Source organism: Streptomyces pseudogriseolus, from assembly GCA_002154585.1.
In the GTDB taxonomy this organism is placed as follows: domain Bacteria; phylum Actinomycetota; class Actinomycetes; order Streptomycetales; family Streptomycetaceae; genus Streptomyces; species Streptomyces pseudogriseolus.
On sequence record MUNG01000147.1, the window covers coordinates 1 to 52,428 of the forward strand.

A 52,428-nucleotide genomic window follows, 5' to 3' on the forward strand; every position below is an offset into this window, starting at 1 on the left:
GCCGGACCGCCCGCCGCGCCGCGCCGCCCGCTCGCCCCTGGCCGAGGACGCCACCGGCCACTCCCTGGTGGTGCTCGCCCCGCGAGACGACGTCGCCGTGCACGCGCCGGACCCGGTGTCCGCCGAGCCCCTCCTGGCGTCGGGCACCCCTCATCTCCATGCCGGGGTGGTGGAGGGCACGGGTGTGGTCGGTCCGCTGGTCCTGCCGGGCGAGACGGCGTGCGCGGGCTGTCTCCAGGAGGACCGGATCGACCGGGACCCGGTGTGGCCGCGGCTGGTGGCCCAGTGGCGCTCGGGCCGGCAGCGCAGGGTGGGCGCCTGCGATCTCGCGCTGGCCGCGACCGTGGCGGGGCTGGCCGCCGCGCACGCGCTGGCCTTCCTCGACGGACGGATTCCGTCCAGCGCGGGCGCCCGCTGGGAGGTGACCCTGCCGCAGCTGCACTGGCAGCCGCGGCCCGTCGTGCCGCATCGCCGCTGCCCGTGCGGCGCCGCAGGCACTGGTCCGGACGGGAATGACGGAGGCCCGGACAAAGGTAAGGGAGAACACACCTCCGCCGACGGGGGGTCGCACGAGACAATGGCCGGGCACGGGCCGTCGAAGGGGTCACGCCGTCAGGCGGACGCGGAGCGGCCGGCAAGGACCTGGAGGGCGCATGTCTGATCTTCCCCGCAAGGCGGTCACCCGCACCGCCAAGCTGGCCGCGCTCCCGCTCGGCTTTGCCGGGCGGGCCACCTGGGGACTCGGCAAGCGGATCGTGGGCGAGTCCGCGGAGCTGGTCGGCCGGGAGCTTCAGCAGCGCACCGCCGACCAGCTGTTCAAGGTGCTGGGCGAGCTCAAGGGCGGCGCCATGAAGTTCGGGCAGGCCCTGTCGGTCTTCGAGTCGGCCTTGCCCGAAGAGGTCGCCGGACCCTACCGCGCCGCCCTGACCAAGCTTCAGGAGGCCGCCCCGCCGATGCCGACCCGTACCGTGCACGGGGTGCTGAAGGAGCGGCTGGGCGAGGACTGGCAGAAGTTGTTCCAGTCGTTCGACGACAAGCCGGCCGCGGCGGCCTCTATCGGCCAGGTGCACCGGGCGGTGTGGCACGACGGCCGCGAGGTCGCGGTCAAGGTGCAGTACCCGGGCGCCGGTGAGGCCCTGCTGTCCGACCTCAACCAGCTCAGCCGGTTCGCGCGGCTGCTGGGCCCGCTGGTCCCCGGCATGGACGTCAAGCCGCTCATCACGGAGCTCAAGGACCGGGTCTCCGAGGAGCTGGACTACGGCCTGGAGGCGCAGGCGCAGCGGGCGCACGCCGCGGAGTTCGCCGGCGACCCGGACGTGGTCGTGCCCGACGTGGTGCACCAGAGCGACCAGGTGCTGGTGACCGAGTGGATGGACGGCACGCCGCTGTCGGAGGTCATCGCGGACGGCACCGAGGCGCAGCGCGACCGTGCCGGGCAGCTGCTGGCCCGCTTCCTGTTCTCCGGCCCCGCCCGCACCGGCCTGCTGCACGCGGACCCGCACCCGGGCAACTTCCGTCTGCTGCCGGGAGGTCCCGGCGGCGAGGACGACTGGCGCCTGGGCGTCCTGGACTTCGGCACGGTCGACCGGCTACCCGGCGGGCTGCCCGCCCCCATCGGCGAGGCGCTGCGGATGACGCTGGACGGCGAGGCGGAGGCCGTCTACGAGATGCTCTGCGCGGAGGGCTTCGTCAAGGAGTCCGTGGAGCTGGACCCCGACGCGGTGCTCGACTATCTCTCGCCGATCATCGAGCCGGCGCGGGCCGAGGCGTTCACCTTCACCCGCGGCTGGATGCGCGGCCAGGCCGCCCGGATAGCGGACGTGCGGTCGCCCGCCCACCAGTTGGCCAAGCAGCTCAACCTGCCGCCCGCCTATCTGCTGATCCACCGGGTCACGCTGAGCACCATCGGGGTGCTGTGCCAGCTCGGCGCGACGGTGCGGCTGCGGGAGGAACTGGAGGACTGGCTCCCCGGGTTCGTCCCCGGGGAGCCGGGCGAGGAGGAGGAAGCGGCGCAGGCCTGACCGCCGCCGGGGCGGCCGGGCGCGGGTGAGGCGCGGCGGAGTTCACCACCACTGCGAGTCGAGGCGCCCCTCGATCGCGCGCAGGTTCTCGCGGGAGCAGCGCTCGCAGTAGTGCAGGCGGACGCCGTTCTCCACGGAGAGGGTCCAGGTCGGCGGCGGGCCGTCGGCGCGGACACCGCAGCGGGCGCAGGCCGGAGGCTCGGGCTCGGTGGCGGAACCCTCGTCGCCGCCGCCGTCGTGAGGACTGGTCACGCGGCGACGATAACTCCGCGCCGGGACCGCCGCGCCGTCAACGCACCGCGGGGACCGCACCGTTCACACGGTCCGGCCCCCGCGGGGAGATCGGGGCCTCCCGCCGGGGAGGCCGTCGCTTCAGGCGGCGTGCCCTACTGCATGACCGCCATGGCGAGCGCCCGGCGGGCGCGCCGCGAGGCGCGCTCGGCCCGGCGCTGCATGCGGCGCGCGGTCAGCAGGCCGGTGGCCTGCCTCTCCCGCTGCGCCTCCAGCAGTCGGTCGTGCATATGCGCACGAGCCAGGGCTTCTGGGATGAGTTGCATCTCTCGGGTCCTGTTCTGGCGCGAGTCGTTCGCACCGCTGGTGGTGAAGTCTTCGGTCGCGGAGCCTGCGGGCTCGTGGGTGGACGGCGTCATCGGGGCCTGCTTCTGGGGGTCGTGCGTGAGGGGACGGTCGATCGTTCCGCGGGTGTTCATGCCGAAACCGGGTTCTTGCGCGGGCGGCCACGCGGCCGCTTGCGGGCGACGACCACACCCTGGACGAACAGCTCGCCACCCCAGACGCCCCAGGGCTCACGCCGCTCCTTGGCGCCGGCGAGGCAGGCCTCGACCAGCGGGCAGGTACGGCAGAGGGACTTGGCGTACTCGACGTCCGCGGGCGACTCGGCGAAGAAGACCTCCGGGTCGTAGGAGCGGCACGGGACGGGTACGCCGAGGTTCTCGATGGCGTCGTCGAGCGCGGTGAGCGCGGTGAGCGGAGTCAAGGTCGGGTCCTCCGTGGAGCCGGGCTTGGGGATCGTGTCGGAAGGCGGTACGGACGGGGCGTGCGCTTCGAGTTGCACGGCTGGTCTTCCTCGTCTGGTCGTTTCCGGCCGGTCGGCCGGGTGTGCGGCTGGTACCGGGTTCTTTTCTTGTCCCGAGGCGCCTTGTCCTGTCTCCCCGTTCGGGGCAAACAGAAGGGCCGCGGATCCCGGATGGGGTTCCGCGGCCCTGAAGGCGCCGGCCTGATCTCATCAGGCTGGATCACTCCAGGGTTCTGGCCCACGGAAGGCCCACATCTGGTGGTGCTGCGTCGTCTGCTTCCGGAATCCGGCACCGGCCGCCGCAAAGGCATAGGCCTGCGCCTGTGCCGCTACTGCTTCCAGTGCCTTGGTCGGTCGCTCATCGCGCTCACGGACGGCAATGCCCGCGGGAGCGAGGGAGGACGCCGGACGCACGGCACGAATGCCGGACAGACCGGTGCCCTGGTTCGAGGCGCCGAGAATGCACAGGGAGACGGCCGGGCGATCGGTCAGTTTGACGCTGGTGCTGGTGTTGATGCTGATCACTGGACTCGCCTCCTCTCGGCGTCTGGGGGACCGGGCGAACCGGTCCGCGGATATGCAAGTACAACACGGAATCAGGGCCTCCGAGAAGGCCGCTGTCCCCGTGGCTAAGAACCTATGGGGATTCCCGGGGCATGCGCAAACTATTTTTCCGACGAGTTCGCGTCAGTCCTGATCTTGTCCGTCGGCGGGGTCCCGGCCCGCGCAGAGGGCCAGCACATCGGACCCGTAGCGGCGCAGCTTGCGCATGCCCACCCCGGGGATGCGGGCCAGTTCGTGCTCGTCGTCGGGGACCGCCTCGGCGATGGCGATCAGCGTCTTGTCGGTGAAGACGCAGAAGGCCGGCTGACCGCTGCGCCGCGCCTGCTCACCGCGCCAGTCACGCAGCCTCTCGTACAGCCCCTCGTCCATGTCGGAGGGGCAGTCCTCGCAGCGCATCAGCTTCATCTCGCCGCCGTCGGTCAGCGTGCGGCCGCAGACGCGGCAGCGGGCGGGCGTGCGCTGCCGGCGGCGCGGCGCCTGCTCGGGGACCGCCGGGGCCGCCGCCGTCCATGAGCCGCGCTCGACTCCTCCCGCGCCGGCCGCGCCCGCGCGCCCCGCGCCGGCCTGCGAGCCGGGGCGCAGTCCCGTCAGGAAGCGGCTGGGGCGCCGGTTGGGACGGCCGCCCGGTGAGCGGGAGAGCGCCCAGGAGAGGTGGAGGTGCTCGCGGGCGCGGGTGACCCCGACGTAGAGGAGGCGGCGTTCCTCCTCGATCTGCTCGTCCGTCTTCGCGTAGGTGATCGGCATCATGCCCTCGGCGACGCCGACCAGGAAGACGACGTCCCACTCGAGGCCCTTGGCGGCGTGCAGCGAGGCGAGCGTGACGCCCTGGACGGTGGGGGCGTGCTGGGCGCCGGCCCGCTCGTCGAGTTCGACGACGAGGTCGGCGAGCGTGGCGCCGGCCCGGGCGGCGGCGAAGTCCTGGGCGAGGTGCACCAGGGCGGCCAGGGATTCCCAGCTTTCCCGGACCGCGCCCGACCCGGCGGGCGGCTGGGGCGTCCAGCCCTTGCCGGAGAGCACGGCGCGCACCTGGGAGGGCAGGTCGGGGGCGTCGTCGAGGAGGGAGTCGTTGCCGCCGAAGCGGGCCGCGGCGCGCAGGGCGTTGATCGCGTTGCGCACCTCGGGGCGGTCGAAGAACCGCTCGGCCCCGCGCAGCTGGTAGGGCACGCCGGCGTCGGCGAGGGCCTGCTCGTAGGTCTCGGACTGGGAGTTGGTGCGGAACAGGACGGCGATCTCGCTCGCCGGGACGCCCGAGGCGATCAGCTCGCGGATGCGGCGGGCGGCGCCCTCGGCCTCGGCGGGCTCGTCGGTGTACTCGGTGAAGACCGGCTCGGGTCCGGCGGGGCGCTGGGAGACCAGCTCGAGGCGGTGGTCGGCGGCGCGGCCCTTCGCCTGGGCGAGCAGCCCGTTGGCCAGGCGGACCACCTGAGGGGTCGAGCGGTAGTCACGGACGAGCTTGACGACGGTGGCGCCCGGGTGGCGGACGCGGAAGTCGAGCAGGTGGTCCGGGGTCGCGCCGGTGAAGGAGTAGATGGTCTGGCTGGCGTCGCCGACCACGCACAGGTTCTCCCGGTCGCCGAGCCACAGCTCCAGCAGGCGCTGCTGGAGGGGGCTGACGTCCTGGTACTCGTCGACGACGAAGTGCTGGTACTGGGCCCTCACCTGCTCGGCGATGTCGTGCCGGTCCTGGAGGACGGCGACCGTGAGCAGCAGGACGTCCTCGAAGTCGATGACGGACCGCTCGCGCTTGAGGTCCTCGTAGGCGGCGTACAGCTGGGCGATCTCCGCGGGGTCGCGGGGCGCCTCCCGGCCGGACTTGGCGGCCGCGGCCGTGTAGTCGGCGGGGACGGTCTGGGTGACCTTGGACCACTCGATCTCGGCGGTGACGTCCCGCAGCTCCCCCCGGTCGAGGCGGATCCGGCAGGCGGCGGCCGCGTCGGCGACCAGCTGGATCTTGCGGTCCACCAGCCGGGGCAGGGACCCGCCGACCGCCTTGGGCCAGAAGTACTGGAGCTGGCGCAGGGCCGCGGAGTGGAACGTCCGCGCCTGGACGCCCACCGCGCCGAGCTGGCGCAGCCGGCCGCGCATCTCCCCCGCCGCGCGGTTGGTGAACGTGACGGCGAGGACGCTGGAGGGCTGGAGGATGCCGGCGCGCACCCCGTAGGCGATGCGGTGGGTGATGGCCCTGGTCTTGCCGGTGCCGGCGCCCGCCAGCACGCACACCGGTCCGTGCAGCGCGGTGGCGACGGCGCGCTGCTCGGGGTCGAGACCTTCGAGCACCGCGTCGGCCGAGTCCGGTACCCGCGGGAAGAGGGTGGAGTGCGTTGCTGCTGTCACACCGCCATGCTGCCAGGTCGCCCGGGACAGGTGAGCCGGTTGTCCACAGGGAAGGGCCTGCGGTCGTACGAATGCGACAAGCGTCACGGGACCGGTCATGGGGCCGGGGCGGCGGCGGGAATGCCTGCGCTTTCAAGTACGTTCCCCGGGAGACCGAGGAGTTCCCCGAGCCGCCGAAGGAGCGCGAGAGGCATGCAGGGCACTGTGACGATGTACAGCACCACGTGGTGCGGCTACTGCCGCCGGCTGAAGAGCCAGCTGGACCGTGAGGGCATCGCGTACACCGAGATCAACATCGAGCAGGACCCCGAGTCGGCGGCCTTCGTGGAGAAGGCGAACGGCGGCAACCAGACGGTGCCCACTGTTCAGGTAGTTCCCTCCAGTGGCGGCACCGAGGTCGTGATGACGAACCCGAGCCTTGCCCAGGTGAAGCAGGCACTCGGCGTCTGACCCTTGCGAGACGCAGCCCCCGACCGGCCTGACGCTGATCGGGGGTTTTGTGTGCCCCGGGGAGACCGCAGCGGCAGGACCAAGGCCCGCCCCCGGCAACCACCGCTGTAGATGCGAGGCCCTCCTGAACGCGCCCTGCACAGGGCGCAGAGAGACTGAGCGCTCCACCTGGTGGCCGTCACCGACAGAACCTCTGAGCGCGTGGTAGCAATGCCGCAGGTTCAGAGCGCGAGCACAGGCCGAGTAGAGAAGTCCTCGCAAAGGTCCTCACCATCCGGGCCATACACGAACTCGACCATGGATGGGTTGCGATTGGCGGTGGCCAGGGGCAGCCATGCCAGCATGTGGCCGTAGCCGCCGCACACCGACTCGCCACCGTCTCCGCCGTGGACCGCTGTAACGTCGCTCGTCAACTCCGTGCGGTAGGTGTCGTAGGCGATGCGCAGGCCGAAGGCGTTCAGCTGGTTCTGCGGGCCCGTGCGGTCCCCGTAGGGGATGCGGTCGAGGGGGCAGTCGTTCCCCCACCGAAACAGGGTTTCTGCCCCAGCTCCACAAGCGTGCTCCCACTCGTCGGGGCTCGGCATCCGCAGGCCACGAGCCGCGAGAACAGCCGGCATGTCAGCAGGCAACTCGGTCAGGTTCTCGTCCTCCACAGCCATGAGCACAGTGGCCAAGACGACGCTCCGGCGGGGGCTGAGCACCTGCGCGAGGTGGGCCCGCAGGTCGGATCCGTAGCCGAAGCCCTGCTCCAGGCTCTCGGCGTAGTCGGCAGTCTGCTGCGGGGTCGGTTGCCAACTGTTCAGGTCGAAGCCGAGGGACACCGGCCCTCCGGGTATCAGAGCGAATTCCTGTCCGTTCCGCTCGATCCGGATGCGATGAAGCGGAGCACCGAGGTGCTCTGTGGTCTCAACGAGTGTCACCCGACCGTCAACCAAGCCGGCGGCCTCCTCGGCGACGCGGCGTGCGGTAGGCAATTCGAAGGATCGCCACTGGTCGAAAGTGAGATCAGAGAGAGACATGGACCGCAGTGTTGCACGCAGGTCTGACACGGCTCGCGACCACTGCACTCCAGAACTGAGCTGCGGTCGCGAAAGCCTCCAAGGAAGTCCAAGCGGACACTGGCGGCGGACCGTGGCCACCTTTCCTGGTTCGGGACGCACCCGTGTACGCCTGTCTCAGGCGCCCTCGCCGAGGTGGCGGTAAAGAGTGGCGCGGGAGATCCCGAGAGCCTTGGCGATGGCGCTCACGCTCTCGCCCTTCGCCTTTCTGGCACGGGCCACGGTGAGCACGTCCCCATCGACGACGGACGGCCGTCCGCCTGTACACCCCTGCGCCTTGGCTGCGTCGAGTCCTGCGCGGGTGCGCTCCTTGATGAGGCTGCGCTCGAACTCCGCCATGGCTCCGACCACCTGAAGCATGAGACGGCCGTCAGCTGTACCGGGGTCGATGTTGGCCAGCGCGCCTGTGAGCACCTTGAACCCGATGCCCCGCTCTCGAAGGGTGTCGACCATGGTCACAAGGTCGATGAGGGACCGAGCGAAGCGGTCCAGCTTCCACACGCACAGGGTGTCGCCGGGTCTGGCGTAGTCCAGTGCGGCCCTGAGCTCTGGCCGGTTGGTGTTCTTCCCGCTGGCCTTGTCCTCGAAGATGCGGGCGCACCCTGCGGCCGTCAGTGCGTAGCGCTGCAACTGCGCTTCCTGGTCATCGGTCGAGACGCGGGCGTATCCGATGAGCTGACCGGTGATCGTGTTCGTCGTCACGGCCGGGACTGTCTCAGAACTCGTCTCAATACGTCAAGCCCGAGACGGAAGTTTCGAGACGGGTTTTGAACAGCGCTGCGCCCCCTTCCGGGGCGCCTGCCGTCTCGTCTCACAAACCTTGGTTTTCGAGACGCCCGTTACTCGTCACGCTGGGCCGCGGTCGGGCTGTGCTCTCTGCCGTGTGTTGGCCAGCGCTGCGCGTGTCCGCAACGGCAAGAGGCTGTGAGCCTGTCTGCCTGCCTGCCGCTGTGCTCTCGCCTGCCTGCCAGGGGCACAGCCTGTCAGCCGCTCACGCTGGCGCACAGCCGTTCGCTTGCCACGGGACACGGGCCGCTGGCCAGCCTCTCGACGGCGGAGGAGAGGCAATGGCGAAGGGGGGTATGACCCGGGCCTTACCCGACCGCCGTGTCTTACCGGCTCAAATCCTGCCACGGTTTCAGGGCCTTTCAGGCTGGCCTGTACTCCAGCCGGCCGAGGCGTAACGCCTGGTCAAAGGCCTGCGCTGCCTCCTTGGCGACGGCGAAGGAGTGCACAGAACGAAGCCTTACGTCCTTGCCTGTGGGGCGCGGCAGCGCCCCCCTTGGGCTTGCTCCTGTCGGCCCCTGCTGGGCCGCACTGTCGTAGAGGCTTCGGGCTGTGGCGGCCATCCGGCCGCCCATGCTGCCTACTACTTCGCCGATGCCTTCTCTTGGGGCGCTGCCGCGCCCCGCTCTGCTTGCCGGGGGCCGCGAAGCCGCTTTTTTCTGTCGGCCCCTGCGGGGCCGCAACTGCGAGGGGTAACAGAAGAGAGAGCGCGCGAACCTTTCCGCAGGTCACTGCCCCTGTAGCTACACGTACGGCGTGTGCTGGCCACACCTGCGGTGTATGGTCACCGGTCTTGATGGACGCGGCACGGTACCGGTGCACCCTCCCCCTTCTGGAAGAGGTGAGAGGGCAGGACCAGGCAAGCGGCACCCGACCGGGGCGAGACGAGCCCAAACCTCTTGGCGCGGTTGACCGCGTTGGTCGTGCTCTGGTCGGACAGGGGCTTGCCCTCCTTGCCCAGCAGAGAGGCCAGCTTCCCAGGGTCGAAGGCTGCATGACCCTGGCGGTCAGCCCAGCCCAGCGCAGCGAAGTGCACTCGGTAGGCGAGCGGGTGCCAGGGTTCCTGCGCCATGCGCCGGTACTCGCGCTGGGAGACTCCGCCCCACGGGCGGTCATGACCGAAGCTGATGGCCACTGGCTGCGGCTCCTTCCTGTGAGGCGCACACGGGTGCGCCAGCGGCCCCGCCGGGCGGCGGGACATGTGTCTCCCTTCTTTGCGGGGGTGGCCGTGCAGAAGGCACAGCGCTTCACAGGTGGGCGCCCAAAGCTTCGGGCCTGGACTCGGTCTCATGCAGTCGGGAGCGACGGCGGCGACCTGGCCCGGCATCGTACATCATGCTGAAACGGGGAAGGCCCCCATGGTCGGGGCCTTCCTTGCTCGCTCGGCAGCATCAGACGGGAGCCGTAACCTTCTCGGCCTCGCCTGCTCCCTTGGCTTCCTCTTCGGCTTTCGCTTGCTGCGCCGCGCGTTCAGCCTCGAAATCCTCCCAGCGGCTGACGATCTCCCACTCGGCGCCCGTAAGCGTCGTGGGCTTCTCGTACGGCTTTCCGGGCAGCGAGACCGGTGTGATTGGTGCGAGCACTTGAGAAGCCTTCACGGGGGTGACCCACCACGAGACACCCTGCTGCCGGATGTTCTCGATGAGGTCGCCGGGATCGATGGCAAGGGCATCGGGCCGGAAGTGCGCCTTCACCTTGTGCTTCTTCAGAAACTCCCGCCGCTCGTCGACGCTCGACCGCACCCACCACTCCGCGTAGCTCTCGCCCGTACCGGTCCACACGGTCACCGGCTTCGGTCCCTCCTGGCTCGTTACCTTCTCTCGGTCCTGGGCAAGGCTGGCGACTTGTGAGGCGTACGCGACGGCGCTGATCTCGTCCTGCTGGAGTTCCTTCAGGAGCTGGTTCATCTTGCCGTCGATGACGGCGAGCTTCGCCGCACGGCTGTCGTCGATGGTCGTCTTCGACTCCATCCGTTCCAGGTGGCCGATCTCTCCCAACAGAGCCGACTCCAGCCAGGGGTACAAGTCCTCGGCCCAGAACCTCTGCTTCGGGCATGCCTGAATGCCCTTGCTCTTGTTTCCGTGGCAGCGGTACCGCTCCCGCTTGCCCTTGGCCGGGTCGCCCTTCACGAAGTACAGGGAGCTGCCACACAGCATGCAGAACGTCACGCCCACCGTCGGCGACGTAGAGCCCTTCTGCTTCTTGTACTTGACCGAGGCGACGGCTTCCGACAGCTTCGCCCACTCCTCCTCGTTCAGCACCGGCTCAGACCGCATGACGGGAGTGCCGTCGTCATTGCGGACCACGGCGCCATTCGCGCGTACGTACTCCCCGAGCAGAGACCGGCTGACCAGTACGGCTTGCACTGTGGTCGGCGTCCATCTGGCGCCCCGAGGCTTCGGGTCCGCCAGCCGAGTTGTGCTCTCGCCTGCCGCCGCGCGGATGCGAGCGATGTCCTGAGCCGTGGGCACGCCTTGCTCGTTCAGCCAGTCGGCGACGGCCGAGAAACTCGGCTTCTCGATGAAGCGCCGGATCATCTCGATCAGCGTCGGGCCGTACTCGGGGTCGAGTTCGAGGGTGAAGCCTGCGTCGCCCTTCACCGCTCTGCGTCCGAACGGGACAAGGCCACCCGGCCAACGACCAGTCTTTCGCATGGTCTCCCGGGAAGCCTTGTTGCGGGCCTTGATGGCGTCCAACTCGGCCTCTGCGACCACGGCCAGGATCTTGGCGATGGTCTTGCCCCATGGCTTCGAGAGGTCGAATCCCTCCTCGCAGGAGATGAGGCCCTTACCGTTCGCCTCGCACCACTCAATGATGTCCGAGAGATGGCGGACCGACCGCGCGATGCGGTCGATCTTCAGGATGATGATGTGGTCGAACTGATCCTTCTTGTTGTTGAGCCAGTCCCCCAGGGACGGACGCACCCACGGCGAGATGGACGCCGACACGTCGATGTCGACCGCAAAGTCGACCAGCTCCATTTCCTCCGCGTCGGCCCGCTTACTGATGCGGGTCCGCTGCGTTTCCTCGCCGGTCTGGTTCTCGTTGCCTACAGACAGACGGACCACGCCAAGCGCCCTGGGCTTGTCGCTCACCCTTGCCCCTCCCCAAGACAGGGGCGGCCCTCCCTGGCCGCCACAAGTAAGGAGGGAAGTCTACAGACCGTGCCGACCGTGCTGTTCCCCGACGGCTCGACGCTCACCAACCCCTCGCTCGCGCAGGTGAAGCAGAAGATCGGCGTCTGAGCCTCCCGCTCTCACATCGCATTTCACGTCGAAGCGGGGCGGCCGTCCCTCACGGGACCGGCCGCCCCGCTTCGTCGTGTGCGGGTCCCCCGGCTCAGAAGGTGCTGCGGGTGGGCAGGGCCTCGCCGTACCAGCGTTCGATCAGCCGGGCGGCGATCGAGATGCCGTAGGGCGGGAGGACCTCGCCGGAGTCGAAGGCGGCGCGCAGTTCGTCGCGGGAGAACCAGCGGGCCTCGTGGATCTCGTCGCCGTCCACGGTGATGTCGAAGGACGTGGCGTGGGCGACGAAGCCGAGCATGAGGCTGGAGGGGAACGGCCAGGGCTGGCTGGCGACGTACTCGACCTCGCCGACGGCGATGCCGACCTCCTCGTGCACCTCCCGGCGCACCGACTGCTCGATGGCCTCCCCCGGCTCGACGAACCCGGCGAGCGTGGAGAAGCGTCCCTCGGGCCAGTGGACCTGGCGGCCGAGCAGGATGCGGTCCTTGTCGTCGATCACCGCCATGATCACGGCGGGGTCGGTGCGCGGGTAGTGCTCGGCACCGCAGGCGGGGCAGCGGCGGATGTGCCCGGCGGCGGCGATGACGGTGCGCTCGCCGCAGCGGGAACAGAAGCGGTGCAGCCGCTGCCAGTTCTCCAGGGCGACGGCGTGCACCATCAGGCCCGCCTCGCGGGGCGACAGCAGCAGCCCGGCCTCGCGCAGGCCCGCGGGGCGGGCGGAGTCGTCCATGCGGCCGGGCAGGGAGTCCTTCTGGAGGGCGAAGTAGCTGACGCCGTCCTCGTCGATGCCCAGGAAGTAGCGGTGGGCCTCGGTGAGCGGGGCCTCGAAGGACGGGGTCATGACGAGTTCGGTGCGCCCGTCCGGTGCCTCGTCGATGAGGACCTGGCCGCCGGAGACCACGAAGCAGCGGGTCGAGGGGTGGCTCCACGCCGCCGCGAGCCATGCCTCGTCGAGCCGGTGGTGGGCGGCGCGGTCGATGCCGCTCGGGGCGGTGAGCGAGATGGGCCGGTCGGCGGTGTGGTCGGTCCTGGTGGTCACGGGTGCTTCCAACTCCCCCGGTGGTACGGATCGGGTCGCGGGTGGTCTGGCGGACGAGGGCGGCAGGGACCGGGTCCGTGGGGCGCGGCGGCGCGGCTCTTCCAGTGTGCCGCGCGCGGGCGCCCGCTTCGGACGGCGTGGGTGGTCAGGGGGCGTGCCGCCAGTGCTCGGCGAGGTCGCCCCAGAGGTGGGCGCTGGTCTCGGCGCCCTTGAGCAGCAGGTCCAGCTCGACCTTCTCGTCGGGGGCGTGCCAGCCGTCGGACGGGACGGAGATCCCGAGGAACAGCACCGGTGCGCCGAGGACGTCCTGGAGGTCGGCGGCCGGACCAGATCCTCCCTCGCGCGTGAACAGCACGGGTTTGTCGAAGGCGCGGCCCATCGCGCGGACCACCGACTGGAGGGCGGGGTGGTCGAGCGGGGTGAGGCAGGGGCGGGTGGCCGGGCTGAAGGTGATCTCGTGCCGGACGCCCTCGGGCAGCCGGCCGGGCACCCAGGCGGCGACCGCGTCCCGGACGCGCGCGGGGTCCTGGCCGGCGACCAGCCGGAAGGAGAGCTTCACCATCGCGGACGACGGGATGACCGTCTTGCTGCCGGGGCCCTGGTAGCCGCCGCCGATGCCGTTGACCTCGGCGGTGGGGCGCGCCCAGACGCGTTCCAGGGTGCTGTAGCCGGCCTCGCCACCGGTGCCGTGCGACTTGGCGGTGCGCAGCCACCGCTCCTCGTCGAAGGGCAGCCGGGCGAAGAGCTCGCGTTCGCGGTCGGTGAGCTCGACCACGCCGTCGTAGAAGCCGGGGATCGCCACCCGGCCCCGCTCGTCGTGCAGCGCGGCGACCAGCCGGGCGGCGGCGGTGGCCGGGTTGGGCACCGCGCCGCCGAAGGAGCCGGAGTGGATGTCCTGGTCGGGGCCGTACAGGCGGATCTCGCACTCGGCGAGGCCGCGCATGCCGGTGCACACGGTCGGGGTGTCCTCGGACCACATGCCGGTGTCGGAGACGATCACGGCGTCGGCGGCGAGCCGGTCCGCGTGCCGTTCGACGAGCGCCCGGAAGTGCGGGGAGCCGGACTCCTCCTCGCCCTCGACCAGCAGCTTGAGGTGGACGGCGGGGCTGGTGCGGCCGGTGGCGGCGAGGTGGGCGCGCAGGCCCAGGGTGTGGAAGAAGACCTGGCCCTTGTCGTCGGCGGCGCCGCGCGCGTAGAGGCGGCCGTCCCGGACGACCGGCTCGAACGGGTCGCTGTTCCAGCCGTCCTCGCGCGCGGCGGGCTGCACGTCGTGGTGGCCGTACACGAGGACGGTCGGCGCTCCGGGGTCCGCGCTGGGCCATTCGGCGTAGACCGCCGGGGCGCCCGGGGTGTCCCAGACCTCGGCGGCGGGGAAGCCGGTGTCCTTCAGGGCGGCGACGAGCCAGTCGGCGCTGCGGCGCACGTCGGGGGCGTGATCGGGCTGGGCCGAGACGGACGGGATGCGGAGCCACGCGGACAGGTCGTCGAGGAACGCCGTGCGGTGGTCTGCGATGTACGTCCGGACGGCGTCGACGGCATTGTCAACGTGCTGGCTCATGGTGACGAGCCTATCCGCCCGCGGGGGTGTCCTCGGAGTGCGGTATCTCACCGTGCGGCGTGCGGTCTGTCACCGTCCGGCGTGCGGTGTCCTACCGTCCGGGGCACGCGGTGTCCCACCGTCCGGATCGTCCAGCAGCAGGCGCTCCAGCTCGGCCCGGCCGGGGAGCCGCTCGGGCCGGACCACCTCGCCGGTGCGGACGTACAGGAACGCGGCGGTGACGGACTCCAGGGGGACGCCCTGCTGCTCGGCCCAGGCGAGCCGGTAGACGGCCAGCTGGAGCGGGTCGGCGGTGCGGCCCCGGCCGGTCTTCCAGTCGACGATCTCGTACGTGACCGCGTCGCCGTCCTCGCCGTCTTCGGCGTCCTCGTGCCGGTACACGGCGTCGATGCGGCCCCGGACGACACGGCCGGCGATCGACAGCTGGAACGGCGCCTCCACGCGGAAGGGCGTGCGCTGGGCGTACTCGGTGCGCTCGAACGCCTCCTTGAGCGACTCCAGATCCTGCTCGTCGGCGATCTCGGCGTCGCCGCCGGGCAGCTCGTCGGGGTCGAGCAGGGGCAGGGTGAGCTCCTCGAAGCGCGCCTCGACCCACGCGTGGAAGCGGGTGCCCCGACGCGCCGCGGGCTGGGGCGGACGCGGCATGGGGCGGGCCAGCTCCCGCGCGAAGCCGTCGGGGTCGGCGGCGAGCCTCAACAGCTGGGACGCGGTGAGGGAGGCGGGCAGCGGGACCTCGGTGACGGTGTCGCGGGCGCGCAGCAGCTCCCCGGTGAGGGCGTCCAGGTCGCGGTCCCAGGAGGCGACGGTGCGGGCCTCCTCAGGGGTGAGGCGCGCCTCGGCCGGCACGGGGCGGTCCGGGCGGGGGCGTGCGGGCTCGTCCGGGGCGGTCGCCTGGTGCGGAACGACGGGGCGCTCGGCGGGCAGCGCGTCCCAGTCGGTAGGGGCGATGTCCTCCGGGTACGGCTCGTCGTCGTCCGGCGGGGGCGGCCAGTCCGGGTCGTCGTGGACGTCCGGGTCGTGGACGGCCGCCGTGCCGTACGGGTCGGCGGCGATCCGGTCGAGGTGGGCGAGGACGGTCGCGGCGGCGGCGCGGCGCCGGGCGAGGGCCGCGTCGTCCAGGGGCAGCGGCCACGCCTGGACGTCGCCGGCCTGCCGCAGCGCCGGGTTCTCCTCGTCCTCGGCGGGCTCGTCCGCCCACGCCTCGATCTCGCCGTACCCGGCGGCGCAGTGGTCGTGGAGGGCGAACAGGAACTCGGAGGGGCCGCGCGGCTTCTTCTGGCTGGGACCCCACCAGTGGCCGGAGCCGAGCAGCAGGGACCTGGGGCGCGTGAAGGTGACGTAGCCGAGGCGTAGCTCCTCGGTGTGCTGGTGGTCCTTCATGGCCTCGTGGAAGGCCTTCAGGCCCCGGGAGTCCCAGGACGGCACGTCGGGAAGGGTGTCGGCGTCGCCGCGCAGCGCGTGCGGCAGCACCTTGCCCTGGGCGGTCCACTTCTCGCGGCCCCGGTCGCTCGGGAAGGCGCCGGTGACAAGGCCGGGGACGGCGACGACGTCCCACTCCAGGCCCTTGGACTTGTGGGCGGTGAGCACCTTGACGGTGTTCTCGCCGCCCGGCAGCGCGTTGTCCAGGCCCTTCTCGTACTGGGCGGCGGTGCGCAGGAAGCCGAGGAAGGCGAGCAGGGTGGCCTCGTTGTCGCCGGCGGCGAAGGACGCGGCGACGTCGAGGAAGTTGGACAGGGTCTCCCTGCGCCGGGCGGCCAGCGCGTGCGGGGAGGCGGACAGCTCGACCTCGAGGCCGGTGACGGCGAGCACCCGGTGCAGTACGTCCATCAGCGGGTCGGCGAGGGAGCGGCGCAGGTCGCGCAGCTCGGCGGCGAGGCGCGCGAAGCGAACGCGCGCGTCGGGCGAGAAGGGCAGTCCGTCGTCGTCCCCGCCGCCCTCCAGGGGGCTCTCCAGGAACGTGTCGAGGGCGTCGGCGAGCGAGATCACCTCGGCGGGGTCGACGCCCTCGACGGCCTCGGCGAGCCGCCGGTCGGGGTCGTCGTCGCCGTCCACGCGCGCGTGGGTCACCAGCCGGCGCGCGCGGCGGCCGAGCAGGGCGAGGTCGCGGGGGCCGATCCGCCAGCGCGGGCCGGTCAGCAGCCGGACGAGGGAGGCGTTGGCGCCGGGGTCCTGGAGGACCTCGCAGACGGCGACCAGGTCGGCGATCTCCGGCAGGTGCAGCAGCCCGGACAGGCCGACGACCTCGACGGGCACGTCACGGGCGACCAGGGCGGCCTGGATGTCCGCGAAGTCCGTGGCCGTGCGGCACAGGACGGCGATCTCGCCGGGGGCCTTGCCGGTGTTCACCAGGTGCGCGACCGAGTCGGCGAGCCAGTCGATCTCCTCGGCGTGGGTGCGCAGCAGGGCGCAGCGGACGACACCGTCGCGCTCGGCGCCGGGGGCCGGGCGGAGGGCCTCCACGCCCGCGTGCAGGGCGCGCAGCGGTTCGGCGAGGCCGTTGGCGAGGTCGAGCAGCCGGCCGCCGCTGCGGCGGTTCTCGCTGAGCGACTGGCGGGTGGCGGGGCGGCCGTCGGCGTGCGGGAAGTGCTCGGGGAAGTCGTCGAGGTTGGCGACGGAGGCGCCGCGCCAGCCGTAGATCGCCTGGCAGGGGTCGCCGACGGCGGTCACCGGGTGGCCCGTGCCGCCGCCGAAGAGGCCGGCGAGGAGGACGCGCTGGGCGACCGAGGTGTCCTGGTACTCGTCGAGGAGCACCACCCGGAACTCGTCGCGCAGCAGGCGGCCGACCTCGGGCAGGGTGGCGAGCCGGGCGGACAGCGCGATCTGGTCGCCGAAGTCGAGCAGGTCGCGTTCGCGCTTGGCGGCCCGGTAGCGCAGCACCAGTTCGGCGAGTTCACGGCGGGCGGCGGCGGCCTCGGGGACCTTGCGCAGGTCGGCGTTGCTGAGCTTGGCGTTCTCCAGGGCGCGCAGCAGTCCGGCGTCGTGGGCGCGCAGGTCCTCGGGGCGCACCAGGTGCTCGGACAGCTCGGCGTCGAGGGCGAGGAGGTCGCCCACCAGGTCGGGGAAGGAGCGGGTGAGGGCCGGGTAGAGGCCGGGCGCCTCGCGCAGCACGCGCGCGGCGAGCTGGTAGCGGGTGGCGTCGGCGAGCAGCCGGGACGTCGGTTCGAGGCCGATGCGCAGCCCGTGGTCGGTGAGCAGCCGGCCCGCGAAGGCGTGGTACGTGGAGATGACCGGCTCGCCCGGGGGGTCGTCCGGGTCAAGGGGGTCGGGGTCGGTGACGCCGGCCTTGACCAGGGCCGCGCGGACGCGTTCGGCGAGTTCACCGGCGGCCTTGTTGGTGAAGGTGAGGCCGAGGACCTGCTCGGGGGCGACCTGGCCGGTGCCGACCAGCCAGACCACGCGGGCCGCCATCACCGTCGTCTTGCCGGAGCCCGCTCCGGCCACGATCACCTGCGGGGCGGGCGGCGCGGTGATGCAGGCCGTCTGCTCCGGGGTGAACGGGATCCCGAGCAGCTCCTTGAGCTGGTTGGGATCGGTGATATGGGCGGGCACACCGAGAATCTAGCGGCGACCGCTGACAACGCGGGCCCACCGAGCCCGTCGGCGGGGAAGAAGCGCAGGTCGGCGGGGGTGGTGCGATACGTCACGCGCGCTTGCGACACGTCACGCGAACTGCACCGGACGCACACCCGAGGCACTTCACCGGACGCACGTCCCCCGAGGCACTTCACCCGACGCGCGCTTCACCCGACACGCTCACTCGACGACGTGGCGGCCCTCGGGGCGGGCGCTGCACGACGCGCGGAACGCGCAGTGCGCGCAGTGCTGGCCCGCGGTCGGGGTGAACCGCTCGTCGAGGACCTTGCCGGCGGCGGTGGCCAGCAGGTCGCCGACCCACTCGCCCTCCAGCGGCTCCTGCGCCTGAACCTTGGGCAGGGTCTCGCCGCCGTCCCGCTTGGCGGCCCCCTGCCGCAGCTGGACGAGCTCGGCGCCGCCCGGCTCGGGGCGCACGCCGTCGAAGACCTCGTCGACGGCGCCCTCGCGGACGGCGAGCTGGTACACGGCGAGCTGGGGGTGGCGTTCCACCTCCTTGGAGCTGGGCGCCTGCTTGCCGGTCTTGAAGTCGACGACGTAGGCGCGGCCCTCGCCGTCGGCCTCGACGCGGTCCATCTGACCCCGGATGCGGACCTGGTAGTCGCCGGACTCCAGGGTGACGTCGAAATCGTGCTCGCTGGCCACCGGGGTGCGTCCGGTGCGGTCCATGACGTGCCACTTCAGGAAGCGTTCGAGCGCCACGCGCGCGTTCTCCTTCTCCTGGACGGACTTCCAGGGCGCGTCGAAGGCGAGCGCGTTCCACACGGAGTCGAGGCGCTCCATGAGGACGTCGAGGTCGGCGGGGGTGTGCCCCGAGGCGACCTCGTCGGCGAGGACGTGGACGACGTTGCCGAAGCCCTGGGCCGCGGTGGCGGGCGCGTCGGCCTTCACCTCGCGGCCCAGGAACCACTGGAGGGCGCAGGTGTTGGCGAGCTGGTCGAGGGCGCTGCCGGAGAGCACCACGGGCTGGTCGCGGTCGCGCAGCGGCACCTTGCTGTGCGTCGGTTCGTACATGCCCCACCAGCGGTAGGGGTGCGCGGACGGCACCAGGGGGCGGCCGTCCTCGTCGGCGAGCGCGGCGAGCCGGGCCAGCCGCCGGGCGGCGGCCTCGCGCAGGGCGTCGGAGACGCGGGGGTCGACGGTGGTGGCACGCAGTTCGGCGACGAGCGCGGCGACGGACAGCGGGCGGCGCGGGCGTCCGGTGACGTCCCGGGGGTCGACGCCGAGTTCGGTGAGGAAGCGGGAGGGCTGGTCGCCGTCGTCGGACGGCGCCTTCACGGCCGTCACGACGAGGCGGTCACGCGCGCGCGTGGCGGCGACGTAGAACAGGCGGCGCTCCTCGGAGAGCAGCGCGCCGGGGGTGAGGGGTTCGGCGAGTCCGTCGCGGCCGATGCGGTCGGCCTCCAGCAGGGAGCCGCGGCGGCGCAGGTCGGGCCACAGGCCCTCCTGGACGCCGGCCACGACGACGAGACCCCACTCCAGGCCCTTGGAGCGGTGCGCGGTCATCAGACGTACGGCGTCGGGGCGCGCGGCGCGGCGGGTGAGGGTGTCGGCGGCGATGTCCTCGGCCTCGATCTCCTCGAGGAAGTTCAGGGCGCCCCGGCCTCCGGTGCGCTCCTCGGCGCGGGCGGCGGTGGCGAACAGCGCGCACACGGCGTCGAGATCGCGGTCGGCGTTACGGCCGGCCGCGCCGCCACGACGGGCGGCCCGCTCCAGGCGCTGCGGCCACGGGGTGCCGTCCCACAGCTCCCAGAGGGCCTCCTCGGCCGTGCCGCCGCCGGCCAGGCGCTCGCGGGCCCGGCGCAGCAGGGCGCCGAGCCGTTGCGCACCACGCGCGTAGCCGGGGTCGTGCACGGCGAGCCGCTCGGGCTCGGCCAGCGCGCGGGCGAGCAGCTCGTCGGAGGGCGGCGGCAGGGGGTTGCCGGCCGCCCGCTCCTCCTCACGCAACGCCCGCCCGAGCCGCCGCAGATCGGCGGCGTCCATACCGGCGAGGGGGGAGGTGAGCAGGGTGAGAGCGGTCTCGGTGTCGAGCCAGCAGGGTTCGTCGCCGTCGGGCGCAGGCCCGCCCTGGCCGGAGTCCGGCCCGCTGTCGGTGCCCGCATGGCCGGGACCGGGGCCCGCCTCGCCGGTACTGGCCTCCGTCCCGCCCGCGCCGGCATCCACCGCGCCCCCGGCGCCCGCATCGCCCGCCGCGTCCCCGGCGACCGCCTCGCCCGAAGCGGGGGCCGCCTCATCCGAACCGGCGAGCGCCTCACCGGAACCGACGCCCGATTCGCCCGCGTCGGCATCCACCCCGCCCCCGGCGCCCTGCGCACCGCGCACGCCCCGCGCCTCCGTCGCGCCCGCGCGGTCGGCCTCCTCCGCCCTCGCCACCGCGCGCAGTGCGGTCAGGAGGGGGGCGACGGCCGGTTCGTGGCGCAGGGGCAGGTCGTCGCCGTCGACGTCGACGGGGACGCCCGCGGACGTGAGGGCGCGGCGGACCGTCGGCAGGGTGCGGGCGCCCGCGCGGACCAGGACCGCCATGTCGTTCCAGGGGACGCCGTCCTCCAGGTGGGCGCGGCGCAGGATGTCGGCGATGTTGTCCAGCTCGGTGCCGGCCGTCGGGTAGGTGTACACCTCGACCCGGCCCCCCTCGCGCACGGGCGTCGGCTCACGGTGCAGGCGGACCTTCTCGGCGGGCAGCCGGGGCAGCGGCATGCGCCGGGTGATCAGCCGGGTGGCCTCCAGCAGCGCGGCGCCGGAGCGCCGGGAGGTGCGCAGCACCTGGACGGGCGCGGGGCGGCCGTCCGCGCGCGGGAAGGCGTACGGGAACTCCAGTATGCCGCCGACGTCGGCGCCCCGGAACGCGTAGATCGACTGGTCGGGGTCGCCGAAGGCGACGAGGGTGCGTCCGCCGGACGCCAGGGCGTGCAGCAGCCGCACCTGGGCGGGGTCGGTGTCCTGGTACTCGTCGACGTAGACGGCGTCGTAGCGGTCGGCGAGCTGCCCGGCGGTCTCGGGCCGCCGGGCGAGGAGCACCGCGCGGTGGACGAGCTCGGCGTAGTCGACGACGCCCTGGAGGTCCAGGACGTCGAGGTACTCGGCGAGGAAGGCGGAGGCGGCCCGCCAGTCGGGGCGGCCGATGCGGCGGGCGAAGGCGTCCAGGGCGCCGGGGCCGAGCCCGAGCTCGCGGCTGCGGGCGAGCACGGCGCGGACCTCGTCGGCGAAGCCGCGGGTGGTCAGGCAGGCGCGCAGTTCGTCGGGCCAGCGCACGTGGGACAGTCCGTGCCGTTCCAGGTCCACCTGGCCGGCGAGCAGCTCGCGCACGGTGACGTCCTGCTCGGGTCCGGACAGCAGCCGCAGGGGTTCCACGAACAGGTCGCTGTCCTGGTGGGCGCGGACCAGGGCGTAACAGAAGGAGTGGAAGGTCGTCGCCTGCGGGGCGCGGGCGGCGCCGATGCGCAGCGCCAGGCGGTCGCGCAGCTCGACGGCGGCCTTGCGGCTGAAGGTGAGGACCAGGATGCGCTCGGGGTCGCCGCCGCGGGCGATGCGGGCGGCCACGGACTCGACGAGCGTGGTGGTCTTGCCGGTGCCCGGACCGGCGAGGACGAGCAGCGGTCCGAAGCCGTGGTCAACCACGGAACGCTGGGCGGCGTCCAGTGAAGGGGGATCCACACGGGCCGGCGGGGTACGCACCAGTCGGTAGGCGCCACGGCTCCCCCGCCGCACCGGGGGGTGCGACAGGCCGCTGGTGGAGGAAGAGGAGCTCACGTGGTTCGCCGGTCCTGGTGGGTGTGCTGTGGGGCGTCGCGCCGCGTGTGCGGGGCGGTGGTCGGGGGGTGAGGGGGCCACGCGCAGCCGACGCTACGCCGGGGGCCGGAGCGGAAGCAGGGTTTCCGCTTCTTCCCTCCCGTCACTCCTGGCACCCGCATCCCTCGACTCACGAACGTACGTCATGCCGTGGATGTGCCTCATGTCCCCCTGAAGGATCACACGTCACACGGCGGCGGCGGGGATGGCGGAAGCTGTCAGGTGTGACCCCCGGTGCCAGCGCCGCCGTCCCACCGCGCGCGTCTCATGTCGAGGCGTGGCACATGGCCCTGAGCCGCCCGGCCCGCCTCCCGCAGCGGTGTGCCCTCCGCGCGGTAGTGGCCGAGGGCGCGCAGCTCGTGGCCCGGCAGCAGCACGCCGTCCGCGCGGACCACGCGCCACCAGGGGACGGCCCCGCCGTAGAGCGCCATCACACGCCCCACCTGACGGGGCCCGCCCTCCCCCAGCCACTCGGCCACGTCCCCGTACGTCATGACGCGGCCCGGCGGGATCAGCTCGGCCACCTCCAGGACCCGCTCGGCGTACTCGGGCAGGGCGTCCGGGGGCTCCGGACCGCCGTCGGACGGAAGACTCTCCTGGCTCATTTGGACCATCCTGCCCCACCCCACCGACAACGCGGCGCGTCCGCGGACTCGCGCGGGCGACTCGCCCCGGAGCAGCGCTTCGGGCAGACTGTGCCGCCCCGCTTGTGGACCCTGATGCCCCCTTGTGGCGGTACGGCATGCCACCATCGTGCGGGCGGTGACCGGTGATACGAGATCGAGAAGAGACGATGAAGCAGCAGGGTGCGCACCCCGAGGACACGGAGGGCACCCCTGACGCCTCGTCGCGCCCGGACACCGCTCACGAGCCGGGCACCGGGGAAGAGCCGGACGGCGCGGCAGGGCCCGGCGGCGCGCACCGGGACGTCGCTCACATCGACGAGGTGGAGGGCGACGAACCGCTGCTCCCCGCGCGCGTGCACCGCCCGTCCGACCTCATGCGGCTGGTGGGCGGCGTGCTGGCGGTCGTGGTGCTGCTGGCGATCGCCGCGTTCGCGCACGGCACGACCTCGGGGCTCGAACAGGACATCAACAAGGGCACCGGGCAGGCGCCCGACCTGCTCATCAAGATCGCGGGCCTGGCGTCCAGCATCGCCATCCTGCTGGTTCCGGTCGCCTTCGCGATCGAGCGTCTGATCAAACGGGACGGGCTGCGGATCGCCGACGGTGTGCTCGCCGCCGTGCTCGCGCACGGGGTGACCCTCGCCACCGACCTGTGGGTCGCGCGGGCCGCCCCCGACTCGATCCAGGACGCCCTCACCCAGCCCTCCCCGGGCGACATCCACGCCCTCACCGACCCGGTGCACGGCTACCTCGCCCCTGTCATCGCGTACATGACCGCCGTCGGCATGTCCCGCAGACCACGGTGGCGGGCGGTGCTGTGGGTGGTGCTGCTGCTCGACGCCTTCTCGATGCTGGTCACCGGGTACACCACCCCGTTCTCGATCATCCTCACCGTGCTGATCGGCTGGACCGTCGCCTACGGCACGCTGTACGCGGTCGGCTCGCCCAACGTCCGGCCCACCGGCCGCACGCTGATGGCAGGGCTCCGGACGGTCGGCTTCCGCCCGGTGACCGCGTCGCGCGAGGAGGCCGCCGACACCGCCGAGGGCGGCGACCGGGGGCGGCGCTACTTCGTCACCCTGGAGGACGGCGCGCCGCTGGACGTCACCGTAGTCGACCGCGAGCAGCAGGCGCAGGGGTTCTTCTACCGCGCGTGGCGCAACCTGGCGCTGCGCGGCTTCGCCACCCGCAGGAGCCTCCAGTCGCTGCGCCAGGCGCTGGAGCAGGAGGCGCTGCTGGCCTACGCCGCGATCGCGGCCGGCGCCAACGCGCCCAAGCTGATCGCCACGTCGGAGCTGGGCCCCGACGCGGTGATGCTCGTCTACGAGCACACCGGCGGGCGCTCGCTGGACTCGCTGGCCGACGACGAGATCACCGACGAGCTGCTGCGGGACACCTGGCGCCAGGTGAAGGCGCTCCAGTCCCGCCGTATCGCGCACCGCAGGCTGGTGGGCGACGCCATCCTGGTGGATCGTTCCGGCACGGTGATCCTCACCGACCTGCGCGGAGGCGAGATCGCGGCCGGCGACCTGCTGCTGCGCATGGACGTCTCCCAGCTGCTGGTGACGCTGGGACTGCGGGTGGGCGCCGAACGCGCGGTGACCTCCGCGCTGAACGTCCTCGGCCCCGACGCCGTGGCGGACTGCCTGCCGATGCTCCAGCCGATCGCGCTGAGCCGCTCCACGCGCGCTACGCTGCGCCGGCTCGCCCGCGAGCGGGCCGAGCGGGAACGCGAGGCGGTCCTGGAGGCCTCCCGCCAGTCCCGCCCGGCGCGCGCGCACGACGCCGACGACTCCGGCCCCGTCACGCTCGACAAGGCCGGCAAGAAGGCCGTGCGGGCGGAACAGCGGGCCGAGAAGCGGGCCATCGACGAGGCGCTCGACGAGGCCCGCGAGGAGGATCTGCTCAGCCAGATCCGGCAGGAGGTGCTGCGGATCAGGCCGCAGGCCCCGGTCGAGCCGGCCCGGCTGGAGCGGGTGCGTCCGCGCACCCTGATCAGCCTGATCGCCGGCGCGATCGGCGCGTACTTCCTGCTGACGCAGCTCACCCACATCGAGTTCGGCCCGCTGATCTCCAACGCGGAGTGGGGCTGGGTGGCCGCGGCGGTGCTGTTCTCGGCGCTGAGCTACGTCGCGGCGGCGATGGCGCTGCTCGGGTTCGTGCCGGAGCGGGTGCCGTTCCCGCGCACCGTGGCGGCCCAGGTCGCGGGGTCCTTCGTGAAGATCGTCGCCCCGGCCGCGGTCGGCGGCGTCGCGCTGAACACCCGCTTCCTCCAGCGCGCGGGGGTGCGCCCGGGGCTCGCGGTGGCGAGCGTCGGCGCGTCGCAGCTGTTCGGGCTCGGCTGCCACATCCTGATGCTGCTGGCGTTCGGCTATCTGACAGGTACCGAGAAGACGCCCTCGCTGTCGCCGTCCCGCACGGTCATCGGCGGTCTGCTGACGGTCGCGGTGCTGGTGCTCGTGGTGACCTCGGTGCCGTTCCTGCGGAAGTTCGTCGTGACGCGCGTGCGGTCGCTGTTCGCGGGCGTCGTGCCGCGCATGCTCGACGTGCTCCAGCGCCCTCAGAAGCTGATCACCGGCATCGGCGGCATGCTGCTGCTGACCGCCTGCTTCGTGATGTGCCTGGACGCCTCGATCCGGGCGTTCGGCGACGAGTCGACCTCGGTCAGCCTCGCCAGCGTCGCCGTCGTCTTCCTCGCGGGCAACGCCCTCGGGTCCGCCGCGCCGACGCCGGGCGGTGTGGGCGCCGTGGAGGCCACGCTGACCGTCGGTCTGATCGCGGTCGGCCTGCCCAAGGAGGTCGCCGCGCCCGCCGTGCTGCTCTTCCGGCTGCTGACGCTGTGGCTTCCGGTGCTGCCGGGCTGGCTCGCCTTCAACCACCTCACGCGCAAAGCGGCGCTGTGACCGGCTGAGACGCCGGCCGACCGCGGGTTTCCCTCGGACGGCCCGCGCCTCGCGCGCCCCGCGGCGGGCGACCGCAGGATGGGGACATGCCCCGTCCCCTCCGGCTGCGCGCCGCCGCCCTGTCCTCCTGTGCCCTCCTGCTGCCCGCGCTGCTGGCGGGTTGTGCCGAGGAGGACGGCCCGGGCCAGGACCTGACGCGGCAGCAGCTGGACTGGACGGCCTGCCCCGCACCCGACGAGGCCCAGGGCGGCGGTGCGCCGCCCTCGCCGTTGCCGGGCGCCCGGGGCCAATGGGAGTGCGCCACGCTGAAGGCGCCGCTCGACTGGGACGACCCGGACGGCGACACCATCGGCCTGGCCCTGATCCGCGTCCGGTCGAGCGGCCCGGGGAGCGAGCGGATCGGCTCGCTCATCTTCAACTTCGGCGGTCCCGGCGGCTCCGGCGTCACCACGCTGCCCGCGTTCGGCCAGGAGTACGCCACCCTGCGCACCCGGTACGACCTGGTCAGCTTCGACCCGCGCGGGGTGGGCCGCAGCGCGCCCGTGACGTGCGAGGACGACCAGCAGCTCGACGAGCACTTCCAGCAGGACGGCACCCCCGACGACAGCGCCGAGCGCACGGAGCTGGTGGAGGGCACCGAGGAGTTCAACGCGGCCTGCAAGGACAATTCCGGGCGGATCCTGCCGCACGTGCGCACCACCGACGCGGCCCGCGACCTGGACCTGATGCGCCAGGTCCTCGGCGACGACAAGCTCTCCTACTTCGGCATCTCCTACGGCACCGAACTCGGCGGCGTCTACGCCCACCTCTTCCCCGACCGGGTGGGCCGCGCGGTGTTCGACGCGGTCGTCGACCCGGCGCAGAACTACGAGCAGGCCTCGCTCGGACAGGCGCGGGGCTTCCAGCGCGCCCTCGACAACTACGCCGAGGACTGCGTCTCCCAGGCCGAGGAGTGCCCGGTCGGCGACAGCGCGCAGGACGTGAAGGACCGGATCACCCGGCTGCTGCGGGACCTGGACCGCCGGCCCATCCCCGGGATCCTCCCCCGCCAGCTCACCGAGACGATGGCGACCAGCGGCATCGCGCAGGCCCTGTACTCGAAGGACTTCTGGCAGTTCCTCACCGACGGCCTCGAGCAGGCGTACGACGGTGACGGCACGATCCTGATGGTGCTGGCCGACTCGATGAACGGGCGCGGCGAGAACGGCGAGTACAGCAACCTCGTGCCCGCCAACGTAGCCATCAACTGCGCCGACGCCAAGCCCCGCTACACCCCGGCGGACGTGGAGCGCCTGCTGCCCGAGTTCAGGAAGGCGTCCCCGGTCTTCGGTGACTTCATGGCCTGGGGCCTGATCACCTGCACCGACTGGGCGGTACAGGGCGCCGCCGACCATCCGGACGTCGCCGCTCCGGCCGCGGCCCCGATCCTGGTGATCGGCAACACCGGCGACCCGGCCACCCCCTACGAGGGGGCGCGCAGCATGGCGAAGGCGCTCGGTGAGGGGGTCGGGGTGGAGCTCACGTACGACGGGCAGGGGCACGGCGCCTACAACAGCGAGGACCGCTGCGTGCGGAACGCGGTCCACGGCTATCTGCTGGACGGTGAGGTGCCGGAGGCCGGAACGGTCTGCCCCTGACCGGCCCGGCCGTGCGACGGCGGCGGGGTACGGCGGGACCGCCGGACGAAAGCCCAGCTCAGAGGGTTTTCCACAGGCCTCCCCGGCCGGCGTCGGACCTGCCTACGATGTCGGGACAGCCGTTCGCCGCACGACGTGGACGGCCCGCGAGGGGGGATGTGGCAGATGACCCGGTTCACACGGTGGGCGGCCCTGACGGCCGCTGCCGCGCTTCTGACGGCCGGCTGCGGCGGCGGGAGCGGCGGACCGTCCAAGGACGACTCCGCCGGTAAGGACGACAAGAGGGGCGGTGACAGCGCGCTCGACTGGGGGCGCTGCGAGGCGACCGCGGACGGGCCGGCGCCCGGCGACGAGTGGCAGTGCGCCACGCTCGAGGTGCCGCTGGACTGGTCGAAGCCGGACGGCGAGACGATCGGCCTGGCCCTCATCCGCGCCGAGGCGACGGGCGACGACCGCATCGGCTCCCTGCTGTTCAACTTCGGCGGGCCGGGCGGCTCGGGCGTCTCCACCCTGCCCGCCTACGCCGAGACGGCCGCCGACCTGCGCGAGCGGTACGACCTGGTGAGCTGGGACCCGCGCGGGACCGGCGGGAGCGGCGGCGTGCGCTGCCGGGACGACAAGGCCATCGAGGCCGCCGAGTCCTCCGTGGACGGGACCCCGGACACCCCGGCGGAGGAGCGGGTCTACCTCGCGGACGCGGCCGACTTCGGCAAGGGGTGCCAGAAGGCCGCCGGGAAGCTGATGGCGCATGTCTCGACCACCGACACCGCCCGTGACATGGACCGCATCCGGCAGGCCCTCGGCGACGAGAAGATGCACTACCTCGGCATCTCCTACGGCACCGAGCTCGGCGGGGTCTACGCCCACCTCTTCCCGGACAAGGTGGGCCGGATGACGCTGGACGCGGTGGTCGACCCGACCGCCGACGCGATCGGCCACGCCAAGAACCAGACCCGCGGCTTCCAGACCGCCCTCGACAACTACCTGCGCTCCACCGGGCAGGACTCGGAAGAGGGCTCGCGGGAGATCGCGGACCTGCTGGACCGGATCGACGCCGAGCCGCTGCCGACGTCCTCCTCCGGCCGGGAGCTGACGCAGTCCCTGGCGATCATCGGCATCGTGCTGCCCCTCTACAGCGAGGCCAGCTGGCCGGCGCTGACCAGCGCGCTGGACGCGGCCCAGGACGGGGACGGCACGGAACTGCTGGCGCTCGCCGACGGGTACAACGAGCGGGACGCCTCGGGCGGCTACGGCACCACGACCCACGCCCAGCGGGTCATATCGTGCCTGGACGACAAGCAGCGGCCGACGGTCGAGGAGACGAAGAAGCTGCTGCCCGAGTTCGAGGAGCTCTCCTCCGTCTTCGGTCCGTTCCTGGGCTGGGACACGGCGGGCTGGTGCCACGACTGGCCGGTGCCGGGCCAGTTCGAGACGCCGGAGGTGAGCGCGCCGGGCGCGGCGCCGATCCTGGTCGTGGGCAACACGGGCGACCCGGCCACCCCGTACGAGGGGGCACGGCGGATGGCGGACGAGCTGGGCAAGGGCGTCGGGGTGATGCTCACCTGGAAGGGGGAGGGCCACGGCGCCTACGGCAGCGGCAGCGACTGCGTGGACTCGACGGTGAACGCCTACCTGCTGGACGGCACGGTGCCCCAGGACGGCAAGGTGTGCTCGTAACGGCGTCGGGGGCTCCGGGCGCCTGGGACGGCGCCCGGAGCCCCCGACGGGGACCCGGTGACGGCCGGCGCGGTCCTCAGGACCGGTCCGGCCGGTGCGGTCTAGTAGACCGGCTTCTCCGGCTCGATCTGGTTGACCCAGCCGATGACGCCGCCGCCGAGGTGGACGGCGTCGGCGAAGCCCGCGGACTTCAGCACCGCGAGGACTTCCGCACTGCGGACACCCGTCTTGCAGTTCAAGACGATCTTCTTGTCCTGCGGCAGGCCCTCGAGGGCGTTGCCCATGAGGAACTCGTTCTTGGGGATCAGCCGGGCGCCCGGGATGGAGACGATCTCGAACTCGTTCGGCTCGCGGACGTCGATGAGCTCGATGTTCTCGCCGTCGTCAATCCACTCCTTGAGCTGCTTGGGAGTGATCGTGGAGTCGGCGGCCGCCGCCTGGGCCTCCTCGGACACGACGCCGCAGAAGGCCTCGTAGTCGATGAGCTCGGTGACGGTCGGGTTCTCGCCGCAGACCGCGCAGTCGGGGTCCTTGCGGACCTTGACCTGGCGGTACTGCATCTCCAGGGCGTCGTAGATCATCAGGCGGCCGACCAGCGGCTCACCGATGCCGGCCAGCAGCTTGATCGCCTCGTTGACCTGGATGGAGCCGACGGACGCGCACAGCACGCCCAGGACGCCGCCCTCGGCGCAGGAGGGGACCATGCCGGGGGGCGGGGGCTCCGGGTAGAGGCAGCGGTAGCAGGGGCCGTGCTCCGACCAGAACACCGAGGCCTGGCCGTCGAAGCGGTAGATGGAACCCCAGACGTACGGCTTGCCCAGCAGCACGCAGGCGTCGTTGACCAGGTAGCGGGTCGCGAAGTTGTCCGTGCCGTCGACGATCAGGTCGTACTGGCTGAAGATGTCCATCACGTTGTCGGCCTCGAGCCGCTCTTCGTGCAGGACGACGTTCACGTAAGGGTTGATGCCCTTGACCGAGTCGCGCGCGGACTCGGCCTTGGGACGGCCGATGTCGGCCTGGCTGTGGATGATCTGGCGCTGCAGGTTCGACTCGTCGACCTCGTCGAACTCCACGATGCCGAGCGTGCCCACGCCCGCGGCGGCCAGGTACATCAGCGCCGGCGAGCCCAGGCCGCCGGCGCCCACACACAGCACCTTGGCGTTCTTCAGCCGCTTCTGCCCGTCCATGCCCACGTCGGGGATGATCAGGTGGCGGGAGTACCTGCGGACCTCGTCTACGGTGAGCTCGGGGGCCGGCTCGACCAGGGGTGGCAGCGACACAAGGACTCCGTTGGTCGGTCGATCACTACGGTTGTTCTCGCCTCAACACTGCCATGCCCTTTTTCATTCCGAGACACCTGTTCCGACCCGCGAGACGATGTCGTCCCAGTAGCCGGGCAGCGGCCCCCACGGATCCGCCGGTCCCGCGCGTCCGGGGACGCGGTCGGAGTGGTCGGTGAAGTAGATGGTCCCGGCGCCTTGCCAGCGGGCGATCCGCAGCGCCTCCTCCAGATGCGGCCGGGGCACGCCGTGCACGAAGTGGCAGAAGAGCTCGGGCGGATGGTCGGCGGTCCACTCGGCCGCCTGGGACCAGCGGTAGTCGCTCCAGGGGCCGGAGTAGGTGACGAGCTGGTCGGCGTGCTCGGCGTAGCCGGGGTACGGAGGGGTGCCGTGGCCGAGGACGACGTGGACGTCCTCGTGGATCACCCGGAGGGTGGCGACGGTGCGCCGCACCTCGGGCAGGTCCTCGCGTCCCGCGGGGCAGCGGTCCAGGAGGAAGCCGTCGACCCGGTACCAGTCGAGGAAGCGGTGGGCGTCCGAGACGATCTCCCCGAAGCCGCGCAGTCCGTAGGCGGTGTCGATGTGCCCGAGGACGCGTACGCCCGCGTTGCGCAGCCGGCCCGCCGCTTCCAGGCAGTGCGGGTCGGGCTGGACGCCGGGGCCGTCGGCCACGTCGAGCACGACCCAGTGCAGGGGCGTGCCGGGGCGGTTGAGCCGGTTCCACTCGTCGAGGGCGAGAAGCGGGTGGGCGACGCCGGGGACGCCGAGGCCGGTGCCGAGGCCGGTGGCCGTGGGGCCCTGTCTGGTGCGCGTCAGATACGGCATGCCGCCTCCATCCAGATGTCCGCCAGCGACTCCTCCAGGTTGATGCGGGGGCGCCAGCCGAGGCGGTCGCGGGCGGTGCGCACGTCGGCCTGCTGCCAGGCGCCGCACCCGTCGGGGTACGGGAACGCGGCGGGCGAGGCGGCCGCGGCGGGGTGGTGGTCCGTTTCGGCGCGCGGGTGTCCGATGGTCGCCCGCAGGTGGGTCGCGTGGGCGGCGTGGACGGGGCCGGGGTGCGGCAGGCCGTCGAGCTCGTTGAGGGCGCCGCCGTACCCGGCCACGCGGGCGAGGATTCCGGCGGCGTCGCGGAGGCGGACGGCGCGGCCGGAGCCGATGTTGATGACGCCCTGCGCGGCGGAGAGCGAGGCGGCGTGCACGGCGCGGGCCACGTCGCGGACGTCGACGAAGTCGCGCTGGGCGCCGAGCCCGCCGAGCTTCAGTTCGCCGTCGCCGGACTGCATGGCGCGGCGCATGGCCTCGGCGAGCCGGCCGAGCGGGGAGCCGGCGGGGGTGCCGGGGCCGACGGGCGAGAAGACGCGCAGCACCACGGCGTCCAGGCCGGAGCCGAGGACGAGTTCGGTGGCGGCGAGCTTGCTGACGCCGTACGGGCCGCCGGGGCGGGGGACGGCGTCCTCGGCCGTGGAGGAGCCCGGCTGGCTGGGGCCGTACTCGGAGCCGCAGCCGATCTGGACGAGGCGTGCCCCGCAGCCGCTGCGGCGCAGGGCCTCGCAGACGGTGGCGACGGCGACCGTGTTGTGCCGGGTGAGCTCGCGGGCCCCGCCCCGGGTGGCGCCCGCGCAGTTGATGACGACGCCCGGGTGGACGGCGTCGAGGAAGCGGGTGAGGGCGCCGGGGCTGCCGGTGGCGAGGTCGAAGCGGACGTCGGCGTCGTCACCGCGACCGAGGGCGGTGAGCTGGACGGCGGGGTCGGCGAGCAGGCGGTCGGCCACGAAGCGGCCGATGTAGCCGTTGGCTCCGATCAGCAGGACCCTCATCGGTCGGCTCCTTCGCGGCGGTCGGTGGCGGGACGGCAGGTCATGCGAGGTTCTCCTTCAGGGGGGTCGGGTGCTCCGCGACCGCCGTCCGGGTCGCACGGCGGTCGCGGCCGGTCACCGCGGCTGCTCCGGCCGCAGGTGCGCCGAGGCGCGGGTAAGGGTGCGGGAGGCGTGGACCAGCAGGGTCAGGGCGCCCGCTCCGCAGGTCAGGACGGGTACGGCGGCGGGGCCCCAGGCGGTGGCGAGTGCCTCCACCGGGGCGCCCAGGGCGGTGCAGCCGGGCAGCCGGGCCGCGAAGACGGTGGCGGGCGCGAGCAGCTGGCCGACCGCGGTGAGCACGAGGATCACGCGCGGGGCGTGGGTGAAGCCGTGCACGGTGAGCAGGCGGGCGACGAAGAGCAGTGCGCCCAGGGCGAGGACCGCCGGGGAGACGGGCTCCGTGTCCAGCACCGGCGCGCACAGGGCGACCAGGGCGGCCAGTGCCCCGAGGAACAGGGCGACGGCACCCAGCAGCACGGGCCGGACCGAGGCGGCGAAGTCCTCCAGGCCGCGGCTGGTGGCGAGCTTGCGGCCCGCGCGGGTGAGGTAGAGACCGGCCGTCCAGGTGGCGGGCGCGACGGCGAGGGTGAGGGCCAGGAGTGGCGCGAGGGTCAGCGGCCAGTCGCCGTCCGCGGTGCCGTCGGGCAGTCCGTCGGGGCCTCCGGTGATCGCGGTGCGCAGCAGGCCGTCGCCGAGCACGGCGTAGGCGAGGAGCAAGCAGGTCCAGGAGCCGGTGGCCTGCCGGGGGGCGGGCCCGTCCGGGACGGCGAGCGGTCCGCGGCGCAGCACGGCGCGCAGGGCGAGCGCGACGGAGAGCACGCCGGCGGCCGCCGCGTACAGCCGCATCTGGCCGTGGGTGCGGGTCAGGGCGGCCAGCGAGGCGGCACACAGCGTGCCGGGCAGCAGCGGGAGCAGGAGCGCGGTCACGGACCGTCGGCGGTCTCCCCCGCCGGCCGGGGCGTCCGGTGCGGCGGCGGGGCCGTCGGTGGCGGCGTCGGCGTCGCGCGGGACGCGCGCGTAGAGCTCCTCGGCGAGGGAGAAGACGTCGCGGTGGCGGAAGCGGGCGGCGGTCCGGTCGGTGATGCCGTGGGCCTCCAGGCCGGCCGCGATCTCCAGCGGGTCCACCGCGCGTTCGCACAGTGCGCGGTGGCGGTGCATCAGCACCTTGACGGGGTCGGCCGCGCCGGGCGCGGCGCCGCGGTCGAGTTCGCTCAGGTCGGTCATCGGACGGTCTCCGTGACGGGCTCCATGAGGGGCTCCGGGGTCTCCGCGGCCCAGGCGGGGACGGCGCGGGGGGTGGGTTCGGTCCAGTGGCCGGGGACGTGTGCCTCGGCGGGCGCGGCGAAGGGCAGCGGGTCCCCGGCCCCGCCGAGGACGGGCCGGCGTACCGGGGTGCGCGCGACGGTCTCCAGGTAGAGGCCGTGGAACGCGGTGACGTTCTGTTCGACGCTGAACAGTTCCAGCGCCCGGGCGCGTGCGGCCGCTCCGAGGCGTGCACGGCGCTCGGGGTCGCGCAGCAGCGAGACGCACGCCTCGGCGAGCGCCCGCGGATTGCGCGGCGGTACGACGAGACCGGTGCCGCCGATCACCTCGACGACCGCGCCGACGTCCGTGGAGACCGTCGCACGGCCGCAGAACATCGCCTCGATCAGCCCGGCCGGGAACCCCTCGACGACGCTGGAGAGGACGGTGACGGTCGCGCCGGCGTGGACGTCGGCGGTGGTCTCCGCGCCGGGGCCGCCGAGCTGTTCGAAGGAGACCGGGTTCTGTCCGACGGCGTGCGGGCCGTCGGCCTCGTCCGGGAAGAGCTGTGCGGCGAGGGCCCGGCAGTGGCCGAGATAGGCCTCGCCCTCCGGGCCGGAAGCTCGGCCGACGATGCGCAGCCGGGTCCCGGGCTCGGCCGCGCGGACCTCGGCGAAGGCGTGCAGCAGGGACACCAGGTCCTTGGCGGGCTCCACCCGGCCGATCCAGACGAGGGTGTGCGGGCCGGGCTGCTCGGGCTCGCCCCGGAACTCGCCCGTGTCCTCCCCTACGCGGGCGAAGGGCGCGGCGTCCATGCCCGGGTGGATGGTGCGCAGCTTGGCCCGGTCGGCGCCGCAGCGCTCCTGCCAGCGGCGGGCGTGGACGTTGCCGGGGACGAGGAAGGAGGCGGCGCGGTAGGTCTCGGCGGTCAGCAGCCCGTGGAAGGCGGCGAGCAGGGACCGTACGGGGGGCGAGGCGTCGGGGCGCGTGAGGTAGTGCGTGCGCAGACGCACGCCGTACTCGGTGACCAGGAGCGGGACGCCGAAGAAGTGGTGGGCGAGCAGGCCCGGGAGCGCGGTGACGCCGCCGGACGCGGCGTGGCAGAGGTCCACGGCGCCGAGGCCGTCCTCCTCGTACCAGTCGAGCGAGAGGGGGCGCAGGGCGCGCTCCAGGTGGTCGGCGACGGTCAGCAGGTCGGCGACGCGGGCGTCGCGCGCGGTGCGGCGGGCTCCGGGCGCACGACAGGCGCGTTCCAGGGCGCGCACGGCCCGCTCGGAGCGCAGCGCGGCGACCAGTCCGCCCTCGTCGCGGGCGAGCTCGGCCAGCCCGTGGAGCGCGGTGGCGAAACGGTCCGCCTCGGCGGTACGGGGCCCCGCGGCGGTACCGGGCTCCGCCGCGGCGCAGAGGGCGGCGGCCAGGTCGCCGTAGTGCTCGGTGAAGCGCCGGCGTGCGCGGCGGCCGTGGACCACGCCGTCCTCCTCGGCGGTCCACAGCGGCGCCGTGCGCACCCGCGCGACCTGGGGCGGCAGCTCCACCCAGCCGGCGTCCTCCTGAGCCTGGCCGGTGCTGAACGCGTAGACGTCGAACTCGTGTATGTCGAGTCCGCGCACCAGGCGGTCGCACCACACCCCGCCTTCACCGCCCACATACGGATAGCCACCCTCCGTAAGCAGTCCGATGCGCACGTGTGCACCCCCGTTCTCCCGTCGGAAGCCGCCGTTGGTCCGGCGGCTCGCAGCGGGACGAACGTATGCGGACAGGACGGTGGCGTGATGGACGGTTGTCCATCACGCCACCGAAAGGGGTGAACGGGCGTAACTTTCCCGCGCGGATCGCGTTCGCCGTGCTGAGACCGGCGCACGACGGGCGCGCGCCGGTCCGGGACACCACCCGGCGCGCGCCCCGGCGGCCTGGGCTCTACCCCTTGGGGTAGGGCCAGGGGTTGGGCCGGCAGCTGATCCCGTCGTACTCGAGGAACTTGGTCTGCTGCTGCATCACCGGGGCGAGGTCGCCGTCCTTGTCACAGGTGACGTGGTTGTGGCCGAGGCGGTGGCCGATCTCGTGGTTGATCAGCATCTGGCGGTAGGCGAACATCTTGTCGCCGTACGTCTCGGCGCCCTGCGCCCACCGGTAGGCGTTGATCAGCACTCGCTCGGTGGCGGCGGAGTCGCAGGAGACGTTGTCCTCGGTGGTGTCGAGGCCGGACTTGGCGCACCAGTCGGCCGTCGTCTCCGGGCCTGCCAGGGTGATCACGAAGTCCGCCTTGCCGGACTCGATCCGCTCGAAGGTCATGCCGTCGTGCGCCCAGCTCCGCCGGTCGTTGAGCGTCCGGTGCACGGCCTCGGCGAACAGCGCGCCGTCCAGGGCGAGCCCGTGCTCCACATCCACCCGGTAGGTGACCTTCCGTCCCTTGCCGGGCGCCTTGTCGATGCCCGTGACGGCGTAGAACGTGCCCGTGCCCCCGCGTGTGGCGGCAAGCGGGAACTTCCGGTCCATCTGCTGCTCGTACGTGAGCGGCCGTGCCGGGGGAGCCTCGGGGGTCGCCCGGTCGTCCCCGCGCGAGGCGGAGTCGCGTACGTCACGCGCCTGCTGACCGGCGGACTGCGCCTGGACGCCGGGGCTGTCGTGCTCGTCGGTGACCTGCCCGGCGACGACGACGGCCAGCACGGTGGTGACGGCGGCGGCCGCTATCCCGGTGAAGGCGCGCCCCTTGCCGCCCCGGGTCTGCGCGGGGACGCCCGTCGGCGGCTCGTCGTCGGCGTCGGTGTCGGAGGGGACGCCGGTGGCCGGTGTGCTGTCCCAGTCCGTGACGGCGCTGTAGGGGTCCGTCTGGCTTCGGGTCGCGGGCCTGCGCGGGGTGAAGAGGTCGTCGGTCTCGTCGAACGCCTCGACGTAGTCGCGGCGCGGCCCGTCCGCGGGCGCCTGACGCTGCCTCGGCAGGGGCACGCCCTGCCCGGCGGCCGGCGCGCCGTACCCGGCGCCGGCGGCGGTACGTCCGTGCAGCGTCCCCCAGCCGCCCCCGGCCTCCGGCTGCTCGGGGTGCCCGCCCCGGACGCGGGGGGTGCCGTGCGCGGGGGTGCCGTCCGCGTACCGCGGCACACCGTGCGGAGGAGTCCCGTCCGCGTACCTGGGGACACCGCGTGCGGGGGCCGCGTCGCCCCGGCGAGGCGCAGCCTGCGCGGGATCGCCGTACCGGGGGACGCCATGCGCCGGGGTCCCGTCGCCGTAGCGAGGCGTGCCCTGCGCGGGGGTGCCGTCCGCGTACCGCGGGAAGCCGTGGGCGGGAGTCCCCTCGCCGTACTGCGGCACCCCGCGCGGAGGGGTGCCGTCGCCGTGCACGGGAACGCCCTGCGCCGGCCTGCCACGCCCCGGCGCGCCGTATCCGTGCACCGGCGTGCCGTGCGGCGGTGTGCCCTGCGGCTGCTGCTGTGGCGGCACCGCGCCCCGGCCGGTGTCCCGGCGGTCGCCGTACCGCGTCTGCGTCTGCGCCTCCGGCGCGTCGCGCGTACCGCGTGTGCCGGCGGTGTCCGGGGTGTCGCCCTTGGGGGCCGACCCCCGACGGCTGTGGCGTCCCACGTCGCGCCTCAGCCCCTCGTCGTCTCGGTCGTGGCGGTCGGGCCGCCGATGTCGGCGGACGGACCCGGATCGCCCTGTGCGTCCGGCTGCACAGTACCGCCCTCGTCCGAGGGATCCGTCGCATCCCTCAGGAGTTCACGGAACGCCGACGCCACGGTCTCCGGATACTCCATCATCGCCACGTGCCCCGCGTCCGGGAGTGTCACGAGGCGGGAACCCCGGAAGGCGCGGGCGGCGCGCTGTGCCATGCGGAAGCCGACGAGCTGGTCCCGGCCGCCGTACACGAGCAGGGTCGGGGCGAGCACCCGCTCGGCCTGACGCCACAGTCCGTGCTGGCCACCGAGCATGTAGGCGCTGACGAGCCCCCGCGCGGAGCGTGCCATCGCGTCCCAGAAGTACGGCAGCCGCTGCCGCCGCTCCATCTCCTGCACGGCGTGCCGGAAGCCCTCGCGCGACACCCGCGAGGGGTCGCCGTAGCAGAGGTGCAGGACGCCGCGGACCCGCTGCTCGGCGGTCCACTCACGGGTGAGGCGGGTGAACAGCGGTGCGACGCCGGGCACGGCGAGCAGTCCGGTGGGGACGGCGCTGCGCTGCACGCGCAGTTCCGGCAGGGCCGGGGAGACGAGCGTGAGGGTGCGGACGAGGTCGGGGCGCACGGCGGCGACGCGCGTGACGACCGCGCCGCCGAGGGAGTTGCCGAAGAGGTGCACCGGTCCGCGGCCGGACGCCTCCAGACAGCGGATCACCGCGCGGGCGTGCGCGGTGATCGAGTAGTCGCCGTCGTCCGGCGGCGGGGAGTCGCCGAACCCGGGGAGGTCCACGGCCTCGCTGTCGACGGCGCCGTCCAGCAGCGCCATCAGGGGCGACCAGTTGAGTGACGAGCCGCCGAGTCCGTGGACGAAGAGGGCGGGCGGGAGTCCTTCGCGGGCCGGCGGCCGGGATCTGACCGTGAGCGTGGCGCCGGGCACCCGCACCGACCTCAGCCGCTCCCCCTCGGCCACCCTGACCGCCACCGGCTCGGGCAGCACGCTGGTGGGCGGCACGGACGGCAGCTCGGTCGAAGACATGCGGCAATGTTACGAGGTGATCACGCCGTGGTTCATGTGTTCGGCGTCACAGGATGGCATGGCGTCGAAATCGGGTGTCTCCTAGGCTCGTACAGAGGGCACCCGTACGTGGCCCCTGCGTGCGTCAGGGGCGTGACCAGGAAGGGAGCCCGTGATGGCCGTGGATCCGACCGACCCCGAGACGTTCGAGGAGGACGAGGACGTGCTGGAGGGCGTGGAGTACGACGTCGAGGCGCCGGAAGTCGACGCGGCCGAGCAGAAGACGGAGGTACGGCCCGAGGAGGACGACCCGCTGGAGGAGGTCGACCCCGGTCGCGCGAACGAGGCGGATCTGGTGGAACAGGCGCGTGTCGTCTCGCTCGACGAGGACGACTACCGGTGAGGAGCGCTCCGGCCGGGGCGTCAGCCATCCGGAAGGGGACAGATTTTGCCCGCTGTGACAGCTTTTGAAACCGTCCGTCCTGCTTCTTCCGCTGTCCGGTCCGTGAAATTCTGCACGTGCGCCGCGCACATCAGGATTACCGAAAAGTACGATGGCCGCGCGGCTGATCCCGCATGTGGACGACAATGGGAGGCGGCGTGACAGCCATCGAGCAGACGGACGCGGTACGCCCGAGGGGTACACGCCTTCCGCGCCGTGCCCGGCGGAACCAGTTGCTGGGCGCCGCCCAGGAGGTCTTCGTCGCGCAGGGTTACCACGCGGCGGCGATGGACGACATCGCCGAGCGCGCGGGGGTCAGCAAGCCGGTGCTGTACCAGCACTTCCCCGGCAAGCTCGACCTCTATCTGGCGCTGCTGGACCAGCACTGCGAGGCGCTGATCCAGTCGGTGCGGCACGCGCTGGCGTCCACGTCGGACAACAAGCAGCGCGTGCGGGCGACCATGGACGCCTATTTCGCGTACGTCGAGGACGACGGCGGCGCGTTCCGTCTGGTCTTCGAGTCGGACCTGACGAACGAGCCCGCCGTGCGCGAGCGCGTCGACAAGGTCACCAACGAGTGCGCGGAGGCCATCTGCGACGTCATCGCGGAGGACACCGGCCTGTCGCGGGCGGAGTCGATGCTGCTGGCGTCCGGGCTCGGCGGGCTCGCCCAGGTGGTGGCGCGGTCCTGGCTGCACAGCGACCGCAGTGTGCCGCGCGACCAGGCGGTGCAGCTGCTGGCCTCGCTGGCCTGGCGGGGCATCGCCGGGTTCCCGCTGCACGGCACCGACCAGCAGCACTGACGGGCGGGGCCGGCGGCCGTTTGTTCCCGTCGGCTGTTCGCTGTTGGCGTGGCCGGGCGGAGCGTGCGCGTCCCCTCACCGGGCTAATGTGTGCAGGTACGGCGCGGAAGGTCGCGCACTTCACCGACCGTCGGAGGGACATAGCCGTGGAGGTCAAGATCGGCGTGCAGCACGCGCCCCGCGAGATCGTTCTGGAGAGCGGTCAGAGCGCCGAGGAGGTCGAGCGCCTGGTGGGCGAGGCGCTGGCCGGGAAGTCGCAGCTGCTGAGCCTCGTGGACGAGCACGGCCGCAAGATCCTGGTCCCGGCCGACCGTCTCGCCTACGTCGAGATCGGCGAGCCGGCCCCGCGCAAGGTGGGCTTCGGCGCGCTGTAGGGCTCTCGCCGAGAGCGGTACGCGTACGAGAGGGGCCCGGCGGTTCTCACCGCCGGGCCCCTCTCCGTGTCCGGGGCGGCATCCCGGGGCATCGGTACGCGCGGAGAACCCCCGGACGGACCACAGGGGACACCGCGTGGGGAGGATTGGATTCCGCAGGTCAGGGGTAAACCGGGACAGGACCAAGACATGGACGAGCAGGCCGGCCGTGTGGGAGGGACCCCGACATGCTTCTGGAAGCGCTCAGCTCCGCGATTCTCGGCCTGGCCCTGGCCTGGGCGGCGTACCACCGCCTGTCCCACCGGCTCCCCCGGCGCGCCCTCGTCCTGGCGACCGGTGTGGCCGGGGCGCTGTTCGGCGCCTTCGTGATGAACACCGCGCTGGACGCGGGCAACCTGCTGACGATGCTGGTCGGCGCGGCGGTCGTCTCGGTCGCCTCCCTGTCCCTGCTGCTGCGCCCGGCGGGCAGACTCCACCACTCGGCAACGGCCTGACCGCCCGGAGGGCGGCCGTCCCACGTTCTCGGCCGACACCGGGCCACACCTCCCGGCGCCCAAGGACGGCGTCCATGCCGGGCCGCGCCCTCGACGGGCGCCGCCCGTGCTGCCCTCCGCAGGGGGTCAGGCCGAAGCGGCCTGGAGAAGTGGCGCCGGTTGCCGTCAGGCGGCCAGGCCGAGGGCGGCCATGCGCTTCGTGTGCGCCTCCGTGATGCGGGAGAACATGCGGCCCACCTCGGCCAGGTCGAAGCCGTCCGCGACCCCGCCCACGAGCATCGTCGACAGCGCGTCCCGGTCGGCGACCACCCGCTGGGACTGGGACAGCGCCTCGCCCATCAGGCGGCGCGCCCACAGCGCGAGCCGGCCGCCGACGCGCGGGTCGGCGTCGATCGCCGCGCGCACCTTCTCCACGGCGAAGCCGCCGTGCCCCGTGTCGTCCAGGACGGCCAGGACCAGCGCGCGGGTGTCGGAGTCCAGGCGCGCGGCGACCTCACGGTAGAAGTCGCTGGCGATGGAGTCGCCCACGTACGCCTTGACCAGGCCCTCCAGCCAGTCGGACGGCGCCGTCTGCTTGTGGAAGCCGTCGTAGGCGGCCACGAACGGCTCCATGGCCTGCGTCGGCTCCTCGCCGATCTCGGCCAGCCGGTCGCGCAGCCGCTCGAAGTGGTGGAACTCGGCCGAGGCCATCTTCGCCAGCTCCGCCTTGTCCGCCATCGTGGGCGCCAGCTTGGCGTCCTCCGCGAGCCGCTCGAACGCCGCCAGCTCCCCGTACGCGAGCGCGCCGAGCAGGTCCACGACAGCGGCACGGTACTGGGGGTCGGCGGAGGCGGCCGCCCAGTCCATGGCGGCGACGCCGGTGCGTGCGGCAGGGGTCTCGGGGGTTTCCGCGGCGTTGTCAGGGCTGTCAGAGCTCGTCATGCAGCGCACAATAGCCCGCTCGGCCTGCCCCGGAAGGTCCCGCCCGATCAGTGTGACGACGACTACGTGACCAAATCGGCCATGGCGTGTGCGCGAATCCGGGGTATGGTGGTAATGCGCCTGCTGGGCAGTCCGACGTATTCGGACGCGTTCGACGGGCCGCATGTATGAGGATGCCCGGTCGGTGGCCCGATCGGCTCCGACCCGACAGCCCTCTGTTCGTACGGCACATCGCGTACGGAACACGGAGGGACACCTCAGCGGTACGAGCGCTCGAGCGTCGGCAGTGGTCCCGTGTCCTACGGCCCCGACCGTATGGCAGCCGTCGTCCCCGGCACGGTCCCTACACGACCCCCGCGCTCGCCTCGCCACCGCGTACACAGAAGAGGCAGCACCCTGACTACGACGTTCCGAGAGCTCGGGATCCTTCCCGAGACAGCCGAAGCCCTTGAAGCCGTCGGCATCACCACCCCCTTCCCCATCCAGGAGATGACGCTCCCCGTGGCCCTCACGGGCACGGACGTCATCGGCCAGGCCAAGACCGGCACCGGCAAGACGCTCGGCTTCGGCCTCCCGCTCCTCGAGCGGGTCACCGTCCCCGCCGACGTCGAGGCAGGCCGCGCGAAGCCCGAGGACCTCACCGACACGCCGCAGGCGCTGGTCGTCGTCCCCACCCGCGAGCTGTGCACGCAGGTCACCAACGACCTGCTGACCGCCGGCAAGGTGCGCAACGTGCGCGTCACGGCGATCTACGGCGGCCGGGCCTACGAGCCCCAGGTCGAGGCGCTGAAGAAGGGCGTCGACGTGGTCGTCGGCACCCCGGGCCGGCTGCTCGACCTCGCCGGCCAGAAGAAGCTCAACCTGTCGCACGTCAAGGCCCTCGTCCTGGACGAGGCCGACGAGATGCTCGACCTGGGCTTCCTGCCCGACGTCGAAAAGATCATCAATCTGCTTCCGGTGAGGCGGCAGACCATGCTGTTCTCGGCCACCATGCCGGGCGCGGTCATCGGTCTGGCCCGCCGCTACATGTCGCAGCCCACGCACATCCGCGCCACCGCGCCGGACGACGAGGGCGCGACGGTCGCGAACACCAAGCAGTTCGTCTACCGCGCGCACAACATGGACAAGCCCGAGATGGTCGCGCGGATACTGCAGGCCGACGGCCGTGGCCTCGCCATGATCTTCTGCCGCACCAAGCGCACCGCCGCCGACCTGGCCGACCAGCTCAAGCAGCGCGGCTTCGCCTCCGGCGCGGTCCACGGCGACCTCGGCCAGGGCGCCCGCGAGCAGGCGCTGCGCGCCTTCCGCAACGGCAAGGTGGACGTGCTCGTCTGCACCGACGTCGCCGCGCGCGGCATCGACGTCGAGGGCGTCACGCACGTCGTCAACTACCAGACGCCCGAGGACGAGAAGACGTACCTGCACCGCATCGGCCGCACCGGCCGCGCGGGCGCGAAGGGTACGGCGATCACGCTGGTCGACTGGGACGACATCCCCCGCTGGCAGCTGATCAACAAGGCGCTCGACCTGAATCTCGGCGACCCGGCCGAGACCTACTCCACCTCCCCGCACCTGTACACGGACCTGAGCATTCCCGAGGGCACCAAGGGCGTCCTGCCCCGCTCGGAGCGCACCCGGGCCGGTCTGGACGCGGAGGAGATCGAGGACCTGGGCGAGGTCGGCGGGCGCGGACCGCGCGGACGCGGCGGCCGGGACGGCCGTGACGGACGCCGCGGTTCCCGTTCCGAGGAGCGGGAGGCGTCGACGCGTACGCCGCGCCGCCGTCGCCGTACCCGTGGCGGGACGCCGCTCGACGAGGCGGGCTCCCGGCCCGCCGCGCCGGCCGCAGTGGACGCCGGTGAGGCGGAGGCCGGCGAGGCCCCGCGTACGCCGCGCCGCCGTCGCCGCACCCGCGGCGGGGCCACCGCCGCCGTGAGCACTGTGGAGCAGACGGCCGCGGAGACCGCCGTCGACACGGCCGAGGGCCCGTCGGCGGAGACCGCGGAGACCACCGGGTCCGCCGAGACCTCCGCCACCGCGGAGAAGCCGCGCCGTCGCCGCACCCGCCGGTCGGCGGAGCAGGCCCCGGCCGTGACCGAGCAGCCGTCGGTTCCGGCGCCCGCCGCCGAACCCGTCGTGACCGAGCCCGTCCTGGCCGAACCCGTCGTGGCGGAGTCCGCTCCGGCGGAGGACGCCGCGCCGCGCCGTCGCCGTACCCGCAAGGCGGCCCAGCCCGCCGAGACGGCCGTCGCCACCGCCGAGGGCGCGACCGAGGCCGTCGACAGCACGACCGAGGCCGCGCCGAAGCGCACGCGCAAGGCCGCCGCGAAGGCGGAGGCCGCCGTCGACGCCGCCGAAGGCACGGTCGGGACGGCCACCGAGGCCAAGCCCCGCCGCACCCGCAAGAAGGCGGTCGCGGTCGAGGCGGACGCGGCGGCCGAGGCCGCCGTGGCCGAGGAGAAGCCGAAGCGCGTGCGGAAGACCGCCGCCAAGAAGGCGGAAGCCGCCGTGGACACCGCCGAGGGCGCCGAGGCCAAGCCGCGTCGCCGGACCCGTAAGGCCGCCGAGGCCGTGGAGATTCCGGCGCAGTCCGCGCCGGAGTCCGCCCCGGAGGCCGAGGAGAAGCCGAAGCGCGTGCGGAAGACCGCCGCCAAGAAGGCCGAGGCCGCCGTGGACACGGCCGAGGGCGCCGAGGCCAAGCCGCGTCGCACCCGGAAGACGGTGCCGGCGCAGACCGCCCCGGAAGGGGAGGTCGCCGAGGCCGCCGCCACGCCGCGCCGCCGCACCCGTAAGGCCGCCTCGTCCGCGCCGGAGGCCACGGAGACGGCGGAGCCGAAGGCGCGCCGTACCCGTAAGGCCACGGCCTCCGCGGAGTCCGCGGAGAGCTGACACCGCGCTGACGCCGACGGCCCGGTCCCCGCTCGTGGGGCCGGGCCGTCGGCATGTCCGCACCCGCTACCCTCACCCGGGTGATCACCACCGCCTCGCCCGTCCGGCTCCCCGAGCTCCTCCCCCGCCGACTCCCCACCACCCGGGGTGAGTTCGCCGTCCTGGACGTGCCGCCGGCCGCCGGCGTCCCGGTGCGGGGAACCGTGCTGCTGCTGCCCGGCTACACCGGCAGCAAGGAGGACTTCACTCTGGTCCTCGAACCGCTCGCCGCGCGCGGCTACCGTGCCGTCGCCGTGGACGGCCGTGGCCAGCACGCCTCGGACGGCCCCGCCGACGACGAATCCGCCTACGCGCAGGACGAGTTGGCAAAGGACGTGCTGGCGCAGGCGCGCGCGTTCGACGCGCCCGTGCATCTCGTCGGGCATTCGATGGGCGGCCAGATCGCCCGCGCGGCCGTCCTGCTGGACCACTCGCCGTTCCGCTCGCTGACGCTGGTCTCCTCGGGCGCCGCGCGCGTGTCCGCCTCGCAGGAGCAGCGGATCACGCTGCTGCGGGACGCGCTCGCGGTGATGTCGATGCAAGAGTGCTGGGAGGCGATCCTGGCGATGGGCCCGCCGGAGGAAGTGGGCGGCCCCGTACGGGGGATCGGAGGCCCGGAGCAGCTTCGGGAACGCTGGCTGAGCACCAAGCCCGCTCAACTTCTCGCCACCGGGCGTCAGTTGTGCGCGGAGCCGGACCGGGTCGCGGAACTGGCCGCCCTCCCGCTGCCGTTCCATGTGCTGTCCGGGTCGCACGACGACGCCTGGCCGGTCCCCGGCCTGGACGCGATGGCCCGCCGTCTGACGGCCCGTCGCACGGTGGTCGACGGCGCCGGCCACAGCCCCGCCGCGGACCGCCCCGCCCCCACGGCCCGGGCCCTCGCCGACTTCTTCGACACCGTCCCGGCGTGACCGACCCGCTCCTCCCGGGGCGGTCCCGCTTCGTCCAGTACCGCTAGCACTGCCAGTACCGCTAGTACTGCGCCTGAAGGTGGTCCCAGAAGCCGTCGCGCAGGGCGCGGCGCAGGTCGGCCTGGCCGCGCAGAGAGTACTGGAGAAGGCCCTCGGCCTCGACCAGGAGGTCCTGGTCGACGGAGCCGGGCAGGTAGGGGTGGCCGGGGAGCAGCTCCATCATGGTGTCGCGTCCGCGCGAGACCAGCCACTTCGCGGCGATCTGCGCGCCGACGAAGCGGACGTCCTCGCGGCTGGGCCGGCCGCCCGCCGGTTCGTACGCGGACGCGGTGCGCCGGGAGACGTACGGCTTGAAGAAGTCCAGGTCGAGGGTGCGCTGGCTGTCGACCTCCCAGAGCAGCGGCTCGGCCTGGTTGCGGCCCTCGGGCGCCTCGATGCCCCACAGGTGGACGCGGGCGCCGTAGCCCTGGGCGGCCTCGACGGCGGAGACCAGGTCCTCGTCGCCGCCGAGCAGCGCGGCGTCGCTGATGGCGCGGTGCCGGGCCAGTGACTCCAGGTCGGAGCGGATCAGGGAGTCGACGCCCTTCTGCTGGTTGTTGGCGTTGAGGTTGCCGAGGCGGACCTTGACGTCGGGCAGTTCGGCGATGGTCTGCTGCTCGGCGGTGTGGATGCGGCGCCGGGCGCCGTCGTACCAGTAGACGCGCAGCAGCCTGCTGTCGGCGAAGATGGTCCGGGCGCGGTCGATGAGGGCGTCGATCAGTCCCTCGGCGTCGAGGTCGAAGGCGCGGCGGTCCTCCGTGCCCGCGACGAGCCGCCCGGCGGCCGCGTAGAGGTAGCCGGCGTCCACGAAGATCGCGTGCGTCGACGGCGTCTTGGCCACCTCGGCGAGCATGCGCTGGAGCAGCTCGTTCGTGCGGTCGATACGGGTGTGCAGAGTCCCGAGGTCGTCGTTCATCACCTCTCATTGTTCCGCCGGTCACGCTACGAACACAACCGGTCCCGGTCGGTCCCGTTCGAAAACCTTACCGGTCAGTATTTAGACGATCGAAAAATTTCCTTAGCGTAGGGAATGTTTGCATCACACAGCTCGTTGGACACAGTGCTGCCCACGGGCCCGTCCGGTCCGTGAGCCTCCACCCAGTAGTTCTCCTCCAGGAGGATGACCAGACGAAGGGAGAAGCCCTTGCGCTTCGAAATCATGCGACTCGACGACGTCGACGGCACGCCCGTGGACTCGACCGTCGTGGACGCCGCCTCCGTCAACCGCATCGTTCAGCAGGCCGCCGCCGTAGGGCAGCGCCTGTGGATCCGCCCGGCCGACACACCGGCCTCGTAACTCCCGCTTCGCGGGCCGGCGGCCGTACGGGCCGCCTCCCGGTGCACTGCACGCATGCTTGAGGAGCCCCCGTACCACTCGGGTACGGGGGCTCCGGTGTGCCCGGGAGCACCGGGTCAGGCGCCCTTGATCACCTGCGTGACGCCGTTGATGATCTGCTGCACGGCGATGGCGGACAGCATCATGCCCGCGAGCCGCGTCACCAGGACCACGCCGCCGTCCTTGATGACCCGGATGATCAGCAGCGAGTAGCGCATCACCAGCCACAGCACGACATGGATGGCGAGGATCGCCGACCACACGGAGACCTGCCCCGCCACGCTGTCCGCCTTCTCCACGGCGAGGATGACCGACACGATCGCGCCCGGCCCGGCCAGCAGCGGCATGCCCAGCGGGACCAGTGCGACGTTGACGTCCTTGGTCTGCTTGGGCTCGTCGGTCTTGCCGGTGAGCAGGTCCAGCGCGATGAGCAAGAGCAGCAGACCGCCCGCGATCATCAGCGCCGGTATGGAGACGTGCAGGTAGTCCAGGATCTGGTGGCCGAGCAGACCGAAGACGACGATCACACCGCCCGCCACGCAGACGGCCTGGAACGCCATGCGCCGCTGCACCTTGGCCGGGCGGCCCGCGGTCAGCGCGAGGAAGATCGGGGTGATCCCAGGGGGATCCATGATGACAAAAAGGGTGAGGAAGAGAGAGCCGAAGACGGCGACGTCGAACATGACTGCCTTGCGCGAGAACGAAAGTGAAGTGAAAGAAGAAGGGTGAAGAAGAGGGCGGGGCTCAGGACGTGACGGTCCCCGCGGGGATCAGGCCGCTCCGCCGGTCCCCGGCACCGGGAACGCCCCGGTCGCGCGCCGCGTGATCTCGCCGTACACCTCGGGGTCGGTGGAGAACTCGCCGAGGACGCAGGTCTTCCGGCTGCCGTGGTAGTCGCTCGATCCGGTCACCAGCAGGCCCAGCTCGCCCGCCAGGCCGCGCAGGCGCGCCCGGGTGTCGGGGTCGTGGTCCATGTGGTCGACCTCGATGCCGTCGAGACCGGCCTCGGCCAGCTCCGCGATCGCGGACTCCGGCACGGTCCTGCCCCGCTTGACCGCAGCCGGGTGCGCGAAGACGGCGACGCCGCCCGCGTTCCTCACCAGCCGCACCGCCTCGAAGGGGTCGGTCTCGTGCTTCGGCATGTACGCCCGGCCGCCGTCGGCCAGCCATTCGGGCGTGAAGGCGTCGTTCACGCTGTCCACCACGCCGAGTTCGACCAGCGCGCTGGCCACGTGCGGGCGGCCCACCGAGCCGTCGCCGGCGATCCGCGCGACCTGGTCCCAGGTGACGGGCACGCCCAGCTCGTTCAGCTTGGCGATCATGCCCTGGGCGCGCGGCACCCGGTCGTCCCGGACCAGCTCGCGCTCGGCGAGCAGGGCGGGCTCCTCGGGGTCGAAGAGGTAGGCCAGCAGATGCATGCTGACGCCGTCGAGACGGCAGGAGAGTTCGGCGCCGGTCACCAGGGTGAGCCCCTGCGGCAGCGCCGCCAGCGCGTCGGCGTGGCCGCGCGTGGTGTCGTGGTCGGTGAGGGCGACGACGTCGAGTCCGGCCGCGGCGGCCTTGCGGACCAGCTCGGCCGGGGTGTCCGTGCCGTCGGACGCGGTGGAGTGGGTGTGCAGGTCGATACGCACGACGCGGTACTCCAAGCGGGACGGACGGATGGGGACGCTCCAGGATAACCGGATTTTCGGTCACCGCTGTCACACCCGAACCCGTTCGGCGCCCCCTACATCACCGGCCGGGCCGGCCGCGTCCTGCTACGTCTCCAGCAGGCGCGGCGACAGGGCGCCGCACGGGACCAGCTCCACCTCGGCGCCGGCGTCCCGCAGGTCGGCGAGCACCAGCTCGTCGTACATCAGCAGCCCCGACTGCTCGGGCCACACCACGGCCCACAGCCACAGGCCGAGCGCCTCGCCGGCGAACACGGCGCGGTCGTCGGGCGTGCGGGAGACGTGCCAGAGGGGGGTGGGGCGGCCCGCGGCCAGCACCTTGGCCTGGGGCGGCTTCTCGACGTTCATGTAGGGCCCGGGGTCGGGGCCGTCGATGCCCGCGTAGCGCGCGCCGAGTCCGACGCCGAGCTCCTCGGCGACCAGGATGAGCTCGCCCATCCCGCCGAGCGGCCCGGGGCCGGTGCACGCCACGGCCGTCGCCCGGCCCCCGCTGCGGTCGTCGCCCGCGGACGCGACGCCGGTGAACAGCCAGCCCACCGGCAGCGGCCACGGCATCCACACCGGCACCTTGGTGCGGTGCACGACGACTTCGAGGGCCTCGACGCTCGGCGGTATCACGGGCTGGAGCGGGTGCACGGTGCCGTGCACATCGCACTGCCAGGCATCCGAGAAGAGGCCGGGAGCCCTGACCCGGCCACCGCACTTCGGGCAACTGGGTTCGCCCCTCATAGAGCCCCACGGTCCTAGGTCCGCAGCGCCACGTCAAGGACGATCACCCGACCGGGCGGAACGCGCAGCTCACGGAACGAGATAGATGTAACTTGCATTAATTAGCTTGGCTAATCTATTGTGTGCATCTCGCATCTTTTCCCGTCGGCCGGCGGGCATCTCCCGCCCGGCGGCCGGCACTCCCCCCACATCCCGGGATTGGAGCACCCATGGACCCCATCGACACGGGATCGGGCAGCATCCTCAAGCAGCCGAAAGCCGTGTGGGCGACCGCCGGCGCGTCCGTCGTCGCCTTCATGGGCATCGGGCTCGTCGACCCGATCCTGCCGTCCATCGCCCAGGGCCTGGACGCGACCGCCGGGCAGGTCTCCCTGCTCTTCACCTCGTACTTCCTGATCACGGCGCTGGCCATGCTGGTGACCGGCTTCGTCTCCAGCCGCATCGGCGGGCGCCGGACGCTGCTGCTCGGGCTCGCGCTCGTCGTGGTCTTCGCCGGGCTCTCGGGCACCTCGGGCTCGGTCGGCGAACTGGTCGGCTTCCGCGCCGGCTGGGGACTGGGCAACGCCCTGTTCGTCTCCACCGCCCTCGCCGTCATCGTCGGCGCCGCGGCCGGCGGCAGCGCGGCCGCCATCCTGCTCTACGAGTCCGCCCTGGGCCTCGGCATGGCCTGCGGCCCGCTGCTGGGCGCGCTGCTCGGCGACGCGAGCTGGCGTTACCCCTTCCTCGGCACGGCCGCCCTCATGGCGGTCGGCTTCCTGTGCATCACCGCGTTCCTCGGGGAACAGCCCAGGCCCGCCCGCAAGACCTCCCTGCTGGACCCGCTCAAGGCGCTCGGGCACGGCGGACTGGCGTCCACCGCGATGTCGGCGTTCTTCTACAACTACACGTTCTTCACCGTGCTGGCCTTCACGCCGTTCGTGCTGGACATGTCGCCCTACCGCTCCGGCGCGGTGTTCTTCGCCTGGGGCGTGCTGCTCGCCGTGTTCTCGGTGATCGTGGCCCCCCGGCTGCAGAAGCGGTTCGGGTCGCTGACGGTGCTGGGCGGCTCGCTGGTGCTGCTGGCGGCCGACGTGCTGGTGCTCGGCCACGGGAGTCACACCACGGCGGTCGTGTGCACCGTGCTGTCCGGCGCGCTGATCGGCGTGAACAACACGGTCTACACGGAACTGGCGCTCGGGGTGTCGGACGCGCCGCGTCCGGTGGCGAGCGCCGGGTACAACTTCGTGCGCTGGTTCGCGGCCGCCGCCGCCCCGTACTTCGCGCCGAAGATCGCGGAGTGGAGCGACGCCCGCATGCCGTTCACGGTCGCCGCGGTGACCGCGGTGCTGGGCGCGCTGGTGGTGCTGGTGCGGCGCCGGGCGCTCACCGCCGAGGCGGAGGAGCTTCAGCCGAGCCACGCCACCGAGGACGGCGTGGGCGTGTTCGCCAACTGAGCTGCACGGGCGGGGCGTTGGTGAGGTTCCTCACTCCGGCGCTTGTGGCGCCGCTCAGTCCAGCGGCACGGACCTCCGGGACGGGTCCCTGAGGTCCGTGCCGTGGTTCAGCCACCGCTCCTGGAGCGCCTGGGCGCCGTGCACGCGCTTCCAGGCGGCCTCGTTCGGCGTCATCGGCAGCAGCGGCAGGAAGCGGACGGGCTCCAGCGGCGCGTCCAGTTCCAGGTCCTCCACCAGGCCGCCCGGCTCGGCGACCAGCACCGAGGTGAACGGGGCGCCGGGCCACAGCGGCTCCCCCACGTCCAGCGAGGCGCCGGGGGCCACGACCAGCCCCTCGACCTGGGGGGACGCGGCGAGCACGGCGAGCGGGCGGAGCGCCTTGTCGGTGTCGGCGACGCCGCCGCGCACCGACAGCACCAGCTCGGCGCGCGGTCCCGCGACCGGGTCCGCGATCACGGCCGTGGGGTCCGTCATGGGCTGCGCGGACATGCCGAGCGTCGCGTAGCGGACGATGTCCCCCTCGTGGAACCGCAGCACCTCGATGCGGTCCGTGCCCAGAAAGGTGACCGCCGCGCGCGCGTCCGGTTCGCCCAGCGCCGTACGCAGCCGGGCCTCGACCAGAGGAAGAACATCAGCCATGCCGCGAGCATAGAACTCGTCAGTACCGGGCAAAGCAGAGCCTTGACACAGCAGTCGGCTGATACGCTTGGCCGGTGGTTCGGGCAGCACGCGTCAAGCGTTCCGACACTGCCTGAACGCCTTGTGACACTCCCCGCTCAAGGGGGAATCCCCCAGGGGATCGCGATCGTCCCTCACGAGGGACCGGCCGGAGGAGGTGGGGCTGGCATGGACCGAAGTCGACCGTGCAGTATCACCCGCTCTTCCGCCCGCTGAGGTAGCTGTTCTTCTTTCGGCTCCCGTCTTTCGCTTCGCGCGTCTTCATCGGAAGAGCACTCGTTTCGTTCCGACTGATCTGCCCCAGTAGCTGTATCAGCGACGAAGCTCGCCACCGCGACGGTGCGGTGCTCCCCGCTTTGTGGACGTGCCAAACATGCGCAGTCCAGGACGTCCTCATTCCGGGTTGTTCCACCCGTCGCCCCGGCGCCTTTCGTTGCCCGTCCGCGAAGGAGCCCGCCATGTCGATGATCCGCGACCTGCGCGCCGTGGTCCGTCCCTCCCGTGTCTCGCTGCGCAAGGCAAGCGGCCCGTACGAGTCCACGCGTGAGCGCGCGGCGGCCACCGCCGTCGTCGACTGCGCCGTCTACCGGGACGGCCGCCGCCTGGACACCGAGGACGGCCCGCTCACCCCCCAGGACGCCATGCGCCGCGTGCGCCGCGACGGAGGCTTCGTCTGGATCGGCCTGCACGAGCCCACGGAGGCCGAATTCGCCGGAATCGCCGCCGAGTTCGGGCTGCACCCGCTGGCCGTGGAGGACGCCGTCCAGGCTCACCAGCGGCCCAAGCTGGAGCGCTACGACGACTCCCTGTTCACGGTCTTCAAGACCGTCCACTACCTCGAGCACGACCGTGTCTCCTCCAGCAGCGAGATCGTGGAGACCGGCGAGGTGATGTGCTTCACCGGACGGGACTTCTTCATCACCGTCCGGCACGGCGGCCAGGGCTCCCTGCGCGCCCTGCGCCACCGTCTCCAGGACGACCCCGAGCTGCTGGCCAAGGGCCCCTCGGCCGTGCTGCACGCCATCGCCGACCATGTGGTGGACGGCTACATCGCGGTCGCCGACGCCCTGCAGGACGACATCGACGAGGTCGAGACCAAGGTCTTCTCCCCCGGCCGCAAAGGCGCCCCGCGCGGCACGGACGCCGGTGAGATCTACCAGCTCAAGCGCGAGGTGCTGGAGTTCAAGCGGGCCGTGGCGCCGCTGCTGCGGCCGATGCAGCTGCTCAGTGAGCGGCCGATGCGGCTGATCGACCCGGAGATCCAGAAGTACTTCCGGGACGTCGCCGACCACGTGGCCCGGGTGCAGGAGCAGGTCGTCGGCTTCGACGAGCTGCTGAACTCCATCCTCCAGGCCAACCTCGCGCAGGCGTCCGTCGCGCAGAACGAGGACATGCGCAAGATCACCTCATGGGCCGCGATCATCGCCGTCCCGACCATGGTCTGCGGGGTGTACGGCATGAACTTCGACTACATGCCGGAGACCCACTGGAAGTACGGCTACCCGGTGGTCCTCGGCGTCACGGTCGCCCTCTGCCTCGGCATCCACCGCACGCTCAAGCGCAACGGCTGGCTCTGAGACCCCGCCGGACCCCGCCTGGATAGGCTGGGCGCATGACTGGCGAGCTGCTCGACCGGGCCCTCATCGAGGAGGCCTCAAAGAAGTCCGGCCTCATCTGGGTCGAGGGACCCGGCGTCCCTGCCCGGCCCCTGTGGCACGTGTGGCACGAGGGCGCCGCCTGCGTGATCGGCGACGGCCCCGGCGAACAGCCCCTGACGGGACTCGCCGACGGGGCGCGGGCCGAGGTGACGGTGCGCAGCAAGGACAAGGGCGGCCGGCTGGTCACCTGGACCGCGGCGGTCCGCGAACTGGCCGCCGGCTCCGAGGAGTGGACGGCGGCCGTCGCCGACCTGAAGGGCAAGCGGCTCAACGCGCCCGACGGCGAGGCGATGCCGGAGCGCTGGGCCCGCGAGTGCCGGGTACTGCGCCTCGAGCCGACCGGCGCGACCGGCGCGCTGCCCGACGGCGACCTGGCCGCGGCCCCGCTGCCCACCCCGGCGACGACCCGCACGCCGGTCCCGGCCGGGCTGCCGCGCCTGCTGGCGAAGCGCAAGCGGCGCGGCTGACCCGTACGCCCGGGGAGGGCTAGGACGTCGGGAGTTCCTTGCCGTAGTCGAGGGTGTCGTCCTTGGCCGGCTTCTGCAGCGGGAAGTCGGCGCCCCAGGAGGAGAAGGTGAGGGTGCCCGCCTCCCCGGCGCGCACCAGCCGCAGCGGGTACGGGGTGCCCTCGAGGGAGACGTCCAGGGTGCCGCCGGCCCCGTCGTCGCCGGTGACCCGGACGGTGCGGACGCCGTCCT

General features: G+C 72.8%; 43 protein-coding genes and 2 pseudogenes. 17 read left to right on the top strand and 28 right to left on the bottom strand.

Annotation, left to right across the window (positions count from 1 at the left end; genetic code table 11):
- Window positions 1-661 (top strand): TOMM precursor leader peptide-binding protein (locus CCN29_RS14875; RefSeq protein ID WP_143661335.1); only part of this gene is annotated, 661 nt, incomplete at its 5' end.
- Entirely contained in the window at window positions 654-2,021 is a 1,368-nt protein-coding gene (locus CCN29_RS14880; RefSeq protein WP_006134969.1) for an ABC1 kinase family protein, read from the top strand. The genes CCN29_RS14875 and CCN29_RS14880, both read left to right, overlap by 8 nt.
- A 42-nt stretch (window positions 2,022-2,063) precedes the next feature.
- Here CCN29_RS14880 and CCN29_RS14885 read toward each other — a convergent pair whose 3' ends face one another.
- From CCN29_RS14885 to CCN29_RS14905, 5 genes are all read right to left on the bottom strand, one after another.
- Entirely contained in the window at window positions 2,064-2,273 is a 210-nt protein-coding gene (locus CCN29_RS14885) for a hypothetical protein (RefSeq protein ID WP_006134968.1), read from the bottom strand.
- A gap of 134 nt (window positions 2,274-2,407) precedes the next feature.
- Window positions 2,408-2,731 (bottom strand): putative WhiB-interacting protein, encoded by a 324-nt coding sequence (locus CCN29_RS14890; RefSeq protein WP_006134967.1) that lies wholly within the window; start codon window positions 2,729-2,731, stop codon window positions 2,408-2,410.
- Window positions 2,728-3,096, bottom strand: a complete 369-nt coding sequence (locus CCN29_RS14895) for a WhiB family transcriptional regulator (protein ID WP_006134966.1) — start codon at window positions 3,094-3,096, stop codon at window positions 2,728-2,730. Before CCN29_RS14895 ends, CCN29_RS14890 begins: the two co-directional genes overlap by 4 nt.
- Before the next feature lie 171 nt (window positions 3,097-3,267).
- On the bottom strand, window positions 3,268-3,582 hold the full coding sequence (locus tag CCN29_RS14900) for a hypothetical protein (protein WP_078592344.1): 315 nt from the start codon (window positions 3,580-3,582) through the stop codon (window positions 3,268-3,270).
- A 162-nt stretch (window positions 3,583-3,744) separates the two neighbouring features.
- Entirely contained in the window at window positions 3,745-6,054 is a 2,310-nt protein-coding gene (locus CCN29_RS14905) for an ATP-dependent DNA helicase UvrD2 (RefSeq protein WP_086682401.1), read from the bottom strand.
- Window positions 6,055-6,147: 93 nt separating this feature from the next.
- Here CCN29_RS14905 and CCN29_RS14910 point away from each other — a divergent pair, with 93 nt between their 5' ends.
- Window positions 6,148-6,405, top strand: a complete 258-nt coding sequence (locus CCN29_RS14910; protein WP_086682403.1) for a mycoredoxin — start codon at window positions 6,148-6,150, stop codon at window positions 6,403-6,405.
- A 221-nt stretch (window positions 6,406-6,626) separates the two neighbouring features.
- On the opposite strand, the gene CCN29_RS14915 is transcribed toward CCN29_RS14910, so the two are convergent.
- From CCN29_RS14915 to CCN29_RS14930, 4 genes are all read right to left on the bottom strand, one after another.
- Window positions 6,627-7,424 carry a hypothetical protein gene (locus CCN29_RS14915; protein ID WP_086682406.1) on the bottom strand — a complete coding sequence of 266 codons (798 nt, stop codon included), beginning with the start codon at window positions 7,422-7,424 and terminating at the stop codon, window positions 6,627-6,629.
- Window positions 7,425-7,580: 156 nt separating this feature from the next.
- Window positions 7,581-8,165 (bottom strand): recombinase family protein, encoded by a 585-nt coding sequence (locus tag CCN29_RS14920; RefSeq protein WP_107481701.1) that lies wholly within the window; start codon window positions 8,163-8,165, stop codon window positions 7,581-7,583.
- A gap of 868 nt (window positions 8,166-9,033) precedes the next feature.
- Complete coding sequence (locus CCN29_RS35915) at window positions 9,034-9,384, bottom strand: hypothetical protein (RefSeq protein ID WP_442538379.1); 351 nt, start codon at window positions 9,382-9,384, stop codon at window positions 9,034-9,036.
- A 256-nt stretch (window positions 9,385-9,640) separates the two neighbouring features.
- The gene (locus CCN29_RS14930) at window positions 9,641-11,344 is read right to left on the bottom strand and encodes a recombinase family protein (RefSeq protein WP_086682409.1); all 1,704 of its coding nucleotides are present in this window, start codon (window positions 11,342-11,344) and stop codon (window positions 9,641-9,643) included.
- A 54-nt stretch (window positions 11,345-11,398) separates the two neighbouring features.
- Between CCN29_RS14930 and CCN29_RS14935 the strand changes: the two are divergent.
- Window positions 11,399-11,494 (top strand): annotated as a pseudogene (locus CCN29_RS14935) (NrdH-redoxin); the annotation flags it as partial.
- 94 nt (window positions 11,495-11,588) lie between these two features.
- Here CCN29_RS14935 and nudC read toward each other — a convergent pair.
- From nudC to CCN29_RS14960, 5 genes are all read right to left on the bottom strand, one after another.
- Complete coding sequence (gene nudC, locus CCN29_RS14940; protein WP_006134963.1) at window positions 11,589-12,533, bottom strand: NAD(+) diphosphatase; 945 nt, start codon at window positions 12,531-12,533, stop codon at window positions 11,589-11,591.
- Between the two features lie 145 nt (window positions 12,534-12,678).
- A complete protein-coding gene (locus tag CCN29_RS14945) occupies window positions 12,679-14,091 on the bottom strand; it encodes a dipeptidase (RefSeq protein WP_086682412.1) in 1,413 nt (470 codons plus the stop codon).
- A gap of 69 nt (window positions 14,092-14,160) precedes the next feature.
- Window positions 14,161-17,640 (bottom strand): ATP-dependent helicase, encoded by a 3,480-nt coding sequence (locus CCN29_RS14950; RefSeq protein ID WP_086682414.1) that lies wholly within the window; start codon window positions 17,638-17,640, stop codon window positions 14,161-14,163.
- Window positions 17,641-17,844: 204 nt separating this feature from the next.
- On the bottom strand, window positions 17,845-21,432 hold the full coding sequence (locus CCN29_RS14955; RefSeq protein ID WP_086682417.1) for an ATP-dependent helicase: 3,588 nt from the start codon (window positions 21,430-21,432) through the stop codon (window positions 17,845-17,847).
- A gap of 257 nt (window positions 21,433-21,689) precedes the next feature.
- Complete coding sequence (locus tag CCN29_RS14960) at window positions 21,690-22,076, bottom strand: MGMT family protein (protein ID WP_006134959.1); 387 nt, start codon at window positions 22,074-22,076, stop codon at window positions 21,690-21,692.
- A gap of 188 nt (window positions 22,077-22,264) precedes the next feature.
- On the opposite strand from CCN29_RS14960, the gene CCN29_RS14965 reads away from it, so the two are divergent.
- The 3 genes from CCN29_RS14965 (at window position 22,265) to CCN29_RS14975 (ending at window position 28,314) form a co-directional block, all read left to right on the top strand.
- Window positions 22,265-25,000, top strand: a complete 2,736-nt coding sequence (locus tag CCN29_RS14965) for a lysylphosphatidylglycerol synthase transmembrane domain-containing protein (protein WP_086682420.1) — start codon at window positions 22,265-22,267, stop codon at window positions 24,998-25,000.
- Window positions 25,001-25,086: 86 nt separating this feature from the next.
- A complete protein-coding gene (locus CCN29_RS14970; protein WP_031023335.1) occupies window positions 25,087-26,637 on the top strand; it encodes an alpha/beta hydrolase in 1,551 nt (516 codons plus the stop codon).
- A 165-nt stretch (window positions 26,638-26,802) separates the two neighbouring features.
- A complete protein-coding gene (locus CCN29_RS14975; protein WP_086682428.1) occupies window positions 26,803-28,314 on the top strand; it encodes an alpha/beta hydrolase in 1,512 nt (503 codons plus the stop codon).
- Window positions 28,315-28,415: 101 nt separating this feature from the next.
- Here the strand turns inward: CCN29_RS14975 and moeZ are convergent, their stop codons facing one another.
- The 7 genes from moeZ to CCN29_RS15010 form a co-directional block, all read right to left on the bottom strand.
- Window positions 28,416-29,594 carry an adenylyltransferase/sulfurtransferase MoeZ gene (gene moeZ, locus CCN29_RS14980; RefSeq protein ID WP_006134955.1) on the bottom strand — a complete coding sequence of 393 codons (1,179 nt, stop codon included), beginning with the start codon at window positions 29,592-29,594 and terminating at the stop codon, window positions 28,416-28,418.
- Window positions 29,595-29,657: 63 nt separating this feature from the next.
- Window positions 29,658-30,419: a spherulation-specific family 4 protein gene (locus CCN29_RS14985; protein ID WP_006134954.1), complete on the bottom strand. Its 762-nt coding sequence runs from the start codon at window positions 30,417-30,419 to the stop codon at window positions 29,658-29,660.
- On the bottom strand, window positions 30,407-31,411 hold the full coding sequence (locus tag CCN29_RS14990) for an NAD-dependent epimerase/dehydratase (RefSeq protein WP_006134953.1): 1,005 nt from the start codon (window positions 31,409-31,411) through the stop codon (window positions 30,407-30,409). The genes CCN29_RS14985 and CCN29_RS14990 overlap by 13 nt, the downstream gene beginning before the upstream one ends.
- Before the next feature lie 114 nt (window positions 31,412-31,525).
- Window positions 31,526-32,674: a hypothetical protein gene (locus CCN29_RS14995; RefSeq protein WP_006134952.1), complete on the bottom strand. Its 1,149-nt coding sequence runs from the start codon at window positions 32,672-32,674 to the stop codon at window positions 31,526-31,528.
- Window positions 32,671-34,377, bottom strand: a complete 1,707-nt coding sequence (locus tag CCN29_RS15000) for a DUF3492 domain-containing protein (protein ID WP_052034404.1) — start codon at window positions 34,375-34,377, stop codon at window positions 32,671-32,673. Before CCN29_RS15000 ends, CCN29_RS14995 begins: the two co-directional genes overlap by 4 nt.
- Window positions 34,378-34,609: 232 nt before the next feature.
- Complete coding sequence (locus CCN29_RS15005) at window positions 34,610-36,268, bottom strand: DUF3152 domain-containing protein (RefSeq protein ID WP_031023331.1); 1,659 nt, start codon at window positions 36,266-36,268, stop codon at window positions 34,610-34,612.
- An 8-nt stretch (window positions 36,269-36,276) separates the two neighbouring features.
- Window positions 36,277-37,335: an alpha/beta fold hydrolase gene (locus CCN29_RS15010; RefSeq protein WP_086682423.1), complete on the bottom strand. Its 1,059-nt coding sequence runs from the start codon at window positions 37,333-37,335 to the stop codon at window positions 36,277-36,279.
- 154 nt (window positions 37,336-37,489) lie between these two features.
- Here CCN29_RS15010 and CCN29_RS15015 point away from each other — a divergent pair, with 154 nt between their 5' ends.
- The 4 genes from CCN29_RS15015 (at window position 37,490) to CCN29_RS15030 (ending at window position 39,427) form a co-directional block, all read left to right on the top strand.
- The gene (locus tag CCN29_RS15015) at window positions 37,490-37,717 is read left to right on the top strand and encodes an Rv3202a family protein (RefSeq protein WP_031023329.1); all 228 of its coding nucleotides are present in this window, start codon (window positions 37,490-37,492) and stop codon (window positions 37,715-37,717) included.
- Window positions 37,718-37,914: 197 nt separating this feature from the next.
- Entirely contained in the window at window positions 37,915-38,559 is a 645-nt protein-coding gene (locus CCN29_RS15020) for a TetR/AcrR family transcriptional regulator (protein ID WP_006134947.1), read from the top strand.
- 146 nt (window positions 38,560-38,705) lie between these two features.
- The gene (locus tag CCN29_RS15025) at window positions 38,706-38,933 is read left to right on the top strand and encodes a DUF3107 domain-containing protein (protein WP_006134946.1); all 228 of its coding nucleotides are present in this window, start codon (window positions 38,706-38,708) and stop codon (window positions 38,931-38,933) included.
- Window positions 38,934-39,160: 227 nt separating this feature from the next.
- On the top strand, window positions 39,161-39,427 hold the full coding sequence (locus tag CCN29_RS15030; protein WP_031023327.1) for a hypothetical protein: 267 nt from the start codon (window positions 39,161-39,163) through the stop codon (window positions 39,425-39,427).
- 165 nt (window positions 39,428-39,592) lie between these two features.
- Here the strand turns inward: CCN29_RS15030 and CCN29_RS15035 are convergent, their stop codons facing one another.
- On the bottom strand, window positions 39,593-40,348 hold the full coding sequence (locus tag CCN29_RS15035; protein WP_031023320.1) for a ferritin-like domain-containing protein: 756 nt from the start codon (window positions 40,346-40,348) through the stop codon (window positions 39,593-39,595).
- Between the two features lie 489 nt (window positions 40,349-40,837).
- Between CCN29_RS15035 and CCN29_RS15040 the strand changes: the two genes are divergently transcribed.
- Both CCN29_RS15040 and CCN29_RS15045 read left to right on the top strand, forming a co-directional pair.
- Complete coding sequence (locus CCN29_RS15040; RefSeq protein ID WP_107481702.1) at window positions 40,838-43,237, top strand: DEAD/DEAH box helicase; 2,400 nt, start codon at window positions 40,838-40,840, stop codon at window positions 43,235-43,237.
- Between the two features lie 53 nt (window positions 43,238-43,290).
- The gene (locus CCN29_RS15045) at window positions 43,291-44,187 is read left to right on the top strand and encodes an alpha/beta fold hydrolase (RefSeq protein WP_006134553.1); all 897 of its coding nucleotides are present in this window, start codon (window positions 43,291-43,293) and stop codon (window positions 44,185-44,187) included.
- Between the two features lie 61 nt (window positions 44,188-44,248).
- On the opposite strand, the gene CCN29_RS15050 is transcribed toward CCN29_RS15045, so the two are convergent.
- Window positions 44,249-45,142, bottom strand: a complete 894-nt coding sequence (locus tag CCN29_RS15050) for an NYN domain-containing protein (RefSeq protein ID WP_006134552.1) — start codon at window positions 45,140-45,142, stop codon at window positions 44,249-44,251.
- A gap of 228 nt (window positions 45,143-45,370) precedes the next feature.
- Here CCN29_RS15050 and CCN29_RS15055 point away from each other — a divergent pair, with 228 nt between their 5' ends.
- Window positions 45,371-45,523 (top strand): DUF8834 family protein, encoded by a 153-nt coding sequence (locus tag CCN29_RS15055; protein WP_006134551.1) that lies wholly within the window; start codon window positions 45,371-45,373, stop codon window positions 45,521-45,523.
- Window positions 45,524-45,639: 116 nt separating this feature from the next.
- Here CCN29_RS15055 and CCN29_RS15060 read toward each other — a convergent pair whose 3' ends face one another.
- The 3 genes from CCN29_RS15060 to CCN29_RS15070 all read right to left on the bottom strand — a co-directional run bounded on the left by CCN29_RS15060 (window position 45,640) and on the right by CCN29_RS15070 (window position 47,961).
- Window positions 45,640-46,245, bottom strand: a complete 606-nt coding sequence (locus tag CCN29_RS15060; RefSeq protein WP_006134550.1) for a MarC family protein — start codon at window positions 46,243-46,245, stop codon at window positions 45,640-45,642.
- 87 nt (window positions 46,246-46,332) lie between these two features.
- A complete protein-coding gene (locus CCN29_RS15065; RefSeq protein WP_006134549.1) occupies window positions 46,333-47,193 on the bottom strand; it encodes a PHP domain-containing protein in 861 nt (286 codons plus the stop codon).
- A gap of 126 nt (window positions 47,194-47,319) precedes the next feature.
- On the bottom strand, window positions 47,320-47,961 hold the full coding sequence (locus CCN29_RS15070; RefSeq protein ID WP_031023317.1) for a DUF6758 family protein: 642 nt from the start codon (window positions 47,959-47,961) through the stop codon (window positions 47,320-47,322).
- Between the two features lie 209 nt (window positions 47,962-48,170).
- Between CCN29_RS15070 and CCN29_RS15075 the strand changes: the two genes are divergently transcribed.
- On the top strand, window positions 48,171-49,394 hold the full coding sequence (locus CCN29_RS15075) for an MFS transporter (RefSeq protein ID WP_006134547.1): 1,224 nt from the start codon (window positions 48,171-48,173) through the stop codon (window positions 49,392-49,394).
- Between the two features lie 54 nt (window positions 49,395-49,448).
- Here the strand turns inward: CCN29_RS15075 and CCN29_RS15080 are convergent, their stop codons facing one another.
- On the bottom strand, window positions 49,449-50,033 hold the full coding sequence (locus CCN29_RS15080; RefSeq protein ID WP_006134546.1) for a suppressor of fused domain protein: 585 nt from the start codon (window positions 50,031-50,033) through the stop codon (window positions 49,449-49,451).
- A 497-nt stretch (window positions 50,034-50,530) separates the two neighbouring features.
- Here CCN29_RS15080 and CCN29_RS15085 point away from each other — a divergent pair, with 497 nt between their 5' ends.
- Complete coding sequence (locus CCN29_RS15085; protein ID WP_006134545.1) at window positions 50,531-51,649, top strand: magnesium and cobalt transport protein CorA; 1,119 nt, start codon at window positions 50,531-50,533, stop codon at window positions 51,647-51,649.
- 35 nt (window positions 51,650-51,684) lie between these two features.
- Window positions 51,685-52,197, top strand: coding sequence for a hypothetical protein (locus tag CCN29_RS15090; RefSeq protein ID WP_006134544.1), 513 nt, complete (start codon window positions 51,685-51,687; stop codon window positions 52,195-52,197).
- Between the two features lie 19 nt (window positions 52,198-52,216).
- Here CCN29_RS15090 and CCN29_RS15095 read toward each other — a convergent pair.
- Window positions 52,217-52,428, bottom strand: a pseudogene (locus CCN29_RS15095) (hypothetical protein); the annotation flags it as partial.

Excerpts from the sequence above, each read along its gene's own strand:
- CCN29_RS14880 (WP_006134969.1), top strand. The coding sequence starts at position 654 with ATGTCTGATCTTCCCCGCAAGGCGGTCACCCGCACCGCCAAGCTGGCC.
- CCN29_RS14890 (WP_006134967.1), bottom strand. The coding sequence starts at position 2,731 with ATGAACACCCGCGGAACGATCGACCGTCCCCTCACGCACGACCCCCAG.
- CCN29_RS14905 (WP_086682401.1), bottom strand. The coding sequence starts at position 6,054 with ATGACCGGTCCCGTGACGCTTGTCGCATTCGTACGACCGCAGGCCCTT.
- CCN29_RS14910 (WP_086682403.1), top strand. The coding sequence starts at position 6,148 with ATGCAGGGCACTGTGACGATGTACAGCACCACGTGGTGCGGCTACTGC.
- CCN29_RS14915 (WP_086682406.1), bottom strand. The coding sequence starts at position 7,424 with ATGTCTCTCTCTGATCTCACTTTCGACCAGTGGCGATCCTTCGAATTG.
- CCN29_RS14945 (WP_086682412.1), bottom strand. The coding sequence starts at position 14,091 with ATGAGCCAGCACGTTGACAATGCCGTCGACGCCGTCCGGACGTACATC.
- CCN29_RS14960 (WP_006134959.1), bottom strand. The coding sequence starts at position 22,076 with ATGAGCCAGGAGAGTCTTCCGTCCGACGGCGGTCCGGAGCCCCCGGAC.
- CCN29_RS14965 (WP_086682420.1), top strand. The coding sequence starts at position 22,265 with ATGAAGCAGCAGGGTGCGCACCCCGAGGACACGGAGGGCACCCCTGAC.
- CCN29_RS14970 (WP_031023335.1), top strand. The coding sequence starts at position 25,087 with ATGCCCCGTCCCCTCCGGCTGCGCGCCGCCGCCCTGTCCTCCTGTGCC.
- CCN29_RS14975 (WP_086682428.1), top strand. The coding sequence starts at position 26,803 with ATGACCCGGTTCACACGGTGGGCGGCCCTGACGGCCGCTGCCGCGCTT.
- CCN29_RS14985 (WP_006134954.1), bottom strand. The coding sequence starts at position 30,419 with ATGCCGTATCTGACGCGCACCAGACAGGGCCCCACGGCCACCGGCCTC.
- CCN29_RS14990 (WP_006134953.1), bottom strand. The coding sequence starts at position 31,411 with ATGAGGGTCCTGCTGATCGGAGCCAACGGCTACATCGGCCGCTTCGTG.
- CCN29_RS14995 (WP_006134952.1), bottom strand. The coding sequence starts at position 32,674 with ATGACCGACCTGAGCGAACTCGACCGCGGCGCCGCGCCCGGCGCGGCC.
- CCN29_RS15010 (WP_086682423.1), bottom strand. The coding sequence starts at position 37,335 with ATGTCTTCGACCGAGCTGCCGTCCGTGCCGCCCACCAGCGTGCTGCCC.
- CCN29_RS15015 (WP_031023329.1), top strand. The coding sequence starts at position 37,490 with ATGGCCGTGGATCCGACCGACCCCGAGACGTTCGAGGAGGACGAGGAC.
- CCN29_RS15030 (WP_031023327.1), top strand. The coding sequence starts at position 39,161 with ATGCTTCTGGAAGCGCTCAGCTCCGCGATTCTCGGCCTGGCCCTGGCC.
- CCN29_RS15035 (WP_031023320.1), bottom strand. The coding sequence starts at position 40,348 with ATGACGAGCTCTGACAGCCCTGACAACGCCGCGGAAACCCCCGAGACC.
- CCN29_RS15040 (WP_107481702.1), top strand. The coding sequence starts at position 40,838 with ATGACGCTCCCCGTGGCCCTCACGGGCACGGACGTCATCGGCCAGGCC.
- CCN29_RS15045 (WP_006134553.1), top strand. The coding sequence starts at position 43,291 with ATGTCCGCACCCGCTACCCTCACCCGGGTGATCACCACCGCCTCGCCC.
- CCN29_RS15050 (WP_006134552.1), bottom strand. The coding sequence starts at position 45,142 with ATGAACGACGACCTCGGGACTCTGCACACCCGTATCGACCGCACGAAC.
- CCN29_RS15060 (WP_006134550.1), bottom strand. The coding sequence starts at position 46,245 with ATGTTCGACGTCGCCGTCTTCGGCTCTCTCTTCCTCACCCTTTTTGTC.
- CCN29_RS15070 (WP_031023317.1), bottom strand. The coding sequence starts at position 47,961 with ATGAGGGGCGAACCCAGTTGCCCGAAGTGCGGTGGCCGGGTCAGGGCT.
- CCN29_RS15075 (WP_006134547.1), top strand. The coding sequence starts at position 48,171 with ATGGACCCCATCGACACGGGATCGGGCAGCATCCTCAAGCAGCCGAAA.
- CCN29_RS15080 (WP_006134546.1), bottom strand. The coding sequence starts at position 50,033 with ATGGCTGATGTTCTTCCTCTGGTCGAGGCCCGGCTGCGTACGGCGCTG.
- CCN29_RS15085 (WP_006134545.1), top strand. The coding sequence starts at position 50,531 with ATGTCGATGATCCGCGACCTGCGCGCCGTGGTCCGTCCCTCCCGTGTC.
- CCN29_RS15090 (WP_006134544.1), top strand. The coding sequence starts at position 51,685 with ATGACTGGCGAGCTGCTCGACCGGGCCCTCATCGAGGAGGCCTCAAAG.